At 49.6% G+C, this 42,912-nt stretch carries 46 protein-coding genes (1 of these 46 cut by a window edge); 37 read left to right on the top strand and 9 right to left on the bottom strand.

Going from position 1 to position 42,912, the window contains the following annotated elements; translation table 11 throughout:
• The first annotated feature begins 49 nt into the window (after nt 1–49).
• Both Q1A69_RS10530 and Q1A69_RS10525 read left to right on the top strand, forming a co-directional pair.
• Nucleotides 50–472, top strand: a complete 423-nt coding sequence (locus Q1A69_RS10530) for a membrane dipeptidase (protein ID WP_299584961.1) — start codon at nt 50–52, stop codon at nt 470–472.
• A 63-nt stretch (nt 473–535) separates the two neighbouring features.
• Nucleotides 536–763: a hypothetical protein gene (locus tag Q1A69_RS10525; RefSeq protein WP_299584959.1), complete on the top strand. Its 228-nt coding sequence runs from the start codon at nt 536–538 to the stop codon at nt 761–763.
• Between the two features lie 445 nt (nt 764–1,208).
• Here the strand turns inward: Q1A69_RS10525 and Q1A69_RS10520 are convergent, their stop codons facing one another.
• From Q1A69_RS10520 to znuC, 3 genes are all read right to left on the bottom strand, one after another.
• Nucleotides 1,209–3,800, bottom strand: coding sequence for a TonB-dependent receptor (locus Q1A69_RS10520; RefSeq protein ID WP_299584957.1), 2,592 nt, complete (start codon nt 3,798–3,800; stop codon nt 1,209–1,211).
• A gap of 221 nt (nt 3,801–4,021) precedes the next feature.
• Complete coding sequence (gene znuB, locus Q1A69_RS10515; RefSeq protein WP_299584955.1) at nt 4,022–4,831, bottom strand: zinc ABC transporter permease subunit ZnuB; 810 nt, start codon at nt 4,829–4,831, stop codon at nt 4,022–4,024.
• On the bottom strand, nt 4,832–5,602 hold the full coding sequence (znuC, locus tag Q1A69_RS10510) for a zinc ABC transporter ATP-binding protein ZnuC (RefSeq protein WP_299584963.1): 771 nt from the start codon (nt 5,600–5,602) through the stop codon (nt 4,832–4,834).
• A gap of 160 nt (nt 5,603–5,762) precedes the next feature.
• On the opposite strand from znuC, the gene Q1A69_RS10505 reads away from it, so the two are divergent.
• Nucleotides 5,763–6,662 (top strand): metal ABC transporter substrate-binding protein, encoded by a 900-nt coding sequence (locus tag Q1A69_RS10505; protein ID WP_299584953.1) that lies wholly within the window; start codon nt 5,763–5,765, stop codon nt 6,660–6,662.
• 76 nt (nt 6,663–6,738) lie between these two features.
• Here the strand turns inward: Q1A69_RS10505 and Q1A69_RS10500 are convergent, their stop codons facing one another.
• Nucleotides 6,739–7,035: a hypothetical protein gene (locus tag Q1A69_RS10500; protein ID WP_299584951.1), complete on the bottom strand. Its 297-nt coding sequence runs from the start codon at nt 7,033–7,035 to the stop codon at nt 6,739–6,741.
• 342 nt (nt 7,036–7,377) lie between these two features.
• On the opposite strand from Q1A69_RS10500, the gene polA reads away from it, so the two are divergent.
• The 5 genes from polA (at nt 7,378) to Q1A69_RS10475 (ending at nt 13,603) form a co-directional block, all read left to right on the top strand.
• Complete coding sequence (gene polA / locus Q1A69_RS10495) at nt 7,378–10,116, top strand: DNA polymerase I (RefSeq protein WP_299584949.1); 2,739 nt, start codon at nt 7,378–7,380, stop codon at nt 10,114–10,116.
• 482 nt (nt 10,117–10,598) lie between these two features.
• Nucleotides 10,599–11,279: an alpha/beta fold hydrolase gene (locus Q1A69_RS10490; RefSeq protein ID WP_299584947.1), complete on the top strand. Its 681-nt coding sequence runs from the start codon at nt 10,599–10,601 to the stop codon at nt 11,277–11,279.
• Complete coding sequence (gene prs / locus Q1A69_RS10485; RefSeq protein ID WP_299584946.1) at nt 11,276–12,244, top strand: ribose-phosphate diphosphokinase; 969 nt, start codon at nt 11,276–11,278, stop codon at nt 12,242–12,244. The genes Q1A69_RS10490 and prs overlap by 4 nt, the downstream gene beginning before the upstream one ends.
• Nucleotides 12,245–12,945: 701 nt before the next feature.
• Nucleotides 12,946–13,398 carry a hypothetical protein gene (locus Q1A69_RS10480; RefSeq protein WP_299584944.1) on the top strand — a complete coding sequence of 151 codons (453 nt, stop codon included), beginning with the start codon at nt 12,946–12,948 and terminating at the stop codon, nt 13,396–13,398.
• A 4-nt stretch (nt 13,399–13,402) separates the two neighbouring features.
• Nucleotides 13,403–13,603: a hypothetical protein gene (locus Q1A69_RS10475; RefSeq protein ID WP_299584942.1), complete on the top strand. Its 201-nt coding sequence runs from the start codon at nt 13,403–13,405 to the stop codon at nt 13,601–13,603.
• 117 nt (nt 13,604–13,720) lie between these two features.
• Here Q1A69_RS10475 and yihA read toward each other — a convergent pair whose 3' ends face one another.
• Nucleotides 13,721–14,389 (bottom strand): ribosome biogenesis GTP-binding protein YihA/YsxC, encoded by a 669-nt coding sequence (yihA, locus tag Q1A69_RS10470; RefSeq protein ID WP_299584940.1) that lies wholly within the window; start codon nt 14,387–14,389, stop codon nt 13,721–13,723.
• A gap of 124 nt (nt 14,390–14,513) precedes the next feature.
• Between yihA and Q1A69_RS10465 the strand changes: the two genes are divergently transcribed.
• The 9 genes from Q1A69_RS10465 to Q1A69_RS10425 all read left to right on the top strand — a co-directional run bounded on the left by Q1A69_RS10465 (nt 14,514) and on the right by Q1A69_RS10425 (nt 22,556).
• A complete protein-coding gene (locus Q1A69_RS10465) occupies nt 14,514–15,173 on the top strand; it encodes a c-type cytochrome (RefSeq protein ID WP_299584938.1) in 660 nt (219 codons plus the stop codon).
• Between the two features lie 228 nt (nt 15,174–15,401).
• Nucleotides 15,402–16,088, top strand: a complete 687-nt coding sequence (locus tag Q1A69_RS10460) for a thiol:disulfide interchange protein DsbA/DsbL (protein ID WP_299584936.1) — start codon at nt 15,402–15,404, stop codon at nt 16,086–16,088.
• 111 nt (nt 16,089–16,199) lie between these two features.
• Nucleotides 16,200–17,393 (top strand): hypothetical protein, encoded by a 1,194-nt coding sequence (locus Q1A69_RS10455; protein ID WP_299584934.1) that lies wholly within the window; start codon nt 16,200–16,202, stop codon nt 17,391–17,393.
• A gap of 46 nt (nt 17,394–17,439) precedes the next feature.
• A complete protein-coding gene (locus Q1A69_RS10450; protein WP_299584932.1) occupies nt 17,440–17,904 on the top strand; it encodes an ecotin family protein in 465 nt (154 codons plus the stop codon).
• A 283-nt stretch (nt 17,905–18,187) separates the two neighbouring features.
• On the top strand, nt 18,188–18,673 hold the full coding sequence (locus Q1A69_RS10445) for a hypothetical protein (protein ID WP_299584930.1): 486 nt from the start codon (nt 18,188–18,190) through the stop codon (nt 18,671–18,673).
• A 77-nt stretch (nt 18,674–18,750) separates the two neighbouring features.
• A complete protein-coding gene (locus Q1A69_RS10440; protein WP_299584928.1) occupies nt 18,751–19,464 on the top strand; it encodes a hypothetical protein in 714 nt (237 codons plus the stop codon).
• A gap of 152 nt (nt 19,465–19,616) precedes the next feature.
• The gene (locus Q1A69_RS10435; RefSeq protein ID WP_299584926.1) at nt 19,617–20,027 is read left to right on the top strand and encodes an ACT domain-containing protein; all 411 of its coding nucleotides are present in this window, start codon (nt 19,617–19,619) and stop codon (nt 20,025–20,027) included.
• A gap of 10 nt (nt 20,028–20,037) precedes the next feature.
• Entirely contained in the window at nt 20,038–20,781 is a 744-nt protein-coding gene (locus Q1A69_RS10430) for a hypothetical protein (RefSeq protein WP_299584924.1), read from the top strand.
• Nucleotides 20,782–20,927: 146 nt separating this feature from the next.
• The gene (locus Q1A69_RS10425; protein ID WP_299584922.1) at nt 20,928–22,556 is read left to right on the top strand and encodes a M28 family metallopeptidase; all 1,629 of its coding nucleotides are present in this window, start codon (nt 20,928–20,930) and stop codon (nt 22,554–22,556) included.
• A 15-nt stretch (nt 22,557–22,571) separates the two neighbouring features.
• On the opposite strand, the gene Q1A69_RS10420 is transcribed toward Q1A69_RS10425, so the two are convergent.
• Complete coding sequence (locus tag Q1A69_RS10420) at nt 22,572–23,327, bottom strand: 4'-phosphopantetheinyl transferase superfamily protein (RefSeq protein ID WP_299584920.1); 756 nt, start codon at nt 23,325–23,327, stop codon at nt 22,572–22,574.
• Between the two features lie 449 nt (nt 23,328–23,776).
• Here Q1A69_RS10420 and Q1A69_RS10415 point away from each other — a divergent pair, with 449 nt between their 5' ends.
• The 19 genes from Q1A69_RS10415 to Q1A69_RS10325 are packed head-to-tail and all read left to right on the top strand — an operon-like array spanning nt 23,777 to nt 40,528.
• The gene (locus Q1A69_RS10415; protein WP_366525569.1) at nt 23,777–24,541 is read left to right on the top strand and encodes a beta-ketoacyl synthase chain length factor; all 765 of its coding nucleotides are present in this window, start codon (nt 23,777–23,779) and stop codon (nt 24,539–24,541) included.
• Nucleotides 24,531–25,316 (top strand): lysophospholipid acyltransferase family protein, encoded by a 786-nt coding sequence (locus Q1A69_RS10410; protein ID WP_299584916.1) that lies wholly within the window; start codon nt 24,531–24,533, stop codon nt 25,314–25,316. The genes Q1A69_RS10415 and Q1A69_RS10410 overlap by 11 nt, the downstream gene beginning before the upstream one ends.
• The gene (locus tag Q1A69_RS10405; protein ID WP_299584914.1) at nt 25,313–25,570 is read left to right on the top strand and encodes a phosphopantetheine-binding protein; all 258 of its coding nucleotides are present in this window, start codon (nt 25,313–25,315) and stop codon (nt 25,568–25,570) included. Before Q1A69_RS10410 ends, Q1A69_RS10405 begins: the two co-directional genes overlap by 4 nt.
• Before the next feature lie 11 nt (nt 25,571–25,581).
• Nucleotides 25,582–25,836: an acyl carrier protein gene (locus Q1A69_RS10400; RefSeq protein WP_299584912.1), complete on the top strand. Its 255-nt coding sequence runs from the start codon at nt 25,582–25,584 to the stop codon at nt 25,834–25,836.
• Nucleotides 25,833–26,384, top strand: coding sequence for a hypothetical protein (locus Q1A69_RS10395; protein WP_299584910.1), 552 nt, complete (start codon nt 25,833–25,835; stop codon nt 26,382–26,384). The genes Q1A69_RS10400 and Q1A69_RS10395 overlap by 4 nt, the downstream gene beginning before the upstream one ends.
• Before the next feature lie 9 nt (nt 26,385–26,393).
• Nucleotides 26,394–28,100 (top strand): AMP-binding protein, encoded by a 1,707-nt coding sequence (locus tag Q1A69_RS10390; protein ID WP_299584908.1) that lies wholly within the window; start codon nt 26,394–26,396, stop codon nt 28,098–28,100.
• Nucleotides 28,093–28,833: a glycosyltransferase family 2 protein gene (locus Q1A69_RS10385; protein WP_299584906.1), complete on the top strand. Its 741-nt coding sequence runs from the start codon at nt 28,093–28,095 to the stop codon at nt 28,831–28,833. The genes Q1A69_RS10390 and Q1A69_RS10385 overlap by 8 nt, the downstream gene beginning before the upstream one ends.
• Complete coding sequence (locus Q1A69_RS10380; protein ID WP_299584904.1) at nt 28,830–29,753, top strand: hypothetical protein; 924 nt, start codon at nt 28,830–28,832, stop codon at nt 29,751–29,753. Before Q1A69_RS10385 ends, Q1A69_RS10380 begins: the two co-directional genes overlap by 4 nt.
• A complete protein-coding gene (locus Q1A69_RS10375; RefSeq protein WP_299584902.1) occupies nt 29,750–31,309 on the top strand; it encodes an aromatic amino acid ammonia-lyase in 1,560 nt (519 codons plus the stop codon). Before Q1A69_RS10380 ends, Q1A69_RS10375 begins: the two co-directional genes overlap by 4 nt.
• Nucleotides 31,299–31,733 (top strand): acyl-CoA thioesterase, encoded by a 435-nt coding sequence (locus Q1A69_RS10370; protein WP_299584900.1) that lies wholly within the window; start codon nt 31,299–31,301, stop codon nt 31,731–31,733. The genes Q1A69_RS10375 and Q1A69_RS10370 overlap by 11 nt, the downstream gene beginning before the upstream one ends.
• A complete protein-coding gene (locus Q1A69_RS10365; RefSeq protein WP_299584898.1) occupies nt 31,733–32,350 on the top strand; it encodes a hypothetical protein in 618 nt (205 codons plus the stop codon). The genes Q1A69_RS10370 and Q1A69_RS10365 overlap by 1 nt, the downstream gene beginning before the upstream one ends.
• 4 nt (nt 32,351–32,354) lie before the next feature.
• A complete protein-coding gene (locus Q1A69_RS10360; RefSeq protein WP_299584896.1) occupies nt 32,355–34,619 on the top strand; it encodes a hypothetical protein in 2,265 nt (754 codons plus the stop codon).
• A 3-nt stretch (nt 34,620–34,622) separates the two neighbouring features.
• Entirely contained in the window at nt 34,623–35,852 is a 1,230-nt protein-coding gene (locus Q1A69_RS10355; protein ID WP_299584894.1) for an NAD(P)/FAD-dependent oxidoreductase, read from the top strand.
• Nucleotides 35,853–35,887: 35 nt separating this feature from the next.
• Nucleotides 35,888–36,388, top strand: coding sequence for a DUF3261 domain-containing protein (locus Q1A69_RS10350; RefSeq protein ID WP_299584892.1), 501 nt, complete (start codon nt 35,888–35,890; stop codon nt 36,386–36,388).
• 2 nt (nt 36,389–36,390) lie between these two features.
• Entirely contained in the window at nt 36,391–37,551 is a 1,161-nt protein-coding gene (locus Q1A69_RS10345; protein WP_299584890.1) for a beta-ketoacyl-[acyl-carrier-protein] synthase family protein, read from the top strand.
• Between the two features lie 5 nt (nt 37,552–37,556).
• Complete coding sequence (locus Q1A69_RS10340; protein WP_299584888.1) at nt 37,557–38,003, top strand: hotdog family protein; 447 nt, start codon at nt 37,557–37,559, stop codon at nt 38,001–38,003.
• Complete coding sequence (gene fabG / locus Q1A69_RS10335) at nt 38,004–38,732, top strand: 3-oxoacyl-ACP reductase FabG (RefSeq protein WP_299584886.1); 729 nt, start codon at nt 38,004–38,006, stop codon at nt 38,730–38,732.
• Nucleotides 38,732–39,958: a beta-ketoacyl-ACP synthase gene (locus tag Q1A69_RS10330; protein WP_299584884.1), complete on the top strand. Its 1,227-nt coding sequence runs from the start codon at nt 38,732–38,734 to the stop codon at nt 39,956–39,958. Before fabG ends, Q1A69_RS10330 begins: the two co-directional genes overlap by 1 nt.
• Nucleotides 39,959–39,994: 36 nt before the next feature.
• Nucleotides 39,995–40,528 carry an acyloxyacyl hydrolase gene (locus Q1A69_RS10325; RefSeq protein ID WP_299584883.1) on the top strand — a complete coding sequence of 178 codons (534 nt, stop codon included), beginning with the start codon at nt 39,995–39,997 and terminating at the stop codon, nt 40,526–40,528.
• Nucleotides 40,529–40,590: 62 nt separating this feature from the next.
• Here the strand turns inward: Q1A69_RS10325 and Q1A69_RS10320 are convergent, their stop codons facing one another.
• From Q1A69_RS10320 to Q1A69_RS10310, 3 genes are all read right to left on the bottom strand, one after another.
• Nucleotides 40,591–40,989: a hypothetical protein gene (locus Q1A69_RS10320; protein ID WP_299584881.1), complete on the bottom strand. Its 399-nt coding sequence runs from the start codon at nt 40,987–40,989 to the stop codon at nt 40,591–40,593.
• An 88-nt stretch (nt 40,990–41,077) separates the two neighbouring features.
• Complete coding sequence (locus tag Q1A69_RS10315; protein ID WP_299584880.1) at nt 41,078–41,512, bottom strand: hypothetical protein; 435 nt, start codon at nt 41,510–41,512, stop codon at nt 41,078–41,080.
• Nucleotides 41,513–41,785: 273 nt separating this feature from the next.
• A complete protein-coding gene (locus tag Q1A69_RS10310; protein WP_299584879.1) occupies nt 41,786–42,667 on the bottom strand; it encodes a LysR family transcriptional regulator in 882 nt (293 codons plus the stop codon).
• A 124-nt stretch (nt 42,668–42,791) separates the two neighbouring features.
• On the opposite strand from Q1A69_RS10310, the gene Q1A69_RS10305 reads away from it, so the two are divergent.
• Nucleotides 42,792–42,912, top strand: partial view of a ferredoxin--NADP reductase gene (locus Q1A69_RS10305; RefSeq protein WP_299584878.1) — the start only. It continues 656 nt past the right edge of the window; the window shows 121 of its 777 coding nt (coding positions 1–121); it begins with the start codon at nt 42,792–42,794; its stop codon lies off the right edge, out of view.

Below are 42,912 nucleotides of genomic sequence, written 5' to 3'. Positions count from 1 at the left end.
CGCGTGTAGCATCCTACTTCCGGCATGAATCGATTAAATATGCAGCATAATGGAACTATTTGTCCGCCGGGTTAATAGTGCTAAATCACGCGATTCATTTGGGTCGATTAGTGCTTCAGTTGAAGAATTTATACAGGAAAATAATCTTTCAAAAGACAGTCGTGAAGTTGAAGCCTTTGCCGAATCACTGCGTAAAGAGAGGTTTGTGTATGCTGATCTGGATGATGTTCTTGATCACTTCGATCATATTCGAAATCTGGTGGGTGTCGAGCATATTGGTATAGGCTCTGATTTCGATGGAGTAGGTGATAGCTTGCCAGTTGGTTTAAAAGACGTCTCAGAATACCCCAATCTTGTGCATGGACTTTTAAAGCGTGGATATAGCATGACTGACATAAAAAAGATCCTGGCAGGAAACCTACTACGGGTTTGGCAGGAAAATGAAGAATATGCCGATTTACAGGGGCAGTAGCGCTGGCTCTAAGCTATTTGTGCACTATTCTTTCAGTAAGCTATAAAGGGATATAAATTTCTCTTGAAAAAAGTGATTAATCTATTTAATGAAACCAAAAAAGTTCGATTGTTGATTGGTTGGATTGGTTTATTAATTACTGCGCCATTTATCTTGTGGGGTATGGCTGGTTTGCTAGGGATTGTCCCTTCAATGCTCAAGGTTTTTGGTCTTCCAGGCTTGCGTATACCTGCAGGTATTACAATTTTTGGTCTGCTGATAGCTGCTATTGGATTTTGGGATTATGACTAGAAATAAGCGGATAGAAATATGCTAAAAGCGTCCGATTTATTTATTTTGTTGGCGGTTTTGATTTCTTTTTGTTTGTCCGGATATTTGTGGTTTAACGGTTATAAAGAACAGGGTGTTTTTACCGCGATATGGGTGCCGAGTATTCTTACTTTCGGTATTTATTTTAAAGTTTCTGCTTTACTAGCTCGCCGGGGATAGGTGTGATCGATTCATTTATTTTATTCACCGGAATTGGTGTTTCAATATGTATGTTACTTGGTGTTATTTTGACCGTGTATGAGTTTCATAAAGCTGGCTACGAGCCAGTAAGAAATAAATCCAGGAAAAAATAATCCGTTAACAGGTAAAGTTGTAAATTGCCGAGAAGTTTAAGCAGAATTGGGTGATATATATACTAAAAAAGGGAAGCCAGAGGCTTCCCTAGTTGATTTAATACTGTTTCTATTTAAAAGTTATAGGTCATTTTACCGTAGACAAAGCGGCCGCGTGGATCGTGTTGTGATTGTACATAGCCGTAAAGATCGTTTTCGCCATCACCTATTGCGAAGGCTGGATCTTCATCAAATAGATTTTCCGCACCGAGACTGACAACCATATTATTAAAGCCAGTATATCTGGCCTGGAAGTTGACTGTCATAAAGGAGTTCACGGTACGATCTGTACGCGAAACGCCTAAATCTGGAATATCTTCAAACTCACCGATGTAATTAACACCCGCACTAAAACCAAAGTTATTTAGAGACCAGTCAGCGGTTGCTGTCCAGCGGTGCTGAGGGTATTCATATTCTCCTGCCAAGTCCTCTGTAATAGGGTCTTCTGTGGAGCCCAGCCCAACCCGCTCAAACTCGGCAAGATAGGAATAATCCAGGCGTAAACCCAATTCACCGCCGGCTAAAGCTAATCCGCTATAAACAGCAGTTAAGTCGATGCCAGAAACATCTTGCTCACCGATATTAAGATACGTTCCATAGATATCCTGAATAGGGCCTAAGCTATGCTCTGGTTTCAAAGGATCTGCGCGATCACAAATCACACTTTCCTGGCTACCACAGTATTTGTCATAAAGATATTTGGCGGGTTCTGCTTCAATCTTGTTTTCCTGAACAATGTTCCAGTAGTCCAGAGACAATTGCAGCCCCTCTAACGGTTCAAAAACTGCACCGATATTAAATGACTCCGACTCCTCAGGCTCAAGGTCGGCGTTGCCTGTGAAGACAACCGTATAGTCTGTGCTGCTGCAGAAAGTTATATTGTCGGCGCAACCATAGGTATCTTCTATAAATAATGATTTTTGCGATGGTCCTAGACCAACCTGAGCCAGTGATGGAGCACGGAACCCTGTGCCCCAGGATGCGCGCAGGGAGAGCATATCGTTAGCAGTCCAAAGTAAACTCGCCATAGGATTAGTCGTGTCGCCAAAATCACTGTAATCATCGTAACGCCCGGCCAGGCTCAGCTCGAAGTTGGCGGGCAGAGGAAATGCAAATTCAACATAGGCAGAGGTAATATCACGGCTAGCTTTTGCAAAAACGGATTCAGTACCAAAAATCAAGCCGCGCAGGAACTGATCATCGGGTTTATCGGATACCTTTTCCTCTCGGTATTCGATGCCTGTAGCCATCGCGATGGTACCGTTTCTGGTATCAACTAGATCCCCACTAATCGTAAAGTCGTAACCTGTAAATTCGGACTTGCCCTGGCGCACCAGATTGGTAGTAATTGCATCGATAATTGAATCTGGGTTTTGTACTCCACCAAAGGGATTATATCGCCCGGCATTGATCTCCTGTTGGAGAAGGTCAGTGCGCACCCACCCCTGAGATTGATTTCCGGTTTGTTTGGATTCGCTGCGAGAGCGTTGTACAGAAGCCTCCCAGTCCCATTCAGCGATACTGCCGCGCAGACCGAAGACACCACGCAGATTATCGGTTTCTATATCCCATTGGCGCGCGCCGGCATCTACCGTACGGAAACGGTAGATATCTACATCTTCACCGAAGGGGTTGTTCGGGTGGTCTGCCAGTACATAGAGTCCAGCCTTTTCATCAAGAGGCGTTGGTGCTCCCTGAGCGACAGAGGTGTTATGTTGGATGCCAATTTCACTAAAAAACTCGATGCTTTCATTCAGTTGCGAACGGCCGAGCATCAGTAGACCGGTACGCTCAGATTCTGGGGTGAGAAGGTTCCAGGGGCCATAGTTATAGAGGCAGACCCCGCCATCAACCCGGTCTTCTGGACAGCTTGGATCAGCAACAGTGGTCCCATCACTTAGGGTAAAGCTGCCAGGAAAGCCACGGGATGATCGGTTGTCATTTCCTCCGCGACTTTTTAAATTTGGGGTGTCCAGACCACGTTCTGAGCTGGTAAGGCGGCTATTTGCACTATGGTCCAAGATGACAGTGAAATTAGAGTTTTCCCCATTGATTCCCCAAACCGCACTGAAGGATCGCTCGGAATAGTCCTCTGCACTACCAAAGTCCATTGAGACTTCTGTTCCTTCAAAGTCCTTGCGCAATACCAGGTTGACCACACCGGCAACGGCGTCAGAGCCATAGATAGCTGAGGCACCGTCTTTCAGGATTTCCACTCGTTCAACCGCTGCCAGGGGGATGCTGTTGATATCTACGAAATTAGTGCTGATGCTCTCGGCGAAGGCACTAATAGCCACGCGCTTGCCATTGATCAAGACCAGAGTTGCATCGGCGCCCATACCGCGCAAACTCACCGCAGCAGCACCATTGGCGGTGGAATCCTGGTTGTTACCGCGGGTGGAGAAGGTGCCATTACCGGCGGCGGGGTGCTTCTCAAACAGTTGCTGAAGATTGGTATAACCGGATTTTTCGATGCTCTCGCGATCCATTACCTGGACTGGAGTGGCATTCTCAAATTCGGAGTTGCGGCTGATGCGCGAGCCGACAACAGTGATCTCTTCAATAGCGCCTTCTTCTGCAGCGAAGAGGGCTTGTGGGGTTGTTGTGGCGGCTGCAGCCAATATGGCGCTGGCCAATACATTGCGACGGAGAGTGAATTTTTCCATGTTTTTGCTCAACTTTTTTATTGTCATAGTCCGTGACTGGCCCAAATTGGCTGGTCGTCGAGCAACACTAGCAACGGCGGAAAACTGAAACAATTGCCTGGAGGCTGGCCGTGGGGCCGGTGGAGAAATGGGTGAGGTAGGTCGCCTTTTTATGGTGAAATGGACGACATCAAGCAGAGGGGGCCAGTTGCTTGGTAATGAGAGGACTTACATCGGTGGTGCTACTTGGCTGTTACTGGCCGGAGCTGACTGCTGAGAAAAAAAACGGCGGCAGCGAGAACGATTGAAGGTCCCGCAGGAGTGTCCCATAAAATTGAGGCCAGCAGGCCGAAGACCACAGCCAGGCAGCCAATCAGGGAGGCCAGCAGAGCCATCTGTTCCGGTGTGCGCGAGAGCCTGCGCGCTGTCGCAGCGGGAATGATCAGAAGTGCAGTGATCAGCAAAACGCCAACTACCTTCATGGCGATGGCGATTAATAGAGCCAGCATCAACATCAGGGCCATGCGTACCCTTTCCACAGGAATACCCTCTACTGAGGCCAGCTCCTCGTGAAGGGTAAAAGCCAGCAATTTTTCCCACAGCCAATAGAGCAGGCCCAAGATGCCCAACACGGTAATGGATATCAGAGCCAAATCCCGGGCGCCGACAGCGAGCAGGTCGCCGAGTAAGAGGGAAAGCAGATCCACTTTTATCTCGAATAGGCTCACAGTCACGATGCCGAGGGCCAGCATCGAGTGGGAGAGAATACCCAAGAGGGTATCCACCGCCAGCTTCTGACGGCGCTGCAGATAGACGAGCAGTATTGCCAGTAGGCAGCAAGTGGCACCGACAGCCAGGGTGGGCATAATGTGCAGGACAAAGCCCAGAGTGACGCCGAGCAGGGCGGAGTGGGCCAGCGTATCGCCGAAATACGCCATGCGTCGCCACACTGCAAAACACCCCAGCGGGCCGCTGGCTAAAGCGACCAGGAGGCCGGCGCCCAGGGCATACCAGAGAAATTGGCTATGTAGTAACTCGCCGAATTCGACCACTTAGTGTTGCTCTCTATTCTTGCCGCCGGACTTTGCGCCACAGTGGTTGTTGGTACATTCCCCCGCGATATCACCACTCAGCTTGTGTTGATGGTTGTGCTGGTGGGTATAAGGCGCGACTTTATCGCCGAACAGTTCCAGGTAGGCCGGGTCGCGACTCACTTGCTCCGGATGTCCGTGGCAGCAAATATGTTGATTGAGACACAACACTCTATCGGTGGCGGCCATCACCAAATGCAGGTCGTGGGACACCAGCAGCACCCCACAATTGAGTTCATCGCGCAGAGTGGCAATCAACTGGTAAAGCTCACTCTGCCCACCCACATCGACGCCCTGTGTGGGTTCATCCAATACCAGTAATTGCGGCTTGCGGGAGGCGGCTCGGGCGAGTAAGACCCTCTGCATTTCTCCGCCGGAGAGGTTGGCCAGGCTGGCTTGGAGCAGCTGCCCGGCGCCGACTCTGTCCAGGGCTGTCTGGGCCTGGGCGGCCTTTATGCCCGGTTGGCCCAGTTGTAGGAATCTCTGCACCGACATGGGCATGGAATTGTCGATATGCAGGCGCTGCGGCATATAACCGATACGTAAACCAGGGCGGCGCCAGATGGCGCCAGTGGAGGGCTTTGTCAGACCCAGCAGCAGCCGCAGCAGGGTAGTTTTGCCGGCGCCATTAGGGCCGATTAGGGTGACAATTTCCCCCTGCATCAACTCCAGGGAGATATCCCGGAGGAGTTGCCGGCCGGAGAGTTGCAGAGCGACGCTGTCGGCGGTTATTAACGGCGGGGAAGGGCTCAGAGCAAAATCTCCAGGACTGGCAGGGAAAACCGTATCGTAGTTTATGGCTTTCAGACGAAGATCCCACGGGAGAACCTCTAGCCAGTCGGGCTGGCGGCTTGAAGCCGGTTGTGATTATATCGCAGTTTTACGTCGCCAAATGTTTCTAATGTCTCCCTATTCACGTGTTTTACCCTTTTCCATTCTGATCCTGCTCAGCTTTGGCCTGTTGGCCTGCGCTAAACAGGCGCCTGTCGAGCGCACCGAGCTTGTGGTGAGTGTGCGCCCATTGGCACTGATTGCCAGGGAAATTGCCGGTGATAACCTACCTGTGCGGGTACTTATCCAAGGAGCCGATCCCCACCACTATGCACCCAGTGTCTCCGAACGGGCACAACTGGAGCGGGCTCTGTTGTTGGTTTGGTTGGGTCCGCAGATGGAAGGGGTACTCGCTGGGCAGGCGCGTTCCCTGCCCGACGATCGACAGCTGCAACTATTGGGCGCAGCTGAGTATGAGTATCAAGGGGCCAGTGCAGCCGATCCCCATCTGTGGTTGCGCCCGCGCAATGCAGCGCTGGTGGGTGCCCAAATTGCCGAGCGGTTGGCACAGCTGCAGCCTCAGCAGGCGGAGCTGTATCGCAGCCGCGCGCGGGATTTTTCCGAGTCCATGGCCAGTTTACAGAAGGTGCTGGATCGCTCCTTATGGGGATACCGCGATGTGCCCATCGTGGTTACCCACGATGCTTATGGGCACTTCTTTGGTTCCGCCGGAGTGAAAACCCGCGCCCTGGGGAGTGGCAGCGGCGGCGGTCACGGTGCCCGCGCGATGCTCAATTTAAGTCAGGTGGGGCGGGGCTGCCTATTTGGTGAAGCACCGAAGAATGAGCGCGACCAACAGCTGGCGGATCACATGGGACTGGAGTATGCCGCGCTGGACCTTCTTGGTGAGCAGCTGGGACCCGAGGCCCATTATCGCGACCTGATTGAATCCCTATTGACCCAGGCACGCGGTTGTCTCAGCGAAATACCGGATGCCGTTAACGAGAAAGCTGTTCAATAACTGGGTGCAATCTGTAATGGGTGCCTGAAAGGCTGAAGAGGTGGCCCGGCAGTTGAATCACCGGGCCAGGGCAAGGTTAACCGGCGTTGTCGGAGTCACTCTTTAAACGCTGTAGTTTTTCTAGGCGCACTGAATCCCGCTCAGCTTTGCGGCGCAATTTTTCCAGCTGGCGCATCTGGCGCTGAAACAGTGCTTCGGTTTGCTCCCGAGTGGCTTCTTCAAGCATAAGCTCGTGATTCGATGGCTGTGGGTATGCGCCTGAGGTGGAGGCGACTCCCTGTGTCTTTTCTGTCTGGCAGGCAGACACCGCCGCTGCTGGCATGGCCAGGATAGGGGCGGCAAACAGCAGAGTGGCGTACATCACTCCTCTCATAATTAGAGTCCTTCCTTAAACATCTGATGGGTAACATTTCCGCGGAATAAAAAAGCCTGAGCCGCCTCAGGGCAGCGAGTAGCCTTTATGTCCAGGGGGGTAACGATTTGTAAAAGTCGCTACCGGCAAGACTAGACAAGCCTGAGGATTTGGTGTGGTTACTGCGTCGATAGTTGTCACCGGCGCGTCGAGACGAGTTGGCTTTGCCGCAGGGCACAACGGCGGCGGTAAAAGTATTTAGCTGGCTGCAGCGGGCGGAAAAACTGTGTAAAGGGGGGTATCCTATCGCCCAATCTAGCGCCCCGAGCGCCCGACAGGCCCAATAACAGAATCCCAAGATTTATGAGTAAACAAAGCACCTCTGCCGCCCCGCTGATCCTTGTGGATGGCTCTTCCTACCTGTACCGCGCTTTTCACGCCCTGCCGCCATTGACTACCAGTCAGGGCCAGCCCACCGGTGCGGTTCGCGGTGTCATCAGCATGTTGCGGCGCCACCTGAAGGAACATCCAGACAGCCCTGTGGTGGTGGTGTTTGATGCGAAGGGAAAAACGTTCCGCGATGAGATGTTTGCCGAGTACAAATCTCATCGCCCACCGATGCCCGATGATCTGCGTGAGCAGATTCAGCCGATCCACGACATTATCGACGCCATGGGTCTGCCGCGCCTGGTCGTGGACGGCGTCGAGGCTGATGACGTCATCGGCACTCTGGCCCTTGAGGCCCAGCGCCGGGGGCAGGAGGTGATAATTTCCACCGGCGATAAAGATATGGCACAGCTGGTACGCCCCGGTGTCACTCTGGTCAATACCATGTCCAATACCGAGATGGACAGCGCAGGGGTGGAGAAGAAGTTTGGTGTTGGGCCGGAGCTGATCATCGATTTTCTCGCCCTGATGGGGGATAAGTCCGACAATATTCCCGGCGTTCCCGGTGTAGGGGAGAAGACCGCGCTGGCCCTTCTGCAAAACCTCGGCAGTTTGGAGAATATCTACGCAGACCTGGATGCCATTGCGCCCCTGGGTTTTCGCGGCGCCAAGACCCTCGGTAAAAAAATGGCGGAGCACCGCGAAGCGGCCGAGCTCTCCTACAAGCTGGCTACCATCAAAACCGATGTGGAAATGCCCTATCACCCCCAGGATCTGCGCAATGCAGAGCCCGACACAGAAGCGTTAATCGCACTGTTTACACAAAGTGAATTTCGCGGATGGTTGGAAGAGCTGACCAGTGAAGAGACCGAGGAAGCCATGGCTGAAGCGGTTGAACGGGACTATGTCATTGTTACCGAAATGGCGGAATTTGATGCCTGGCTGCAGCAGCTCAAAGACGCCGATATCTTTGCTTTTGATACTGAAACTACCAGCCTCAGCTACATGCAGGCAAAACTGGTGGGGGTGTCTTTTGCCGTGGAACCCTACCGCGCGGCATATGTACCCCTGGCCCACGACTATATGGGTGCTCCCGAGCAGCTACCTTTCGATGAGGTTATGGCCAAGCTGAAGCCTCTGCTGGAAGACGATCAGCAAAAGAAAGTGGGGCAGAATCTCAAGTACGACAGCCATATCCTGGCCAACTACGACATCGTATTGCGCGGTATCGCACGGGATACCATGCTGGAATCCTATGTGCTCGACAGCACTGGCAGCCGCCACGATATGGACAGTTTGGCGCTCAAATACTTGGGTGAGCACACGGTGCACTTCGAGGATATTGCTGGCAAAGGCGTAAAACAGCTCACTTTCAATCAGATCGAACTGGACAAAGCCGGTCCTTATGCCGCCGAGGATGCGGATATCACTTTGCGTCTGCACAATGCGCTGAGTGGGCGTTTGCAGCTCGAACCAACTCTGGAGAAGGTACTCGATGATATCGAGATGCCGCTCTTGCCAGTGCTCGCGCGTATGGAGCGCAATGGCGCCTATATCGATGCAAAAATGCTTGCGGTGCAGAGCGCCGAGTTGGAGCAGAAAATGCGCGACTTGGAGCAACAGTCCTACGAGGTGGCCGGGGAAGAGTTCAACCTGGGTTCCACCAAGCAGCTGGGCGTGATCCTGTTTGAGAAACTGCAGATCCCAGTGATCAAGAAAACCCCCAAGGGCGCGCCTTCCACCGCCGAAGCGGTCCTACAGGAACTGGCTCATAACCACGAGCTGCCCGCGCTGATCATGCAGTATCGCGGCTTGGCCAAACTGAAAAACACTTATACCGATAAGCTGCCAAAAATGATCGATCCCGCCAGCGGTCGGGTGCACACCTCCTATCACCAGGCGGTGGCGGCGACTGGGCGCCTCTCTTCCAGCGATCCCAACCTGCAGAATATTCCTATTCGCACCGAGGAGGGGCGCCGAATTCGCCGCGCCTTTACCGCGGACCCTCGCATCAATGGCGGCAGTGAGATCATCGCCGCGGACTACTCTCAGATCGAACTGCGCATCATGGCGCATTTGTCGGGGGACAAGGGGCTGGTGGACGCTTTCGCCCAGGGTGCCGATATTCACCGGGCCACTGCGGCCGAGGTTTTTGACGTGGCTTTGGATGCGGTCAGCGATGAACAGCGCCGCCGCGCCAAGGCGATTAACTTCGGTCTGATATACGGCATGTCCGCGTTTGGCCTGGCCAAGCAACTGGATATTCCGCGTGCCGATGCGCAAACCTATATCGACCGTTACTTTGAACGCTACCCCGGCGTGTTGCGCTATATGGAAGACACTCGCAAGCAGGCCGCGGATAAAGGCTACGTGGAGACCTTGTTTGGCCGCCGCCTGTATCTGCCGGAGATCAACTCGCGCAATGGCATGCAGCGTCAGGCTGCCGAGCGCACTGCGATCAATGCACCGATGCAGGGCTCCGCCGCAGATATCATCAAGCGCGCCATGATTGCCGTGGACGCTTGGCTCACGGAGCAGAAGCTGTCTACGAAGTTGATTATGCAGGTCCACGATGAATTGGTTCTGGAAGTGCCCCAACCGGAGGTTGAAATCGTGGCCAGCAAAGTCGTGGAGATTATGCAGAGCGCTGCACAGTTGCATGTTCCCCTGATTGTCGACCTGGGGCGCGGCAAGGATTGGGATGAGGCCCACTGAGGTCTATCAGCAAAAAGACTTGAGCGACAAGACGATGATATCAGTGAAGGCCCGGGCCGCACGGTGTGGTTAAAGAGAGCCTAAACAGCACTTAAATGGTGAAATAGACGCCAAAAATCGTGTTTTAGTCGGCGTTTTTACATTCTTTGCGAAAAAGCGTGGAACTGTTCCGACGACAGTTCCTCTAAAAAGGCAAGATCGTTGGAATGCGTCATCATCCCCCAAGGAAGTCAGATGTTTGCCCCGGACCCCCCCCAAGTCCGGGGCATTTTTTTTGCCCCCGCCTTATTTCCTCTTAACATCTTTCGTGTGCCCTAAATTTCCACTTTTCCTAGATTTAACAACATAGCCACGCCGTCGAGTCCTACTGATGCTCTCCTGGTCTAGTCTGAGCACTACAGAGTATTCATTCGTTTGTCACAAAGATCGGACGCTCTCGCAGGAGGGTTTGTCCGGGGCTGGATTGGTGGCCAGGTGTATTGATGGCCCCTGTCCAGTGGCTGCCGGGAGAGCCATTGATGCAGAGCCGAGCCATAGCGCTGGCCGCGGAGCACAAAACCCTGCAGGCGTCACTCACGCTTCCCCTGCAGGCGCGCGCGCTGGTGGTCTTTGCCCACGGTAGCGGTAGTAACCGCACCAGTCCGCGCAATACCGCTGTGGCCAACCGCCTGAATGATGCCGGATTTGGCACTTTGTTATTTGACTTGCTCAGCTCGGATGAGAGCCGCGTCGACGTGGCCACCTGCGAATACCGGTTTGATATCGACCTGAGTGCCCGCCGTTTGGTGGAGGTGATTGACTGGGTGGCAAAGGGGGAAAATACCCGGAATCTTCACATAGGATTATTCGGGTCCAGCACCGGGGCGGCGGCGGCGCTGGTTGCGGCCGCCGAACGGCCCTCACTGGTGGGTGCGGTTGTCTCACGGGGCGGTCGACCGGACTTGGCGGGGGCGGATTTGCCCCTGGTTAAGGCGCCCACATTGCTGCTGGTGGGCGGGGACGACAAGGAGGTGCTGGAACTGAATAAGGAGGCGCTGGGCCATATGGTCAATGAACCCCGTTTGCATCTGGTCCCCCACGCCAGTCATTTATTTGAGGAGCCGGGTGCAATGGATGAAGTGGTGCGGATGACGGTGCGCTGGTTTCGCGCGAGCCTGTTATGAGTCGATTGAAATTATTTAGCCTGGATACCGGCGCCGATTTTGCCGGACGCGTGGCAGCGGCCCTCGGGGAACCCCTGGCCCGGCATGAGGAGCGCTGTTTTGCTGACGGGGAGCACAAAGTGCGCCCATTGGACGATGTCGAGGGCGCAGATGTCTTCCTGGTGCAATCACTGTATCGGGACCGCTGCAGCAGTGTCGATGAAAAATTACTGCGCTGCCTGTTCTTTATTGGCGCGCTGCGCGATGCCGGGGCCGCGCGTATCACCGCGGTGATACCCTACCTGTGTTACGGGCGAAAGGACCGACGCACCAAACTGCGCGATCCTCTGCCCACCCGCTACTTGGCCAGCCTTTTTGAAGCGATGGGGACCCAGGTGGTGGTGACCCTGGAAGCCCACAACCAGGCGGCCTTCGAAAATGCCTTTCGCTGTCGCACCCTACATCTGCTGGCAGAGCCCCTGTTGCTGGAATTTGCAATAAGGCGGTTGGCCTCGGAGCAGCGCTCGGTGGTGGTGTTATCTCCGGATGAGGGCGGTATCAAGCGAGTGGAAAAACTGCGCCAAGCTCTCAGTGAGCGCCTGGGGCGCCCAGTCACTACGGCCTTTGTGGAGAAGCACCGGGATGGGGAGCGGCTCAGTGGTGGCACCTTGGTGGGTGAGGTGCGCGGGGCGGTGGTATTGATTGTGGATGATCTTATCGCCAGTGGCGCCACGCTCTATCGGGCGGGAGAAGCCGCGCAGAAGGCGGGTGCGCAGAGCCTGCTGGCCCTTGCCAGCCACGGTCAGTTTAGTGCTGACGCTTATACAAACTTGGCGCATCTACCTTTGGAGGTCGTGGCGATAACCAATTCTCTTCCCCAGCTCGACCTCCCCGAGCATTTTCAGCTGCTCGACTGTGCGCCATTGCTGGCGGAGGCGATTCGGCGCCTGCACGACAGCGGTCCGGTGAGTGAGCTCACGCTTTAAAGGCTCGCGTTAGCGCTAAACACAGAGGAATCATCTGGCGTATATAGGCGGGTTTGCGGGCGTGGGTAGACTTCGGCCTGTCGTCGGTATTTCCTTAATGCTCTTTAATCCGCAAAAACCTTCCTTTAAGTAAGAAACGTTTACATTTATTTACTCAAGCCGTTGGAACCAATAGGGGAGAGTTTGTATCGAAGAATACAGATCATTGTTGCTCCCTAACCCCAAAGCGTTAAGCTTTTTCACCCCGGAAATCCCCAAACCCGGGGTTTTTTTTGTCTGGGCAAAGAGGGCTGGGGCTAGAGCGGATATTTGTAGCGAAAAATGCGAACCGTTCCTTTTATATTCATAGTTTTGGAATCTAAGTCCAAAAATAAGGTTTTAAAAGGGATAGTATCCGCGCACCTCTGATCGTGGTGTTTACGGGCTGGGAAATCCATCGAAGCCAGCCTAACCTACCAATATGCAATCAGTTTGCATGGTAGAGGAACCCTCAGGCGTACCCGTCCCCCTGGGTGCGTCTGGCAAGTGCCCCACCCCAAGGGCACTGACCCCTAGCCGGCAGCCCCCATCTGCCGGCTTTTTTTTTCTGTTTTTTTGCCCTTCGTGATTCAAATCCCGTATCTCGCGCCATAAATACAAATGCGCTTGCAAATGATAACGATTCTCATTATCTTCAGTTTAAATCAAACAGGGGGGTTACCGTGAATTTACGTTACCTATGCGCAAACCACCGTCAGTGGTTGATCGACAATACCGGTCGAGCGGAACAGGCGTGGTTGGATTGGATAGAACGCGGCAGGATACTTTGCGAGGAGGGGAACTATAGAGAGGCGATTCCCTATTTGGGCTGCGCATTTGATGTGGCGGGTATGTTGCTCACGCAACAGTCGCCCAGCTACACCATATCGGCAACGCGCTTTAGTGAGAGTGCTGCCCAGCTGATGGCAGCTTACCGGAAGCTGGGTGATGAAAAACACCTCCAATACCTCCTCGTTGGAGCCAGTTCAGTCCTCGCGCGTCAATTGGGTGATCGGGATAAACAGGGGCTTGCCGCTGACTGTATCAGCGCGCTCTACGCCGATGGTGAATCCGCACCCCCGCACAACGGGGGAGGCCCAAGGCTGCATAAAGAGGCAGGCCTGTCCCTGCACTGAGCCGGTGACCTTAGAATCCAGAGAACCTCCACGCCTGCTGACCGTTGCGATCTCCGAGGAAGCCCTGGTTGCCCTTTTGGCAAAGCGCCACCTCAGTGCCGAGGAGCTGCATTGCGCAACCCCCCAGGTGCGCAGGCGCCTGAGAAAATTGTTGCTGCGCGCCCTGATACCGGCTGGAGGTCGGTCGTCAGTGAGCACCTTCTGATTAGCGGTCTCGGAGTCCCCGACCTCCTCGACCGCCCCTGTTCGAGAGCGGAGAGTAAAAAATTGCGCCAGCTGTAACACGGGCGCGCTCGGGTTGTGTCTCGATCGGTTGGGGTTCCTAGCGGAGCTCCCCGGTGGGTTCGGCTGACTCTGCGCGAGGCGCGAGCCAGGCATTCAGTTTGCGCTCCAGTTTATCGAGGCCAGTCTTTTTAGTGGAGGAGAAGGTTTGCAGGGTTACTCCGCGATTGAGCCCCTTCTCCTTAAGGGCTTTTTCTACGGCGAAGAGAATATTGTTGGCTGGGCCGTTTTTCATTTTGTCCGCTTTGGTCAGCAGGATATGCACGGGTAGGCCCGCCTCCACTGCCCAGGTCAGCATGTGCAGATCGAACTCTTTGAGTGGCTGGCGTATATCCATCAGCAGTACCAGGCCGCGCAGGCAAGTGCGCTGCTCCAGGTATTCGGCCAGATGGCGCTGCCACTCGTCCTTCATGGCACGTGCGACCTTGGCATAGCCGTAGCCCGGCAGGTCCACCAGGCGCTGTTGTTCAGACAGGCTGAAAAAATTGATTAACTGGGTACGCCCCGGGGTTTTGGAGGTGCGCGCCAGCTTGTTGTTGCTGGTAAGGGCATTGATGGCGCTGGACTTGCCCGCATTGGAGCGGCCAGCAAAGGCTACCTCGGCGCCGATATCCTCCGGGCACTCTGCCAGAGTCGGAGCGCTAATGAGAAATTGTATGGCACGGTAGTCCAGTTTTTGGGGTTGGGCTTCAAATTCGGTAATTGACATGGTTTAAGTCTGCTGATCCGGTACACTCGCTTGGCGCGCAAGTATATAATGCCGCGGTTTTCGCGTCGCAGGACAATTGGGGGCGACACGAAACGCCATATCTCAGCGCGCAACGGGACGACGTATGAACAGCATTCTTAAAAACACTGCTCTGGCACTCGGTTTGGTATTCGGCTTGGGAGCCGTACCTTTTGCAATGGCCTCGGGCGATGCTGCTGCGGGCAAGGCGAAGGCCGCCCAGTGCGCCGCCTGCCACGGTGCTGATGGCAACAGTCTGTCACCGGCTTTCCCAAAAATCGCCGGACTCGGTGAAAAGTACCTGTACAAGCAGCTCCAGGACATAAAGAGCAAGACTCGCGATGTACCGCAGATGATTGGTCAGCTGGACAATTTCACCGAGCAGGACCTGCAGGACCTCGCCGCTTATTTCGCCTCACAGCCGATGCAGCTCACTGGCTCCGAAGCCATCTCCGTGATGCTGAATAACGGCGACAATGTCGATGGCCTGGCTTTCGGCCGCAAGCTATACCGCGGCGGCAACAAAGAAACCGGCGTGCCGGCCTGCATGGGTTGTCACTCCCCCACGGGCCAGGGTAATGCCCCGGCGGGCTATCCGCGTCTGTCCGGACAATATCCAGAGTATATTGAAGCGCAGTTGAAAGCGTTCCGTGCGGGTACCCGTGCCAATGATGGCGAGGTTCGCACCATGCGCACCGTGGCCAAACAGCTCTCCGATGCGGAGATCAAGGCTGTCTCCAACTATATCGCTGGTCTGACCGACTAAACCGGTTAACTACAACAACGAGAGGCCGGTCACACACCGGCCTTTTTTATGCCTAGCGCTCGCTCACAGGGGTAGGAATTGGGTACAGTATGGCCACTTTTGCGACCTTTCCTTGCGCCTGGCGGTGGGAACTTAAATAATCTGCGCTGTCTATTGTGTCCTCAGTGGCCAGACAGTACGCCGCATAACAGGCGCTCGAACCACGAATGTACAAGCTGGAGAAGACTTATGAGAGCAGTGCTCGCCCCGATAACGATGGTTTTGGCTGTGTTGTTCAGCCTTGTCGCCTGCGCCCAGGAAAGCGGTGAATTTAAGGCTGGTCAATATTACCAAGTGCTGCCACAGACGGTAGCGCAGAAAGATCCCAACAAGATCGAAGTGACCGAGATGTTCTGGTACGGCTGCGCCCACTGCTACCACTTTGAGTCCACTCTGGATCGCTGGAAAGAAAAAATGCCCAGCGATGTGGCCCTGCACAAGCTGCCCGCGATCTGGCAACCGGTGATGGATGTTCACGCCCGCCTGTTCTACGTGGCCGATGCCATGGGCGTTCTCGACAAGATGCACACCCCGCTGTTCAACACCATCTACAACCAGCGCCAAATGCTGGCAATTCGTGAAGGTCGAGACTTTAAGCCAGACCTCGCGGCCATTGAAGCCCTGTTTAACAAGCACGGTGCCGATGGTGCCAAGGCTGCCAAGCTGATGAACTCCTTTGCTATCAACAGCAAGGTCAAGCAGGGTGTGGCCAATCAGCGCGCTTACAAAATGACTGGTACGCCCGAAGTGGTTGTTGCCGGTAAGTACCGCATTAGCTCCTCGCTGCCAGGCTATAAAGGCAAGAGCAATGGTCAGGAACTGATGTTACAGGTAGCGGATTACCTGATTGCCAAGGAGCGCGCCGACCGCGGCTAATGCCCCTGCCGAGTAAAACCCCGCCTAGTGCGGGGTTTTTTATGCCTGCATCTTTGCCACACTGAAATAATCCCGCTATTCCCTGCAGCTGCTGGTCACAGGAAGTCACTTTTGCGATATCCATGGATCTGTTTGTGCTTGCTGGTCCTCTCGTTCCAACCCCTGTGGGCGCAGCAGGCGACGGAGAACGACAGGTTGGCCGCGCGCGCGAGTAATTTACTTTCCTATATTGCGGTGGATTACGGAGAGAGCGTCGATAATGGCCAACTTCTCGATACCGACCTCTATCGACTCCAACAACACCATGCGGTTCAGGCTCTGGAGCTGGTGCGGGAACTGCCGGATAAGCCGGGCCGCGCAACCCTGGAGAGTGGCATAGGCGAGCTGCAAGAGGCCATTCGGCGCCGCGATAGTGGTGAAGCCGTACGCAGGCGTGCCAATGAGATAGCCGACCGCCTGGCCGCGCTCTACCAAATGCAGCGCTCTCCGGTGCACTCCCTGCCCTCCGCAAGCCTGGCTATGCCTCTTTATCGCCAACGTTGCGCCAGGTGCCATGGCAACTGGGGGCAGGGTGGCGGTGCGGTGCCTGATTTGCGAAATGTTTCGCGGATGGCGAGTTTCAGCCTTTACGATTTCTATAACACCCTCGATCCCTCTGTAGACACGGTGCACAGTCATCGCATCGATGGTGACTTGGATAGCAGGCAACGCTGGGCATTGGCTGTGACCGTGGCCGCCTTTGCGGTAAAGAACCAGCTGCCACCCTCCGCCGATCTCGCCGAGCGCTACCCGGCCCTGGTGGGGCTGCCGGGCATGGCGGTCACTCGGCCGATCGAGTTGCCCAGCAGTGTCAGAAACGCTCTGATGTGGTGGCGGGGGCACCCTCATTTGGTGCGCTCACTGGAGCACCCCCTAGCCCGAGCCGAGGGCTTGCTGCAGCTGGCGGAAACGGCTTACCGGGGCGGGGATAATGCCGGTGCTTACCATAAATTGATGCTCGCCTATCGCGAGGGTTACCAGCCTCTAGAGCAACAAATTGAGAGACACGATGCGGTTTTGCTCAGCCAGTTACAGACGCAGTGGCAGAAGCTGCGCCGGGAAGCCCTTGCCGGTGCGCCCAATGCCGAGGTAATCGCCTCGATGCAAAATTTGCGCACACTGTTGGCTAGGGCTCGCGACCAACTCGAACCGACCCTGGGAGGTGAGCGTCAGTATTTATGGGCAATCCTGCTCTTTACGCTGGCACTGGCGCTGGGACTATCGCTTTGGTGGGGACTGCGCCGGAGAAAGCGGGCTAGACTTTAAGAGGTTTGTGCGCCAATTCAGTGACTCAGCGGTGAGGAAGTTGCCCATGGCAAGAGCCCTAATGTCAGCCCTTTTTCTTTGTTGTGTGGCCCCACTTCAGGCGGCGGAACCCTTGGATGCTTTTCCCGCAGAAGTGGATGGCAAGCGACGGCATGTGATCGAGCTTCCCAAGGTGGTCGATGAAAGCCGCTTTATGGTTGAGCTGGTTCCGGGGAAGAGCTCGGTGGCCGATTGTAACCTGCGTAGTTTTCGTGCGCCCTTACAGCGCCAAGTGCTGCCGGGCTGGGGTTACCCCTATTTTGTATTGGCGGACCTGAAGCCCACGCAGGGCCCGCGAAAAGTGTGCGCGCCCGGTTCTGAATCCCGCCGTTTTATTCGGGTGCGCGGAGATGGATTGATCCTGCCTTATACGAGTAGCCAGCCCCTGGTGGTGTACCTACCCGAGGATGTTCAGCTGAAGTACCGTGTATGGCGGGCAGATAAAAATCTCTCGGATGCCCGTTCCGAATAAAGTTTTGTCCGCGTTTATCTTCTGTCTTCCTGACCCTCCACTAATTCCCCCAACACAGTGGCGCCACAATAAATATTTTTAATGCTTCTAATGCCACTGTGGGATTTTGCGTCTAGCCTTACTAAGCAAGGGATGTGAAAAAAAGCGCCTGTGCGATTTTTCACGCCGGTTTTTTTGGCTTATTGCCGTAACCGGCCAGGAACGTTGGCGGTGATGTCAGCCGCCGTTCACAGTAACCCTACTCCGCGGTAATTGCCGTGGAGCCTATACGGTAGAGCAGCGCATGAAGTCTTTGCGTAATTCCCCTCCGAGTCCTGTTTTTGTCTCCCTGCTGCAAAGTTACGCGATTATCCTGGCACTTTTCCTGCTTTTGCCTCTGGCCGCAACCGCAGAGTCGGCCCAGCAAAAATGGGCGGGCAATTGGCTGGTGGTTAGTGAGGGCGATGACCAGTTGGTGTGGCAACTCAATGCCGATGGTTCCGGTTTTGCTTATGGCTTTAATCCCGGTGGCAGGCTGACCCATGGTTTTGCCATCAATTGGCAGCTGGATGGCGATCGTGTGCGAGTGCGCACGGGGGCATCGGTCAGTTGCAAGGGCGGTGTGGTGTCGGTGGCATTTCGGGGTTGGAGTCGTTCCACCTTACTGTTCGCGGTCATCGATGGGCGGCACTGGCTACAGGCTGGCGGGGGCCTGCTGAGCTTCCAGCGTCGACTCAGTAGCTGGAGTACGCCCAAAGCTGGCAGTAATTGTCCCGATATTGCCAGCTGAGTGTTATCACCAGCCGTGTGAGAGGCCGCAGGATTTATTCACTCAGGGAGGCGTTCGCCGAGTATTGGAGTAAAGCTGTGATGCAAAGGCCCCTGGTGTTGGCGCTGATATTTTTGCTCACTTGTGTTGCAGCTTCGGCCAAGGAAGAGCAGAAAAAAGAGAAAGAAAAAAAACAAAGGGTGACAGGCTGGCATGCCCAATCGCGTTTGGATGCCAGCCAATGGGTAGGTGCCTGGCTGATTTCAAGAGACGGTGAGGCCCGCCATGTGTGGAGCCTGAAATCCGATGGCACCGGCCGCTCCTATGCCTTCCTGCCGCAAAATGGAAAAATGCAGTTTGCCTTTGGTTACGATATCCACTGGTATTTCGACCCTTTCACACAGATGGCCAATATTAAAACCGGGCGCAGAATAATTTGCCGTCGGGGAAAAATATATCCCTATTTCCTCACGTTGAAATCCTATGAGAGCGATTATTCCGTGCGGGGAAAATACGCCTGGCAAACAACTTGGACGGAAGTCAGTATCGGACGCAATCACCTGCACAAATCCCTGGTGGTTTTTGTTGCCCCCCTGTCCGCCTGGCACGACCCAGAACGAAATGCCGCCTGTCCGGAGTTTCCCCATGTGCGCCTGGAGAAAGCTATCGACCGAGTCCTGCAGCGTTGGGAGCAAAAGGATTCTCCTGAACTTGAGGTGGATACCACTCCCGCACCGGGGGAGCCGGAATTTGAAGGTGAAGAATTAAAAAAACCAGCAAAAAAAAGCGTGAAAGGCCGCAAGCGAAATTAAAATAAAATTCCACAGAAATAGAGTGGTATTGATCGACAGTTGAGCAAAGGGCCGCGTGGTATTTCCTAAGGGAAAAAGACTTAGCTGGCTTTTGCTGGGAACCTGTAAACCATGCTTTTTCCTCGGCGGGTTTTATTAATGGCAAATCGGGTATGAGCGCAGAAGTTTCTCTCGCAAATATATTGCGGAATATGTATCCCAAATTGCAGGAGGAAACCTACGTATTTTGCCAGGTTTCAGATGCTCGGTTGGAAGAGGTTTTAGCACAGAGTCTGTGTATTTTTCGCGAGGGGGAGGGTATGAGTGCGATTTTACCCAAGTGTTTGGCGCAGCAGTACGGTATCGCCTCCAGTGGTCCTTTCCGACAAATCACCCTGCAGGTATTTTCCGGACTCAGTGCGGTGGGCCTGACCGCGACTGTGGCCAGGGAGTTGGCCGATGCAGGTATAGTCGCCAACATGGTCAATGCGCTGCGTCACGACCACGTCTTTGTTCCGGAAGAGAGTGCGCAGCAGGCCCTACAGCTTTTGCGCGGACTGAGCAATCGGGTGTATTACACCTGAGTATTGGTCAGTGCGTATCAACTACCCACAGCCACAGCCCCACGGAGAAATCCGCCAACTCCTGCCTGATCTGTTTTATGTCCCGGGGACGGTAAAGCTGGCCCCGGCGGTCAGTATCAATCGCAATATGGCTATCGTGCGCTGGCGCGAGGAACTGGTGCTGGTGAATCCGGTGCGTCTGCGTCCGGCCCAGGAGGAGAAATTACTGGATCTTGGGCGGATTTCGCACGCGGTACGCCTGGGATACCACCATGGCCAGGACGACCTCTATTATCGCGACCACTTCGATCTGACCTTTTGGCGTCAGGCGGGATCGGACTTTTACCCTCCCAGCGCTGACCGGCTGTTAAAGGAGGGAGGGGACTCGCCAATACCGGGAGGTCGCTTTGTGGAACTCAGTCACAGCCGCTACCCAGAGGCACTGTGGTGGCTGCCCTGCAATGGCGGCTTACTGCTGGGCTGCGATGCGTTGCAGTACTGGGGTAAATGGTGCGGATGCAGCTGGTGCGGACGCAATCTTCTGCGTTTGTCGGGTATGCGAACCGGTATGCAGGTGCCACCGGCTTGGCGGGCACGCATGACACCAGAGGGGCGGGATTTGCGCTATTGGCTACAGGAGGATTTCGAGCGGCTGCTGGCGCTGCCATTCCTGCACTACCTGGCCGCCCACGGTGAATTCTGTGTCGATCGAGCCCATGAGAAGGTGGCCGAAGCGATAAACCGGGCGTTTCCAGGCCTCAGCAGGGCGGCCTAGTTGCTCAAGTGGTCCTCGGATAGTGTGTAACCACTCACCTTGAGCTGCGCTCGATCGAGCTAGATCATGGTAAGCTTGCGCTCCAATTTTTGGCGCGGCAATAGCCGTAGCCGTGCGCGATGTTTTATTCGATAAGTAGAGTTCCCATGAGAAGCAAGATCCTGCTGAGTGGCCTGCTGGCAACCCTGCTAGTGGCCTGCACTGCCGTTTCCACAAGCACAAACACAGCGCCCAGTGCGAATATCGACGATATTCGCCGGGACGTGAATTACCTGGCATCAGAGGAATTGGCCGGAAGAAATACGGGCAGTGCGGGTTATCTCAAGGCGGCGCAGTATGTGGCCGAACAGTTTCAGTCTATGGGTTTGGCACCGGCCGGTGAGCAGGGTTATTTCCAGGAAGTACCTTTCCGCCGGGCTAGCTGGAATGGTAAAGAACCTACTTTTGTGCTTAAGGGCGGCCGGGGCGATGTTCCCTTTGTGTTTGGTGAGGACTTTATCGCCGCACCTTCGGCGGTCAGTGAGCGTAGCGCGTTGCAGGCCGAACTGGTTTTTGTCGGCTACGGTATTGAGGCCCCGGACTACGGTCTCAATGACTACGTGGGCCTCGATGTGGAAGGCAAGGTTGCGGTAATACTGAGTGGTCGTCCCCAGAGTTTGCCCAGCGAGGTCGGTGCGCACTACGCCTCCAGCCGCAATAAGCGCGAAACTGCCGCCCGCCACGGTGCCCTGGGCTATATCACCCTCTATACACCTGAGCGGGAAAAGCGCCGCCCCTTTGCTCGCTATGCGGAGCATCGCCACGATGACACCTTCGACTGGGTAAACCGGGAAAATCTGCCGGGTAGCGCCACACCCGGCTTGTTTCCCGGTGTGATGCTCAACAGTTCCGCCGCGGCCAAACTGTTTGTCGATGCACAGCGCAGCCTGGAGAGCATCTTTACCGAGATGGAAGCCAAGCAGAGCCCGAAAGGTTTTGTCTTGCCTTACCGTGTTGATCTAAGTACTCACTCCAGCCATAAAAAAGTGGTCAGCCCCAATGTGGTGGCTCTCCTACCCGGCAGTGATCCCCAGCTGAAAGATGAATATGTGGTTTTTTCAGCGCATCTGGATCATATCGGTAAGAAGGATGACGGTCAGATTTACTACGGAGCCCAGGACAACGCGGCGGGAATCGCCGTAATGCTGGAGACCGCACGCCTGTTTGTGGAATCCGGCCGAGCCCCGCGCCGATCCCTGCTGTTTGTTGCTGTGACCGGAGAGGAGAAAGGGCTGCTGGGCTCGGATTACTTTGCCGAATATCCCACCGTGCCAATGCAGTCGATTGTGGCCAATATCAACCTGGATATGCCCATGCTGCTTTACCCCTTCCGCGACATTATTGCCTTCGGTGCCGAGCACTCCACCCTGGGGCAGATCGCCGAGCGCGCCGCCGGCCTCAGTGGTCTGAAATTGAGCCCGGACCCCATGCCGGAAGAAGTCATTTTTGTCCGTAGCGATCACTACAATTTTGTTCGTCGTGGAGTCCCATCTATATACCTGATCACAGGGCGCGAGGCTCAGGATCCAAAAATCGATGGCACTGCCAAGCAGGTTGCTTTCCTGCGCGAGCGTTACCACAAACCCGGCGATGCCCCGGATGCGGGAATTGACTATGTGGCTGCCAAGCAGTTTACCGAGGTGAACTACTTGATCGCCCGCGAAGTGGCCGATGCCGAGGAAAGGCCCTCTTGGTATGAAGGGGATTTCTTTGGGAACTTGTTTGATAAAAAATAAGAAAAACTAGAAGAATTATTTGTAAACCCCCTGATTTCGGATCATCAAGGGGTTTGCAGAGCTGGGCATTGCTCTTAATCGTATTTCACGAGTTACTCTATCATCAAAGCTGGTTCTGTATGTCCCGGTCAATACACTTGGCGTGAAGTTGGTATTGGGTTTAACCACCAGGCAGAGGTAGGTACTCTCTTGCGTTTTTCCTTGCCAACAGCGATAACTAGAATATGGCTCCGGCCAATTTTCCCTCTCCCCAACAGGCGAAGATACCGCGAGTAACTTGCCAAAGTCGTGGCCACTGCATTTAGCAAGTGCTTCTTTTGCAGTCCAGATACTCATGAACCCCTTTTCCAGAAGGTGGGCAGGCTGTTGTCGCAGCCAAGACACTTCGTAGGAGCTAAAGTAATTCTGGGCAATGTCTAGCCAATTCCTTATTGGATAGCTTCTTTCGCAGTCAATACCTATAGGGGCTTTAGATACTGTGACTGCTAAGTAGTCTGAAGTATGACTTATCGAGAGATTTGCAAGCGGAGCGCCGGCGAGATAGGCCACTGATGGCCGATTAGCATCAAGCTCAAGTTCCTGGGGAAAACAACCGAACTGTTCGGCTAAAAGGGTTCTAGCGAGTAGACGCCCGGCAAGAAATTGTTTTTTGCGGCTGGTACGACGAATGCTTTCCAAGCGTGTGTGTTCAGCACTACTTAATAAAAGTGATGAGATAGACTGCCAATCATTGGACCAGTCGATGAACGATGAACAAGTAAACTGAATCATTACATCCTATTCGGCCCATATTATAAAAAACACGTTGGTCAGTCCTTGTGGTAAGACAGGTAAAAGCTAGATCCCTAGAGGCAGCTTAAAGTCGCTCGCCAGATACCTCGGCGAAGTATATTTTGGATTTTCGCGTATGATTTTCCATGAAGTGCAACCTTGAGGGAATTAAATTCCTGTGCAGCAAAGTGTCTAGGCTGCCAACAGATATTTAGGATTCATAGGTCCTTTAGGCCAGACCAAACCTGAACGATGGTACGAAAGAAAATTTCCCATGAAAAGCCCCTGTACTGACCTGTAATTCAAGGAACCAATCGGTCCGAAATTCAGGCTCTTTTACTGGCGGCAGTTGATCACTTTGTGTACCATTCCGGCCTGTCGTCGGTCGCGGAAAGCCCAAAAGTCACCCAAAAACAATATTGGGCTAGATCGGTTACAGAGAATTTATATTGGGGGATGGGGCACTGCTCCATAAATGTGGTTTGTCTATCGAATTTATAGTTTCCGAGTGGCGGGCATGGTATTCGGGGATCTCGGAGCCGGCGGAATGGCAGAGTTGGCGCAATGGTGGGATGACGCCGAAAGAAAATATCCAGGCCGATGTTTCCTTTTTACCTGCGATGCAGCGCCGTCGCTTAAGTCCATTGTCCAAAGCGGTATTTAATACTGCCTATCCACTCCTACAGCAGCGGGATATTCCCATGTTGTGTTGCTCTGTACATGGGGAGGCAAAGAGAACCTACGCCCTTTTGCAAGATGTTGCAAAGGAGGAGGACTTATCGCCGACCGCTTTTGGATTATCCGTCCACAATGCCATCGTGGGCCAATTATCAATTGCGGGTAAAGTGCGCTCACCAGCTCTGGCTTTGGCCGGAGGTGACTTCCCACTGCAAGCAGGCCTAATGGAAGCCGTTGGTATTTTACAAGAAGGGACAAAGCAGTTACTTCTACTTTTTTATGAGGAGCCTTTGCCTGAAATGTATCAACCCAGTTCAGAAAGTCCATCGGCCATTTGCGCAACCGCCTTACTGCTGACAAAGCCAGGAGAAGAAAGCTACGGACTGAGAGCCTCATTGCTACCCTCAAAAAAAGTGAAAGTTCAATCGGCGTTTAAGGCTCCTGACTATCAGTTGCCGATAGTCCGTGTGTTGTTAGAAAAATCGGGATCTGTTCCGGTTGGTCTGGGCTGGGAGCTCTGTATTAATGCTGACTAGATTTATATCAACAAAACGCAGTGACTACTATTGGCTGAGACTACTGGCCACCGCAACAGCATTTAGTTTATTTGGCCTTGGAGGGCTGATTCTTCGGTTTATTTTATTTCCGCCACTGAGAATAATTTATCCCGATGCAGAAGTGCGTAAGCGTAAGGCAAGATTAATTATACATTATGCGTTTCGATTATTTATTGGCTTTATGCATAAAACAGGGATCTACACTTATCACTTTTGTGATGAAAATAAGCTGCGGGAACCCGGCCGGTTGATATTGGCAAACCATCCCTCGTTGATTGATGTTGTATTTCTGATATCTCGTATACCAAATGCAAACTGCATCGTTAAAGCCAGCTTGTTTCAAAATCCGTTTATGCGCGGGGCAGTAATGACAGCCGGTTATATTCCTAATGATGACCCAGAGAGAATAATTAAGCTCGCCTCTAAGTCTTTGGGTAGAGGAGAGTCTGTAGTGCTCTTCCCTGAAGGAACGCGTTCTATACCAGGAAAACCTTTCAGATTTCAGCGTGGAGCCGCATATATGGCACTTCGTTCTGATACAAACCCGACACTCGTTACTATTCGTTGTAATCCACCGATGCTAATGAAGAATATACCGTGGTACAGCATTCCTCTGTCGAGACCACACTTTGAATTTGATATTACTGAATCTAGGGGTTTACTCAAGACAGTGGAAAAAAATGAAAGTCCATTGTCGGCAAGACATGTTACCCAAAAATTAAAAGAATTTTATACCGAGGAGTGTGCTGCGTGAAAGAGCTAGTTGAAGAACTTAAGATCCTGATTATTGATGTATTAAATTTGGAAGATATTACTCCTGAAGAAATCGTAGCAGATGAACCACTTTTTGGAGAGGGGCTCGGCCTTGATTCCATAGATGCACTTGAATTGGGTTTGGCATTGCAAAAGAAATATAAAATTTCCATAGATGCAGAAAATGAAAACACCAAGTCCCATTTTGCAAATGTGAATAGTCTGGCCAAGTTTGTCAGCGGTAGTTGCGCGTAAGAGAGGTATACATGCTAAATAAGAAAGAAGAAATTCTACCGAAATTGACTGAAATTCTGATTGAGATGTTTGAGGTTGATGAGGAAGATATAACGGAAGATGCCCATCTCTCTGATGATCTTGATATAGATAGCATCGATGCTGTCGACCTAATTGTCCGTCTAAAAGAACTTACAGGGAAGAAAATTTCACCCGAAGAGTTTAAAAGTGTAAGGACAGTAGGTGATGTCGTAAGCGCAATTCAAAAAGTAATGGAAGAACAGTGAGTCGATTCGCGCAGTTGATATTGATCATTATTCTGACCCTATACCCTTTGGCGATTTACTTTGGTATCGAATATCTGTCTTTAGGCAGTATTTTAATATTACTGTTAGTCGTTGCAGTTTTGAGGGTATTGCTCGGCGGCGCGAAAAAAGCAATCGGCACTAAGCTCACGACATTGGCCTTGGCGGTAGTCATCGCTATCACCTGGTTAAAAGAAGACTCAAACGGACTTCTTTGGTATCCAGTGCTTTGTAATCTAATACTATTTTCAGTATTTTTTTATAGTTTAAAGCAGCCGCAAACGATAGTAGAGCGGCTAGCTCGTCTGAGGGAGCCAAATTTACCTCCCGAAGGCGTGCTTTATACTCGAAAGGTAACTAAAGCGTGGTGCTTGTTCTTACTTTTTAATGGAAGTGTCGCACTGGCGACTGTTTTAAACGGCAATTTAAAAATCTGGACTATTTTTAATGGTCTGATTTCGTATGTATTAATAGGAATTATGATGGGCGGCGAATGGCTGCTGCGCCGTCATGTTCAGAGTAAGGTGTGAGTTAAAGCCGTGAACGAAGTACAGTTCGAGCAGCTGTTTGGTTATCAAAGTGACCAGGCCATAGTCAGCCATACAGACCGTGGAAAGATTTCCTTTGTACAATTCAAATACGAATTGGCGTTTGTTGCAAATGAGTTAAAGAAAACCATAGTCAAAACAGGAGTTACGAAAGTTGCTCTATTCTGTGAAGACAGTTACGAATTTAGCCTGTTATTTTTCGCTGCACTATCCTGTACGCAAAGTGTTGTTATACCTGCGAACAATAAACGATTTACGCAACAAAGTTTTGGAAAAGAAACTCTGCTTCTAGGTGATTGGGCGAATAAGTCGGCATTTAGTGTTGATATACCAGGTGAATATGAAGAAGATATTTTACCTCCCGACTACTTTACTGCCGAAATCCAACTCTTCACATCTGGCACAAGTGGCGAGCCGCAAATCATTGTTAAGACTCTACAGCAATTGTTGAATGAGATAATAACGCATGACAAAAAATGGCCATCTCGAATAGCTAATACAACTATATTAGCAACGGTGAGTCACCAGCATATTTATGGCCTATTGTTTAAATTACTGTGGCCTGTGGTAAGTGGCTGGTCTTTTGTTAGTAAGACCTATGTTGATATTGTGGGGTTACTTAAAGATGCCTCCAAATGGAGTCCATCCGTATGGATCGCCAGTCCTGCGCAATTAAGTCGCCGTATTTCTTCTTGGCCTTGGGAGCTCGGTAAGTCCTTAACGAGAATTTTTTCTTCTGGTGGTCCCTTACAGGAAGCAGATGCAAAAGCTATTTATGATTTATGTGGGGTAGAGCCTATAGAGGTTTATGGTAGTACCGAAACTGGAGGAATTGCCTGGCGAAATCAGCTAAGGGGAAAGCAATGGAATCCATTGGAAGGTGTAAAGGTTACTGAGGCCAGAGGTGGACTACTCCAAGTTTTTTCTCCTTGGTTGCCCCGGGGATTTATTTGTCAGGATAGGGTAAAAATTTATGAAGATGGCTCTTTTGAGCTACAAGGTCGGGCTGATCGTATCGTTAAACTTGAAGAGAAAAGAATATCTCTAACACAAATCGAATCCCTCTTAATGAAGGATTCTTATATAGTTACAGCCCATGCCCTTACAGTAGAACGAAAGCGTAAGGCAATTGCGATAGTCGCCACACTAACAGAATCTGGGAATAAAATCCTGGAAAATAAAGGAAAATCTTTTCTGGTCCGCCAGTTGAGAGAGAGTCTTTCCAGAGATCTGGATGGTGTTGCCTTGCCCCGTTCCTGGCGTTTTGTGAATGAAATCCCAACCAATACCCAGGGGAAAATAACAAGAGATCTGCTAATGCAACTTTTTGATGTAATGCCAGCAGCAATGGCTCCACAGATTATTAACAGTGAGTTTATAGATAGTAATGGAAAGGTTGAATTCACCGTTAATAGCGATCTTCCCTGCTTAACTGGACATTTTGATGCTTCTCCAGTGGTTCCGGGTGTAGTTCAGTTAGATTGGGCTATGCATTTTGGCCGTCCTCTACTAAAGGCCGGCAGTGCTTTTTCCCATATGGAAGTGATTAAGTTTAAGCAATTAATGATGCCGGGTGACAGTGTCATCCTAGCCCTGGAATTCAATCAAGAAAAAAATAGATTAACTTATTCTTTCCGAAGCGTTAATGATAGCGGAATAGAATATAGCAGTGGTAGGTTGTGTTTCGGCCATGTCTAAATTTTGTTTTGTAATACCTGTTTACAATCACGAAGGCGCGATTGCAGAAACTCTTGCATCTCTGGATGAATTTAATCTGCCATACATATTGATTGATGATGGCTGTGATGAGCCCTGCCGCAAGGAATTACAACGCCTTGAGCAAAGCTACAGACCCCAAGTTCACCTGGAGATACGCAATGATAACGGAGGAAAAGGCGCAGCTGTGAAGCACGGTTTACGAGTTGCGAGAAAACTTGGATATAGCCATGCAATACAAGTCGATGCCGATGGTCAGCATAGTCCGGCTGATATACCGCAATTTCTCGATCGGAGTAGACAATTTCCTAAGGCTCTGATTAGTGGATATCCTCTATATGACAAATCTGTGCCCAGAATACGTCTGTGGGGGCGTTACCTAACCCATGTTTGGATATGGATTAATACTCTTTCTTTGGATATTAAAGATTCCATGTGCGGATTGCGTTGCTATCCGTTATCCCGAACCGTTGACCTACTAGATAAAGAGTATACCGGTGATCGAATGGATTTTGATCCAGAGGTCATTGTGCGTTGGTATTGGAATAAAGGGGAATTTCATCAAGTGCCGGTTAAAGTGAGTTATCCGAAAGATGGTATTTCCCATTTTCGGGGGTTCGAGGACAACTTGCTGATATCCGCGATGCACACACGTTTATTTTTTGGCATGGTAGCTCGTGCCTTACGCATCTCGAGAATGGGACCTAAAGCGTGAGTAATTTACATTGGTCCAAATATCGGGAACAGGGATTCTTCCTTGGCATACGGTTTTTATTTTGGTTACATCATAGGCTGGGACCAATTGCCTTTAAACTCGCAGTATATCCGGTTGTGCTGTGTTACTACCTAAAGAATCACAGTGGAAGGAACTCAATTAAAGAGTATCTGCAGTTGTTCTCTAGGCGTTATCCGAATAGTGGTATAGAACCGAACTGGAAGACTGGATTCAGAATTTTTCTTAATTTTGCAAATAGTGTCAGGGAAAAACTGGAAGCCTGGTTTGTGGGCATTCCCGATAACCAGGTTAATTTTCCAAAAAGGTCGGGTCTCCACCAGTTGGCTGCGAGTGGCCAGGGGGGAGTAATTATTGGATCGCACCTTGGAAATTTGGAGGTTTGTCGGGCACTAGGCAGCATGACAAAAGTGCGAGTGAATGTATTGGTGCATACAAAACACGCCGTGAAATTTAACCGCATGATGAAGATGCTCAATCCACTGAGCCAGATAAGGCTAATACAGGTGACTGAAGTATCTCCGGCATTGGCCATGCAACTTTCCAAAGCGGTTGAGGCGGGGGAACTTATCGTTATTGTCGGGGATAGAACGCCGATTAATTCGCTAGGACGTACCTGTGAAGCAGAATTTTTGGGACGCAAGGCACCTTTTCCGCAGGGGCCCTATATTCTTGCCGCTCTACTCAAGTGTCCGGTTTATACACTTTTCTGTCTGCGCAGCTTCTCCGGTTACGATATCTATATGGAAAAACTTTGTGATCGCGTTGTTATGAAACGTGGCGATAGAGAAGGGCATATCCGTTCTCTCATAGAAGAGTTTTCGAGAAGGTTGGAACGCTATTGTCATATAGCACCTCTGCAATGGTATAACTTTTACCCGTTCTGGGATCAGCAAAAATGAATTCAGCAGTACTACAACGCACCCAAATAGTCTTTGATGGGACAGATTTATCCATTGATCAGGTAAACACCATTGCAGCTGGTCGTGGCGATATCTCTTTATCAGATGAAGAGAGTTTTGTTGCGAGGATAAATCGGGGTGCTGAGTTTCTAGATAGCCTTTGGCAACAGGAAGGTGTGATCTATGGAGTAACGACCGGATATGGCGACTCCTGTACCGAAAGTATTCCTGTGGATCTGGTGGAAGAGCTACCTCACCATTTATTCACTTTCCATGGATGTGGAATGGGAGAGGTCTTTACTCTTGAGCAGAGTAGGGCGATTGTCGCAGCCAGGATTGCCAGTCTTGCGAGAGGCAATTCAGGCGTTCGTTATCGATTATTACAGCAACTGGTTCTGTTACTTCAAAAAGATGTTATTCCTGTGATTCCACAGGAGGGCTCAGTTGGTGCCAGTGGTGATTTGACCCCACTATCCTATGTTGCAGCGGTTTTATGTGGTGAACGTAAAGTCTGGTATCGTGGCGACCAGAGAGATGTTGCTGAAGTATTTGATCAATTACAGATTGAGCCGTTAAAGCTACGCCCTAAAGAAGGCTTAGCGATAATGAATGGCACCGCCGCAATGACTGGATTGGCGTGCTTAGCCTATAAGCGAGCTGAATATCTGGCCAAGTTAAGTGCCCGTATTACCGCCATGATGAGTGTTGCCTTAGATGGTAATGCCTACCATTTTGATAGCACTCTTTTTGCTGTGAAGCCTCATCCAGGTCAAAACCAAGTTGCAAAGTGGATCCATGATGACCTGAATGTAGGGGCGGCTCCAAGACAAAATAGCCGCTTACAGGACCGGTATTCGTTACGATGTGCCCCCCATGTGGTCGGTGTGTTACAGGATTCATTACCATGGTTACGGCAGTTTATTCACAATGAATTAAACAGTGCCAATGATAACCCGATTATTGATGGTGAAAATGAGCGAGTACTTCACGGTGGGCATTTCTATGGTGGACATATTGCTTTCGCCATGGATAGCTTGAAGAATGCTGTAGCAAACCTTTCTGATCTGCTTGACCGACAAATAGCCCAACTAGTCGACATAAAATTTAATAATGGACTACCGGCTAATTTATCAGGTGCTGTGGACTCTCGCCGGCCGATCAACCATGGCTTTAAGGCCGTTCAAATTGGTGCGAGTGCTTGGACTGCTGAAGCATTGAAGCAAACCATGCCTGCGAGTGTCTTTTCCAGATCTACTGAGTGCCACAATCAGGACAAGGTTAGCATGGGCACTATCGCTGCTAGAGACTGTATAAGGGTATTGCAGTTAACGGAACAGACAACCGCGGCAGCTCTGCTGGTGGCGTGGCAGGGCATACAACTACGGGTCCGTGTCAGCGCCCTGGATTTGGAAAAACTGTCCACGGGCCTTAATACCACGATTACGCAGATAGCCGATGAATTTTCTTTCCTAAAAGAAGATAGAGAGCTTGAACAGTCTCTAAGAAAATTCGTTTCCCTGATTCAACAAAGACACTGGCGCTTGTATGAAACCTAATAAATCTGTACGTCCCGAAAATTGGTCGGCGCAAGTTCAATTACAAATTCCATTTCATGATGTGGATATGATGGAGGTGGCTTGGCATGGCCATTATACAAAGTACTTTGAAATAGCCAGATGTGCTTTGCTAGACCAGCTGGACTACAACTATTCGCAGATGAAAGATTCAGGTTATGCTTGGCCAGTGATTGATTTGCGCGTGCGTTATGCGAAGCCTCTGCAGTTTCAGCAGTGGATTATTGTTCGTGCGGAAGTTTCTGAATACGAAAATCGATTCAAGATCAATTATACAATAACGGATAGAGATACCGGTGTGCGCTTGACAAAAGGCTACACCGTGCAGGTGGCTGTTGAAATAATAAATACCGAGATGCTATTTGCGTCCCCTCCAATTCTTTTGGAAAAGCTGGGAGTGAAATAGTGCAAGCAGTCTATCGTTTAATTATATCCATCATCGCTTTTCTATCTTCCACAGTAGCCTTTCCTTTGACTTCGGAGCAACAGAAAGTTATTGAAGAGATAGAAAAAGACGTGATTTCATCGCCGCAAATGCTCGGTACCTTCTCTCAAAAGAAAACACTGTCACAATTGCCCAGGCCACTGGTTTCTTCAGGTGTTTTAGCTATTTCCGAAAGCCTAGGATTGAGTTGGAGAATTGAGAGCCCTATAGAATCACACCGAATATTCAAAATTGATAATAGTGAGTCGGAACATCGCTCGTCCAATGGTATTATCGAGAACTTGATTGCTGATTCACTTCTACAGATTATAAATGGTGATTTTTCTAAATTGGGACGGACTTATATTTTGAGTCCATATTTCGAACAAGAGCAATGGCGAATTAAGCTTACACCTAAACAAAATTCTTTTAGGCGTATAATTGAATCAATAGAAATTGCGGGCGATCAAAAAATTCGAAAAATAATACTGTCTGAAGCCAATATGTCTTTAACTGAAATTGATATTGTCGATTTGCAGCCGGTTAACCCAGATAACAGACAATTATTGAATGAATTCGCTGAAGATAAGCAGAAATAGTTATATGTCACTTAGAGTAACTATTTGGTTTTTCTTTGTTAGTGCACTTATGGTTCTTACCGTATTGCGCTATCAGCCAGGCTGGCTTCAAACAGATATTTTACTGTTAGCTGAAAGTGGCAGCGATTCGGTGAGTAGTGCGAATATTCAAAAGAAAGTCAGCCAGCAATTACAAAGCAGCATAATTTGGATTTTGGTTTCCGATAAGAGTAAAGAACAAAGTCTTGCCAGATACACCCAAGAACTGGCAAATAAACTAAGTGCCAGTAAAGCCTTGGTTTCAGTTGAATACCGCTGGGCGAATTCTGACAAGTATAAAGAAGAGTGGGAACTGCTTTTTCCTCTGCGTCAGCAGCTGCTCAGTCCCGGTGATAGGAAGCTTTTATACCATTGGCCAGAAGAAATCCTACAGCGCCAGTTGAGTCGGTTATACGGCCCTGATGGTGCGGGTATAAATCTGACGAATGATCCTTTTTCAACCTTTAGCAATTATTTTACGTCTGATTTAGAGGTTACTCCGCAAGTTTTTGATGGTATTCCAGTTCATACAGAGGAAAAACAAGCTTTTACCTTGCTGTATGCTGTTGCTGCTCCGGTGAATTTGGCAGGGAATAGCGAGACTTCACTTCATTCTTTACAGCAAGAATTAAAACTTTGGGCAAAACAAAATGGATATTCATTGTTTGTAGCCGGAGCTCCCTTACACACGGAATATGCCGCAGCTTTAGCACAGAAGGAAATACGCCTGATTGGTTCACTTTCAGTTGTTGCCATCTGCCTTTTGTGTATTTTGGTATTCCGATCACTAAAACCCCTTATTGCATCATCATTTGCAATTTTCTGTGGTGTAGTCAGTGGAGTCTCTGGCGCTATTATAATTCTTGGACAGATTCATATACTGGCTTTTGTATTTGGCACAACGGTTTCTGGGCTGGCAATCGACTATGCCTTTCACTTTATCTGTAATAGGTTAAGGGCAGGGAAACCAAAAGATAAGGATATAATGTCAGGCCTTTTATTAGGTCTAATATCAAGTTGTTTGGCTTTTTTCTCACTTGCGTTAACCCCTTTTCCACTACTACAACAGATAGGTATTTTTGTTGGTTGTGGATTGATCGGTGCTTGGTTGACCGTAATCCTACTCTTTCCTCAATGGATAAGAGTAACTCCTAGAGCTTTATCTTATTTTACTCGACTACCAAATATTGATATCAGGTATTATCTTATTTTATTGGTGGGATTGTTTCTTTTGGGAGCTACAGCCCTCCTGAAGATACAATTTAACGATGATCTGAAACTTTTTTACCAACCACCTGAATTTCTTGAGCAAGATGAAAAACAGCTCAATGCGTTGATAAAATCACGACCCGACTCACGCTACTTCCTAGTTTTTGGAGAAGACGAACAACAGGTGCTTACTCGTGAATGGCACTTGCGAAGTAAACTGATTAATTTGGTAGAGCGCCAGTCTATAAGTGGCTTTCAAGGCGTAACCAACAGAGTACCTCCAAAAGAAGTTCAGATGTCTGACTGGAATCTATTATCAAATTTTTATGCGGGAGAGCTCGCCCGATCTTTTTATCAGCAACTAGGCTATTCAGCAAAGGAAATAGATCAGTTGTTGGCTTCAAAAAATCAACCATTTTATACCCTGAAATTCTCCGACTGGTTATCTGTCGCCGGGCGACAGTACCGGGGACTATGGTTAGGTTGTGAAAATAACAACTGTTACTCTGTAGTTCGTGTTTACGGTATAAAGAAAGATATATCGAAACTGGAATTAATGCCTGGCGTTATCTATGTTGATACGAGAAAACGTTTTTCTAAAATTATGGCGCAACAGCGTGACCAGTTGTTACAGTTGTTGCCATTAATATTTATTGTTGTTTTTTTTGTGACTTTGATAAAAGTAGGAATAAAACGGGCAGTTAGTATTGTTGCACTTCCTTCTGGTGCAGTGTTGGGCACTCTAGCAATAATTATTTTACAGGGGGCAGCTATCAATTTATTTCATGTTGCTGCCCTTTTACTTGTATTTGGTATAGGCATTGATTATGCGATATTCAGCCATACAAGCCAGAAAGAAGAGCAACATTATACTTTGATAGCCATTGCTATGGCAGGGCTAACAACCCTTTTAGGTTTTGGGCTACTAGCGTTATCGGCCACACCGGCCATTGCAAATTTTGGGTTAGTTTTGGCTGTAGGTACAATATTAACTTTATTGTTGGCATTTTTATTTTTTTGTACACGGGGTAAAGGGTATTAGCCAATGAAGGAAGTCAAATCAGATGTTGTCATTATTGGTGCTGGACCTGCCGGAGCAGTCGCTGGTGCATTGTTGGCTAAAAAAGGTTGGAGAGTTTCAATTGTTGAGCGAGAGGAATTTCCCCGCTTCTCTATCGGCGAGAGCCTACTGGCACAATGTATGGAATCTCTAGAGAAAGCAGATATGCTGGAAGCCGTAAAATCTGCAGGTTTCCAATTTAAAAATGGCGCTGCGTTTGAATGGGATGGTGCTCGCACTGCATTTGATTTTCGTGAGAAATTTACTCCAGGGTGTGGTACTGCTTTCCAGGTACCGCGGGCAAAGTTTGACAAAATTCTGGCCGATGAAGCCGAGCGACAAGGCGTAAAGGTTTACTATCGCCATTCTATTGTGTCAGCTGATATTAGTGAAAATGATGTAAAATTGATTGTAGAACACAAGGGTGAAAACCTAGCGTTCCATGCTCGTTTTGTATTGGATGCGAGTGGTTTTGGAAGAGTCCTTCCCAGATTACTTGACCTTAATCGCCCTTCTGAATTCCCTTTACGGGAGTCAGTGTTTACACATGTTGAAGATAATATCGTCGATAGTAATTTTGATCGGGATAAAATCCTTATCACGGTGCATCCTAGCGAGCGAGATATTTGGTACTGGTTGATTCCTTTTACCGATGGCCGAGCTTCTATAGGTGTTGTAGGTGAGAAAGAAAAGATCGCGGTTTGGGGAGAGGAGCCGGAACAGGTCTTGAAAGGCGCCATTGCTTCTGCGCCGGCATTAGAAAAAACTTTATGTAATGCAAAATTTGATACCAACATTCAACGTATTCGTGGATATTCAAGCGATGTTACTAAGCTGGCCGGTCCAGGCTTTGCTCTTTTAGGAAATGCTGGAGAGTTTCTGGATCCGGTATTTTCATCGGGCGTTACCATTGCAATGAAATCCTCAGAGCTGGCTACTGAATGTCTGCATCGACAGCTCTCTGGTGAGACGGTTGATTGGGATAAAGAGTTTGTTGAGCCTTTGAAACTCGGTGTGGAAGTTTTTAAAACTTACGTAAAGGCCTGGTATGACGGCCGTTTTCAGGATGTGATTTTTTACCAGACTGATCAGAAAGAAATAAAGAGCATGATTTGCTCAATCTTAGCTGGCTATGCATGGGACAAAAAAAATCCGTTTGTTGCAGCTGCTGAGCGAAGGCTAAATACACTGGTAGAAATATGTACCGCTGGATAATACTTTTTTTTAGCTTTCTTGCCCAAGTGGGGTGTATGTCCCCCCAATTGGAAAAAGTTGAGCCAAAAAGTAGGCCTTTGGCCTCTTTGTTAGCTGAAAGTCCGCGCCAGCTGAATCAGCACCTGCGCATTAACTATCAAAATACTGAATATGAGGTGATAGCAGCTTCCCTGCTTTCTGCCGAGAGTCTAAAGATCTCTCTGCTAAGTCCAGAAGGCATTAGCTTATTGGATGTTGCCTATGATGGTAATGAGGTCAGTACCCGCTATTACATTGATAAAGCCGCCAATCTGCCGCCAGAAAAATTGCTCGCAGACATTCAGTTTGTCTACTGGCCGATTACCCAGCTGCGTGAACAGTTGCCTATTGACTGGGAGTTGGAGGAATCCATGGTAGGGGAAGTTTATACTCGTCGGCTTTCTCAAAATGGCGAAGTGAGTTCAGAGGTGCGCTACAGTAGTAAAGATATTTGGGAGGCCCAAATTGAGCTGGAACATAAGCAATTTGGTTACAGGTTAAGTATTAGGAATTTCTAAGTATGACAAATTTCTATCTTAATCATATGGGTATCCTATGTACTCTAGGAGATACTGTTGAGTCGGTAGCAAAATCTTTATTTACCGGTGATAGTTCAGGTATGCAGCCGAACGAGATCCAGCTACCAAAATACCGGGGGAACTTGGGTATTGTACAGGCTGATCTGCCAGATCTACCGGATTCACTGCAATTTTATCACTGCCGAAATAACCAGCTGGCCATGGTCGCACTCGCTCAAATTGAAGCAGACATCAGTGATTTGAAAAAAAGATATGGTGCAAGTCGGATCGGGGTGGTGATGGGAACATCAACTTCCGGGATCGATTCTGGTGAGTCTTACCTTAGAGGTCATAAAGACAGGGGGTACAATTACCGGCTTCAGCAACAAATGGCAGGCTTAAGTGGTTTTGTTGCGAAGTACCTAGGAATTCAAGGGGTACAACTCACGGTCTCCACCGCGTGTTCATCCAGTGCCAATGCACTGGCTAGTGCCCGACGGCTTCTTTCTACTGATATCTGTGATGCCGTCGTAGTTGGTGGTGTGGATTCACTCTGTGGTATGACAATCCGGGGTTTCCACAGTCTGGGAGCACTCAGCGCCGGCCAATCCAATCCCTTTAGTGTTAATCGAGATGGTATTAATCTTGGGGAAGCTGGCGTGGTTTTTGTGATGAGCAAAGAGCCTGGCCCTGTAGTTTTATCCGGTGTTGCCGCCACCTCCGATGCACATCATATGTCGGCACCGGACCCACAAGGGAGCGGTGCTGAAGCCTGTATGCGTGGGGCACTAGAGAATGCTGGTTTAGATACCGCTGATATCGATTACCTGAATCTTCATGGAACGGGTACACGGCACAACGATTCGATGGAGGCTCTGGCAGTTGATAGGGTGTTTGGTAAAGAGCTGCCCTGTTCTTCTACGAAACCCTTAACTGGGCATACGTTGGGTGCTGCTGGTGCTCTGGAGGCTGTGTTTTGTTGGCTCGCACTACAATATGATCAGCTTCCCCCGCATAAATATGATGGGCACTATGATCCGGAAATTATGCGGTTAAATTTAATTCAGAATACCAAAAGCCCTAATAAATTACGCTATGTAATGAGTAATTCTTTTGCTTTTGGTGGGAGTAACTGCTCGGTAATTCTGGGCAGCCAGAGGTGAGATAGATGCATAAGTATACCGCTGAAGAGCTGGTCCCACACAGTGGAAAGATGTCGCTTCTCGATGAAGTAATTTCTGTCGGTGAGGAACAGCTAGAGGCTAAATTGCGGGTTCGTGACGATGGAATTTTCTCCCGCAATGGCCGTGTTCCCGCCTATGTGGGCATCGAGTATATGGCCCAGTCAATAGCCGCATTTTCCGGCTACCACGCCAAAGAGCGAGGTGAAGAAATTCGCCTGGGCTTTTTATTGGGTACCCGTAAATTTTTATCAAATGTAGAGAGTTATCGCTGTGGCGAAGAGCTGACGATTGAAGTCTCACGCCTGTTACAAGCTGAAAATGGTATGGCAACATTTGAATGCTCCATAATAGGTTCCTCTATAGAGCAAAGTGCGCGGTTGAATGTTTATCAACCGGACAACGTAGAACAATATTTGAGGGTAAAAAACTAAATGTCAGAGTGGATTTTAGTTACCGGATCAAGCCGTGGTATTGGCCGGGCAATTGCACTTCAGCTGGCTGAAGATGGGTACGATATTGTTTTACATTGCCGCAGTCGACGCGATCAAGCGGAAGAGACTGCAGATGAAATCGCTAAGTTAGGGCGCAACAGCAGAATTCTCCAGTTTGATATTTCCGACCGGAAGCGGGCCAAAAATATCTTGCTGGAAGATGTTGAATCTCACGGCTGTTATTATGGGATTGTGTGCAATGCAGGTGTAACGGCTGATAATGCTTTCCCTGCTATGCCTGCGGAAGATTGGGATTCTGTTGTACACACCAATCTGGATGGTTTTTACAATGTATTACATCCCCTGACGATGCCGATGGTTCGACGCCGTGCACCTGGTCGTATTGTTGTGATGACCTCGGTATCCGGAATCGCAGGAAATCGCGGCCAGGTAAATTACTCGGCCTCCAAAGCTGGACTGATAGGAGCGAGCAAGGCACTTGCATTGGAGCTGGCGAAGCGAAAAATCACAGTGAATTGTGTAGCCCCGGGGCTTATTGATACGGATATGCTCGATGATGACTTGCCGGTTGAAGAAATTTTAAAAATGGTACCTGCTCGCCGAATGGGCAAACCGGAAGAAGTGGCATCAACAGTAGCATTTCTGATGCATGAGCGAGCTGCTTATATTACCCGTCAAGTTATTTCTGTAAATGGTGGTCTCTGCTAATGAAGCGTGTAGTTGTTACAGGGATGGCCGGCATATCTCCTATCGGCCAGGGTTGGGAATCGGTTAGTCAAGCTTTAGTGGGCGGTCTCTCCGGAATTTCTTATATGAACGACTGGGATAAGTATGAGGGGCTTGAAACCCGTCTTGGCGCTCCGGTAAAGTATTTTGAAAAACCGGGCCATTACAATCGCAAGCGTGTTCGCAGCATGGGTCGAGTTTCACTGATGGCGGTTCGGGCTAGTGAAATAGCTCTTGAGGATGCAGGCCTGTTAGATGACCCGATTCTCAAGAGTGGTGCCGTCGGGGTGGCCTATGGATCATCTGCGGGTACTCCTTCTGCTATCGCCGATTTTGGCAATATGCTGATAAATCATCGCACCGATGGCCTAAATGCGACCAGCTATATAAAAATGATGTCCCATACTGCTGCGGTTAATATCGGGGTATTTTTTGGCCTGTGTGGCCGAGTTTATACCACCAGTTCCGCTTGTACTTCTGGAAGTCAGGGAATTGGATATGCTTACGAGGCGATTCGTAATGGTAGCCAAACCATCATGGTTGCCGGCGGTGCAGAGGAATTGTGTGCAACGGAGGCGGCAGTTTTCGACACGCTTTATGCCACCTCAACAAAAAACGATTTCCCCGAAGCTACTCCGCGACCCTTTGATCGAAACCGGGATGGATTGGTTATTGGTGAAGGAGCGGGCACGCTTATTTTGGAAGAATATGAGCATGCCATTGCACGTGGAGCCAGAGTTTATGCTGAAGTCGTTGGCTTTGGAACAAATTCCGATGGTAGTCATGTTACCCAACCACAGTCGGCGACTATGCAAATAGCCTTGGAGCAAGCCATAGCGCAAGCTGGAATCGATACCGGTGAAATTGGCTATGTGAGTGCGCACGGTACTGCTACGGACCGGGGGGATATTGCGGAAAGCCATGCAACCCGCAATGCGTTTAGACGTGCCGTGCCTATCAGTTCACTTAAGAGTTATACAGGCCATACGCTGGGAGCTTGCGGCGCTTTAGAAGCCTGGGCGAGTATCCAGATGATGCGCAGTGGTTGGTTCCATCCCACCATTAATTTGACGGAAGTGGATACTGATTGCGCTGATTTGGATTATATTCAGGATAGCGTAAAAAATATTGATACTGAATATGTGATGAGTAACAACTTTGCTTTTGGTGGAATCAATACCTCTCTGATATTTAAAAGACGTGTTTAATTATACGATGAGAGATTTTTAATTTAGGGATAGTAAATGAAGTGGTTACTGGCTTTAGTTTCGATAATTTTCCTTACTCAGCCGGTTGGTGCTGATGAATTGTTATTGAGTGTTGGTGGTGGACCACAACCTGGTTCGAAACAAAATAATAAAACCTATGGAATAGACTATTCTTTTAAAACCTATGAGAAGAGTTATCGGCAGCATATTGATTTTGGTGTCAGTTACACGGAAGTAATTACTGATGCAAATGAGAATAAACGTATTAAAGCATTTTCCATCTACCCACAATTGAGCCTATATCCTCGAAAAAAAAGCTGGGGGCAACCTTATTTCTTTGTGCGGGCACTTGGTCCCAGTTATATATCCAGTAATCAATTGGGGGATCGCTATCAGGATAATAACTTTTCTTTTCAGGCACAAGTTGGATATGCTGCGCGTATCAACTGGAGAGGAAAGGAAGACTTAGTGTTAATGGTTTCTTGGAAGCACTTTTCTAATGCGAATTTGTTTAGTGATAATGATGGTATAGATATTCCATTCGTTATTAATGTTGGCTTAAGGATCTAACGTTTTTAAAATTCAATAAGCTATTTCCCCAGTAGCTGAGACTGCTGGGGAAATACAGCTCTTTAAATTGAAAGCTGTTTAATAATCGCATCATTTAAGTTTCGAACCCAGCGATTATAGTTTCTGTGAATAGTGTAATATTTTTCATTGTAATCAAGCATGTCACTATCTTTGTAGGTGATACTGTAATTACTTATATTGTAATTAATTTCTGCTTCAGCGTGATGTTTGCGAACATTTATTGACGCGTGTATTTTTCCTGGGGCCACTTCTCGACAAGTCCAATTTCTTTGTATACATCCAGCAATAATTGATTTTTTAACTGAACCCTGGGTTTGGGTTGAACCATCTAGTCGATCAGGAATATTCCTATCTTGAATATTCATAACAGGGTTACTTGTGCAACCTGTCATTATTATGGAAAAAGTCGCTAAAGAGATGGCTTTGATAAAGGTGTTCATTATGATTCCTTATTAATCGGAGATTAAATTGCATGTTTTTTATTCATCCACTTGGCAACGTCATTACCAAGTGTGTGGACGCAACGCTCTAGGATGCTGCAAGAACTTTGAAATTTTGAAAATACTCCCCCCTAGAATTCCTGGCATTTTGAAAACTATCGATTAGTTTTCCATTTTGATAAAGCTCGGCTTCAATTGAAATGGATTTCCGGTGTCCACCAAGCCATGTATTTCCAGAGCTGTGCGCATTTAGGATGCTCAATTTAAGATTATAACCTTCAGAAAGAGGGGTAAATTCTGGATTTGATAATACAGAAAATCCATGTTTATGAAGAAACTTACGGGTGGAGTTGGAAAACTGATATCCTAGGTTTGAGTATTCATTAATTATGTTGGGTGCAATCACTTTTTTATCATGATACTCAGATTTATTATTTATGGTAATCGCTTCGTTTCCCAGGGCTGTTAATGGGATACTAAGGGTAGTACCGATTAATAAAGCTGTAACTCCTCTATTCTTCATATAACCTCTTAGTAAAGAAAGGATGGAAATTTGATAAAAAATCCGTGACTGGCAGGTTTAAATTTCTAGCGTAATTTACCAGATTAATTTGGTTGGGAATAGCGACATTATTGAATTTAATCGCTAATTTCAATGTGGCCAATGATAAATTTCACGGAAGTGGGATTCATAAATTATAATTTTCGGTGCCTCTGATTTACTTATTTCAGATACATCGTACTTCCTACAATACAATTCTAGAGGTTGGGATTTTCTAATACATATGATATCTATTTATCCAATTGTATTACAGAGCTCCATCCACCGCTCAATTCCCGTGCTGCGATATTTTTGTCGGTGTAATGCAAAGTAAAACTCCCTATGGAAATCTCTTTGGGGGACAGGCAATTCAATCAGTGAGCCCCTTTTCAAAGCATCGGCTAGTGAGACTCTAGATAGACAGCTGATTCCAAGGCCGGTCTCAACCGCCCGTTTTATGGCTTCTGTGTGCTGTAGTTCTAAAAGAATATGCAGATTGGGCAGTAAGCCAGTCATTGCCCGTTCAAACGTTTGTCGGGTGCCGGAGCCGGATTCCCGGGTGATCCAGGTGGCTTTGAGCAGGTCGTGATCAGTTAGGCGTTTGCGCTTGGCCAAGGGGTGTGCGGGCGCGCAGAATACGACGAGTTCGTCGCTGCGCCAGGGGATCATTTCCAGGTCGGGGTGATTGAATTCCCCTTCGATCAGTCCCAGATCCAATTCAAAGTTGAGCACCCGTTCGGTGATCGCGGAGGTGTTGGCAACCTCCAGCTCTACGCGCGTGCCGGGCTGCTCTTCCATATAGCGGGCCATCACACTGGCCGCCAGGTAGTTGCCAATGGTCAGGGTGGCGCCAATCTTCAGGCGTCCCAGATCGAGGTGGCTGGCGAGTGTCTGCTCTAGCTCCTCTGCGCGCTCCAGCAGCTGTTCGGCCCTGGGCCAAAGTTGCCGGCCCAATTCGTTGAGGCGCAGGCGCTTGCCGGTGCGCTCGAACAGGCGCAGCTCAAACTGTTGCTCGAACTCCTTGAGGGCGGCGGAGGCGGCGGACTGCGACATACTCAGGCTCTCCGCAGCGCGGCTCACATTCTCGTGATGGGCACAGGCGAGGAACACTTCCAGCTGGCGCAGGGTATAGCGCAAGGGGATATCTCCAGTTGATCGTTAAAATAGATAAGGAATATCGAAATATCCCACTTTGCCAATAGATCTTCCAGGGCTAAAATTCAACTATCAAGAGACTTGCGGAATAACCGGTTCTAAGTTTATGTCCAAATTGAATATAGAGAAGGTGTTGGATGTCCATCACTGGAATGACACGCTGTTCAGCTTCAAGACCACCCGGGATTCGGGCTTTCGCTTTGAGAATGGACATTTTACGATGATCG

This window comes from uncultured Microbulbifer sp. (assembly GCF_947498635.1).
Classification (GTDB): domain Bacteria; phylum Pseudomonadota; class Gammaproteobacteria; order Pseudomonadales; family Cellvibrionaceae; genus Microbulbifer; species Microbulbifer echini.
Note: the sequence above shows the minus strand (reverse complement) of the source record. Positions and strands in the feature narration are given on the sequence as shown.

Bases quoted from the DNA above. Each gene is read 5' to 3' on its own strand.
- Q1A69_RS10360 (WP_299584896.1), top strand. From the start codon at position 32,355: ATGTCACTTAGAGTAACTATTTGGTTTTTCTTTGTTAGTGCACTTATG.
- prs (WP_299584946.1), top strand. From the start codon at position 11,276: ATGAGTCGATTGAAATTATTTAGCCTGGATACCGGCGCCGATTTTGCC.
- Q1A69_RS10350 (WP_299584892.1), top strand. From the start codon at position 35,888: ATGTCCCCCCAATTGGAAAAAGTTGAGCCAAAAAGTAGGCCTTTGGCC.
- Q1A69_RS10460 (WP_299584936.1), top strand. From the start codon at position 15,402: ATGAGAGCAGTGCTCGCCCCGATAACGATGGTTTTGGCTGTGTTGTTC.
- Q1A69_RS10370 (WP_299584900.1), top strand. From the start codon at position 31,299: ATGAAACCTAATAAATCTGTACGTCCCGAAAATTGGTCGGCGCAAGTT.
- polA (WP_299584949.1), top strand. From the start codon at position 7,378: ATGAGTAAACAAAGCACCTCTGCCGCCCCGCTGATCCTTGTGGATGGC.
- Q1A69_RS10355 (WP_299584894.1), top strand. From the start codon at position 34,623: ATGAAGGAAGTCAAATCAGATGTTGTCATTATTGGTGCTGGACCTGCC.
- Q1A69_RS10450 (WP_299584932.1), top strand. From the start codon at position 17,440: ATGGCAAGAGCCCTAATGTCAGCCCTTTTTCTTTGTTGTGTGGCCCCA.
- Q1A69_RS10340 (WP_299584888.1), top strand. From the start codon at position 37,557: ATGCATAAGTATACCGCTGAAGAGCTGGTCCCACACAGTGGAAAGATG.
- Q1A69_RS10410 (WP_299584916.1), top strand. From the start codon at position 24,531: ATGCTGACTAGATTTATATCAACAAAACGCAGTGACTACTATTGGCTG.
- Q1A69_RS10320 (WP_299584881.1), bottom strand. From the start codon at position 40,989: ATGAACACCTTTATCAAAGCCATCTCTTTAGCGACTTTTTCCATAATA.
- Q1A69_RS10420 (WP_299584920.1), bottom strand. From the start codon at position 23,327: ATGATTCAGTTTACTTGTTCATCGTTCATCGACTGGTCCAATGATTGG.
- Q1A69_RS10445 (WP_299584930.1), top strand. From the start codon at position 18,188: ATGAAGTCTTTGCGTAATTCCCCTCCGAGTCCTGTTTTTGTCTCCCTG.
- Q1A69_RS10345 (WP_299584890.1), top strand. From the start codon at position 36,391: ATGACAAATTTCTATCTTAATCATATGGGTATCCTATGTACTCTAGGA.
- Q1A69_RS10505 (WP_299584953.1), top strand. From the start codon at position 5,763: ATGTTTCTAATGTCTCCCTATTCACGTGTTTTACCCTTTTCCATTCTG.
- Q1A69_RS10385 (WP_299584906.1), top strand. From the start codon at position 28,093: ATGTCTAAATTTTGTTTTGTAATACCTGTTTACAATCACGAAGGCGCG.
- Q1A69_RS10400 (WP_299584912.1), top strand. From the start codon at position 25,582: ATGCTAAATAAGAAAGAAGAAATTCTACCGAAATTGACTGAAATTCTG.
- Q1A69_RS10325 (WP_299584883.1), top strand. From the start codon at position 39,995: ATGAAGTGGTTACTGGCTTTAGTTTCGATAATTTTCCTTACTCAGCCG.
- Q1A69_RS10435 (WP_299584926.1), top strand. From the start codon at position 19,617: ATGAGCGCAGAAGTTTCTCTCGCAAATATATTGCGGAATATGTATCCC.
- Q1A69_RS10465 (WP_299584938.1), top strand. From the start codon at position 14,514: ATGAACAGCATTCTTAAAAACACTGCTCTGGCACTCGGTTTGGTATTC.
- Q1A69_RS10375 (WP_299584902.1), top strand. From the start codon at position 29,750: ATGAATTCAGCAGTACTACAACGCACCCAAATAGTCTTTGATGGGACA.
- Q1A69_RS10330 (WP_299584884.1), top strand. From the start codon at position 38,732: ATGAAGCGTGTAGTTGTTACAGGGATGGCCGGCATATCTCCTATCGGC.
- Q1A69_RS10315 (WP_299584880.1), bottom strand. From the start codon at position 41,512: ATGAAGAATAGAGGAGTTACAGCTTTATTAATCGGTACTACCCTTAGT.
- yihA (WP_299584940.1), bottom strand. From the start codon at position 14,389: ATGTCAATTACCGAATTTGAAGCCCAACCCCAAAAACTGGACTACCGT.
- Q1A69_RS10490 (WP_299584947.1), top strand. From the start codon at position 10,599: ATGGCCCCTGTCCAGTGGCTGCCGGGAGAGCCATTGATGCAGAGCCGA.
- Q1A69_RS10425 (WP_299584922.1), top strand. From the start codon at position 20,928: ATGAGAAGCAAGATCCTGCTGAGTGGCCTGCTGGCAACCCTGCTAGTG.
- Q1A69_RS10500 (WP_299584951.1), bottom strand. From the start codon at position 7,035: ATGAGAGGAGTGATGTACGCCACTCTGCTGTTTGCCGCCCCTATCCTG.
- Q1A69_RS10520 (WP_299584957.1), bottom strand. From the start codon at position 3,800: ATGGAAAAATTCACTCTCCGTCGCAATGTATTGGCCAGCGCCATATTG.
- fabG (WP_299584886.1), top strand. From the start codon at position 38,004: ATGTCAGAGTGGATTTTAGTTACCGGATCAAGCCGTGGTATTGGCCGG.
- Q1A69_RS10530 (WP_299584961.1), top strand. From the start codon at position 50: ATGGAACTATTTGTCCGCCGGGTTAATAGTGCTAAATCACGCGATTCA.